The organism is Pseudomonas spirodelae, assembly GCF_034653255.1.
GTDB classification, from domain to species: Bacteria; Pseudomonadota; Gammaproteobacteria; order Pseudomonadales; family Pseudomonadaceae; genus Aquipseudomonas; species Aquipseudomonas spirodelae.
The window spans coordinates 1-56,575 of sequence record NZ_JAYEET010000052.1 but is presented as its reverse complement, the minus strand read 5'-3'; the positions used below and the strand labels follow the sequence as shown (position 1 = coordinate 56,575).

The 56,575-nt window shown below is 60.5% G+C and carries 54 protein-coding genes and 1 pseudogene (1 of these 55 cut by a window edge); 31 read left to right on the top strand and 24 right to left on the bottom strand.

The genetic code is table 11. The features are described 5' to 3' along the window. Window positions 1-1,318, bottom strand: the 5' portion of a protein-coding gene (gene istA, locus SOP97_RS17745) for an IS21 family transposase (RefSeq protein WP_139134708.1). The gene continues 182 nt to the left of window position 1, outside the view; only the first 1,318 of its 1,500 coding nucleotides appear in the window; it begins with the start codon at window positions 1,316-1,318; its stop codon lies off the left edge, out of view. 153 nt (window positions 1,319-1,471) lie between these two features. Further along, on the bottom strand, window positions 1,472-3,034 hold the full coding sequence (locus tag SOP97_RS17740; RefSeq protein ID WP_280066410.1) for a tetratricopeptide repeat protein: 1,563 nt from the start codon (window positions 3,032-3,034) through the stop codon (window positions 1,472-1,474). Window positions 3,035-3,394: 360 nt separating this feature from the next. Here SOP97_RS17740 and SOP97_RS17735 point away from each other — a divergent pair, with 360 nt between their 5' ends. Further along, a complete protein-coding gene (locus SOP97_RS17735) occupies window positions 3,395-4,198 on the top strand; it encodes an inositol monophosphatase family protein (protein ID WP_322950334.1) in 804 nt (267 codons plus the stop codon). 62 nt (window positions 4,199-4,260) lie between these two features. Here the strand turns inward: SOP97_RS17735 and SOP97_RS17730 are convergent, their stop codons facing one another. The 4 genes from SOP97_RS17730 to SOP97_RS17715 all read right to left on the bottom strand — a co-directional run bounded on the left by SOP97_RS17730 (window position 4,261) and on the right by SOP97_RS17715 (window position 6,445). Next, window positions 4,261-4,440: a hypothetical protein gene (locus SOP97_RS17730; protein WP_322950333.1), complete on the bottom strand. Its 180-nt coding sequence runs from the start codon at window positions 4,438-4,440 to the stop codon at window positions 4,261-4,263. 45 nt (window positions 4,441-4,485) lie between these two features. Further along, window positions 4,486-4,701, bottom strand: a complete 216-nt coding sequence (locus SOP97_RS17725; RefSeq protein ID WP_274086279.1) for an AlpA family transcriptional regulator — start codon at window positions 4,699-4,701, stop codon at window positions 4,486-4,488. Window positions 4,702-4,853: 152 nt separating this feature from the next. Then, window positions 4,854-5,120: a helix-turn-helix domain-containing protein gene (locus tag SOP97_RS17720; RefSeq protein ID WP_274086280.1), complete on the bottom strand. Its 267-nt coding sequence runs from the start codon at window positions 5,118-5,120 to the stop codon at window positions 4,854-4,856. Beyond that, entirely contained in the window at window positions 5,120-6,445 is a 1,326-nt protein-coding gene (locus SOP97_RS17715) for a type II toxin-antitoxin system HipA family toxin (RefSeq protein ID WP_274086281.1), read from the bottom strand. Before SOP97_RS17715 ends, SOP97_RS17720 begins: the two co-directional genes overlap by 1 nt. 749 nt (window positions 6,446-7,194) lie before the next feature. On the opposite strand from SOP97_RS17715, the gene SOP97_RS17710 reads away from it, so the two are divergent. The 5 genes from SOP97_RS17710 to SOP97_RS17690 all read left to right on the top strand — a co-directional run bounded on the left by SOP97_RS17710 (window position 7,195) and on the right by SOP97_RS17690 (window position 10,348). Next, on the top strand, window positions 7,195-7,362 hold the full coding sequence (locus SOP97_RS17710; protein ID WP_274086282.1) for a hypothetical protein: 168 nt from the start codon (window positions 7,195-7,197) through the stop codon (window positions 7,360-7,362). Further along, the gene (locus SOP97_RS17705; RefSeq protein WP_274086283.1) at window positions 7,356-7,532 is read left to right on the top strand and encodes a hypothetical protein; all 177 of its coding nucleotides are present in this window, start codon (window positions 7,356-7,358) and stop codon (window positions 7,530-7,532) included. The genes SOP97_RS17710 and SOP97_RS17705 overlap by 7 nt, the downstream gene beginning before the upstream one ends. Window positions 7,533-7,614: 82 nt before the next feature. Next, window positions 7,615-8,292: a type 1 glutamine amidotransferase domain-containing protein gene (locus SOP97_RS17700; protein ID WP_322950332.1), complete on the top strand. Its 678-nt coding sequence runs from the start codon at window positions 7,615-7,617 to the stop codon at window positions 8,290-8,292. Window positions 8,293-8,382: 90 nt separating this feature from the next. Next, a complete protein-coding gene (locus tag SOP97_RS17695; RefSeq protein WP_274086285.1) occupies window positions 8,383-9,507 on the top strand; it encodes an alkene reductase in 1,125 nt (374 codons plus the stop codon). Window positions 9,508-9,748: 241 nt separating this feature from the next. Beyond that, window positions 9,749-10,348 carry a nucleotidyltransferase family protein gene (locus SOP97_RS17690; RefSeq protein ID WP_274086286.1) on the top strand — a complete coding sequence of 200 codons (600 nt, stop codon included), beginning with the start codon at window positions 9,749-9,751 and terminating at the stop codon, window positions 10,346-10,348. Here SOP97_RS17690 and SOP97_RS17685 read toward each other — a convergent pair. From SOP97_RS17685 to selD, 10 genes are all read right to left on the bottom strand, one after another. Beyond that, the gene (locus SOP97_RS17685) at window positions 10,326-11,294 is read right to left on the bottom strand and encodes a GTP 3',8-cyclase MoaA (RefSeq protein WP_274086287.1); all 969 of its coding nucleotides are present in this window, start codon (window positions 11,292-11,294) and stop codon (window positions 10,326-10,328) included. The genes SOP97_RS17690 and SOP97_RS17685 overlap by 23 nt on opposite strands. Next, complete coding sequence (locus tag SOP97_RS17680) at window positions 11,291-11,629, bottom strand: putative quinol monooxygenase (RefSeq protein WP_274086288.1); 339 nt, start codon at window positions 11,627-11,629, stop codon at window positions 11,291-11,293. The genes SOP97_RS17685 and SOP97_RS17680 overlap by 4 nt, the downstream gene beginning before the upstream one ends. A 27-nt stretch (window positions 11,630-11,656) precedes the next feature. Then, window positions 11,657-12,856, bottom strand: coding sequence for an XdhC family protein (locus SOP97_RS17675; protein ID WP_322950331.1), 1,200 nt, complete (start codon window positions 12,854-12,856; stop codon window positions 11,657-11,659). A gap of 13 nt (window positions 12,857-12,869) precedes the next feature. After that, on the bottom strand, window positions 12,870-14,090 hold the full coding sequence (locus tag SOP97_RS17670; RefSeq protein ID WP_322950330.1) for a cytochrome c: 1,221 nt from the start codon (window positions 14,088-14,090) through the stop codon (window positions 12,870-12,872). Window positions 14,091-14,100: 10 nt separating this feature from the next. Beyond that, window positions 14,101-16,293 carry a xanthine dehydrogenase family protein molybdopterin-binding subunit gene (locus tag SOP97_RS17665; RefSeq protein WP_322950329.1) on the bottom strand — a complete coding sequence of 731 codons (2,193 nt, stop codon included), beginning with the start codon at window positions 16,291-16,293 and terminating at the stop codon, window positions 14,101-14,103. A gap of 1 nt (window position 16,294) precedes the next feature. After that, the gene (locus SOP97_RS17660) at window positions 16,295-16,756 is read right to left on the bottom strand and encodes a (2Fe-2S)-binding protein (protein ID WP_274086292.1); all 462 of its coding nucleotides are present in this window, start codon (window positions 16,754-16,756) and stop codon (window positions 16,295-16,297) included. Window positions 16,757-17,162: 406 nt separating this feature from the next. After that, the gene (locus tag SOP97_RS17655; protein WP_322950328.1) at window positions 17,163-18,197 is read right to left on the bottom strand and encodes an NADP-dependent oxidoreductase; all 1,035 of its coding nucleotides are present in this window, start codon (window positions 18,195-18,197) and stop codon (window positions 17,163-17,165) included. Between the two features lie 111 nt (window positions 18,198-18,308). Further along, a complete protein-coding gene (locus SOP97_RS17650; protein ID WP_274086294.1) occupies window positions 18,309-18,902 on the bottom strand; it encodes a TetR/AcrR family transcriptional regulator in 594 nt (197 codons plus the stop codon). A 249-nt stretch (window positions 18,903-19,151) separates the two neighbouring features. After that, on the bottom strand, window positions 19,152-20,252 hold the full coding sequence (gene mnmH, locus SOP97_RS17645) for a tRNA 2-selenouridine(34) synthase MnmH (RefSeq protein WP_274086295.1): 1,101 nt from the start codon (window positions 20,250-20,252) through the stop codon (window positions 19,152-19,154). After that, window positions 20,252-21,286, bottom strand: coding sequence for a selenide, water dikinase SelD (selD, locus tag SOP97_RS17640; RefSeq protein ID WP_274086296.1), 1,035 nt, complete (start codon window positions 21,284-21,286; stop codon window positions 20,252-20,254). The genes mnmH and selD overlap by 1 nt, the downstream gene beginning before the upstream one ends. Before the next feature lie 225 nt (window positions 21,287-21,511). Here selD and SOP97_RS17635 point away from each other — a divergent pair, with 225 nt between their 5' ends. The 5 genes from SOP97_RS17635 to SOP97_RS17615 all read left to right on the top strand — a co-directional run bounded on the left by SOP97_RS17635 (window position 21,512) and on the right by SOP97_RS17615 (window position 25,495). Further along, window positions 21,512-22,363, top strand: coding sequence for a putative selenate ABC transporter substrate-binding protein (locus SOP97_RS17635; protein WP_322950327.1), 852 nt, complete (start codon window positions 21,512-21,514; stop codon window positions 22,361-22,363). After that, complete coding sequence (locus tag SOP97_RS17630; protein ID WP_322950326.1) at window positions 22,360-23,157, top strand: phosphonate ABC transporter ATP-binding protein; 798 nt, start codon at window positions 22,360-22,362, stop codon at window positions 23,155-23,157. The genes SOP97_RS17635 and SOP97_RS17630 overlap by 4 nt, the downstream gene beginning before the upstream one ends. Further along, entirely contained in the window at window positions 23,151-23,978 is an 828-nt protein-coding gene (locus tag SOP97_RS17625; protein ID WP_322950324.1) for a PhnE/PtxC family ABC transporter permease, read from the top strand. The genes SOP97_RS17630 and SOP97_RS17625 overlap by 7 nt, the downstream gene beginning before the upstream one ends. Further along, window positions 23,975-24,742 carry a phosphonate ABC transporter, permease protein PhnE gene (gene phnE, locus SOP97_RS17620; protein ID WP_322950323.1) on the top strand — a complete coding sequence of 256 codons (768 nt, stop codon included), beginning with the start codon at window positions 23,975-23,977 and terminating at the stop codon, window positions 24,740-24,742. Before SOP97_RS17625 ends, phnE begins: the two co-directional genes overlap by 4 nt. Before the next feature lie 132 nt (window positions 24,743-24,874). Beyond that, window positions 24,875-25,495 (top strand): eCIS core domain-containing protein, encoded by a 621-nt coding sequence (locus SOP97_RS17615; RefSeq protein ID WP_411912084.1) that lies wholly within the window; start codon window positions 24,875-24,877, stop codon window positions 25,493-25,495. A gap of 61 nt (window positions 25,496-25,556) precedes the next feature. On the opposite strand, the gene SOP97_RS17610 is transcribed toward SOP97_RS17615, so the two are convergent. Then, window positions 25,557-26,504, bottom strand: a complete 948-nt coding sequence (locus SOP97_RS17610; RefSeq protein ID WP_322950322.1) for a LysR family transcriptional regulator — start codon at window positions 26,502-26,504, stop codon at window positions 25,557-25,559. A gap of 92 nt (window positions 26,505-26,596) precedes the next feature. Between SOP97_RS17610 and SOP97_RS17605 the strand changes: the two genes are divergently transcribed. After that, window positions 26,597-28,564, top strand: coding sequence for an alkyl/aryl-sulfatase (locus SOP97_RS17605; protein WP_322950321.1), 1,968 nt, complete (start codon window positions 26,597-26,599; stop codon window positions 28,562-28,564). Window positions 28,565-29,018: 454 nt separating this feature from the next. Here the strand turns inward: SOP97_RS17605 and putA are convergent, their stop codons facing one another. Next, a complete protein-coding gene (gene putA / locus SOP97_RS17600; RefSeq protein ID WP_322950320.1) occupies window positions 29,019-32,960 on the bottom strand; it encodes a trifunctional transcriptional regulator/proline dehydrogenase/L-glutamate gamma-semialdehyde dehydrogenase in 3,942 nt (1,313 codons plus the stop codon). A 489-nt stretch (window positions 32,961-33,449) separates the two neighbouring features. Here putA and SOP97_RS17595 point away from each other — a divergent pair, with 489 nt between their 5' ends. The 4 genes from SOP97_RS17595 to SOP97_RS17580 all read left to right on the top strand — a co-directional run bounded on the left by SOP97_RS17595 (window position 33,450) and on the right by SOP97_RS17580 (window position 35,836). Then, window positions 33,450-33,731 carry a hypothetical protein gene (locus SOP97_RS17595; RefSeq protein ID WP_274086302.1) on the top strand — a complete coding sequence of 94 codons (282 nt, stop codon included), beginning with the start codon at window positions 33,450-33,452 and terminating at the stop codon, window positions 33,729-33,731. A 276-nt stretch (window positions 33,732-34,007) separates the two neighbouring features. Continuing rightward, window positions 34,008-34,784 (top strand): outer membrane protein OmpK, encoded by a 777-nt coding sequence (locus tag SOP97_RS17590; protein WP_274086303.1) that lies wholly within the window; start codon window positions 34,008-34,010, stop codon window positions 34,782-34,784. A gap of 149 nt (window positions 34,785-34,933) precedes the next feature. Then, window positions 34,934-35,428: an LEA/WHy family protein gene (locus SOP97_RS17585; RefSeq protein WP_274086304.1), complete on the top strand. Its 495-nt coding sequence runs from the start codon at window positions 34,934-34,936 to the stop codon at window positions 35,426-35,428. Window positions 35,429-35,494: 66 nt separating this feature from the next. Next, window positions 35,495-35,836 (top strand): zinc ribbon domain-containing protein YjdM, encoded by a 342-nt coding sequence (locus tag SOP97_RS17580; protein WP_274086305.1) that lies wholly within the window; start codon window positions 35,495-35,497, stop codon window positions 35,834-35,836. 211 nt (window positions 35,837-36,047) lie between these two features. Here SOP97_RS17580 and SOP97_RS17575 read toward each other — a convergent pair. Next, window positions 36,048-37,188: pseudogene (locus tag SOP97_RS17575) on the bottom strand (IS3 family transposase). Between the two features lie 55 nt (window positions 37,189-37,243). Here SOP97_RS17575 and SOP97_RS17570 point away from each other — a divergent pair. Continuing rightward, complete coding sequence (locus SOP97_RS17570; RefSeq protein ID WP_322950318.1) at window positions 37,244-37,960, top strand: substrate-binding periplasmic protein; 717 nt, start codon at window positions 37,244-37,246, stop codon at window positions 37,958-37,960. A 30-nt stretch (window positions 37,961-37,990) separates the two neighbouring features. Beyond that, on the top strand, window positions 37,991-38,182 hold the full coding sequence (locus tag SOP97_RS17565) for a hypothetical protein (RefSeq protein ID WP_274086307.1): 192 nt from the start codon (window positions 37,991-37,993) through the stop codon (window positions 38,180-38,182). A 32-nt stretch (window positions 38,183-38,214) separates the two neighbouring features. Here the strand turns inward: SOP97_RS17565 and SOP97_RS17560 are convergent, their stop codons facing one another. After that, on the bottom strand, window positions 38,215-38,958 hold the full coding sequence (locus SOP97_RS17560) for a hypothetical protein (protein WP_274086308.1): 744 nt from the start codon (window positions 38,956-38,958) through the stop codon (window positions 38,215-38,217). Window positions 38,959-39,254: 296 nt separating this feature from the next. On the opposite strand from SOP97_RS17560, the gene SOP97_RS17555 reads away from it, so the two are divergent. The 6 genes from SOP97_RS17555 (at window position 39,255) to SOP97_RS17530 (ending at window position 44,523) form a co-directional block, all read left to right on the top strand. After that, window positions 39,255-39,980 (top strand): endonuclease, encoded by a 726-nt coding sequence (locus tag SOP97_RS17555; protein WP_274086309.1) that lies wholly within the window; start codon window positions 39,255-39,257, stop codon window positions 39,978-39,980. An 81-nt stretch (window positions 39,981-40,061) separates the two neighbouring features. Further along, the gene (locus SOP97_RS17550) at window positions 40,062-40,643 is read left to right on the top strand and encodes a DUF1415 domain-containing protein (protein ID WP_274086310.1); all 582 of its coding nucleotides are present in this window, start codon (window positions 40,062-40,064) and stop codon (window positions 40,641-40,643) included. A gap of 149 nt (window positions 40,644-40,792) precedes the next feature. Beyond that, window positions 40,793-41,149: a hypothetical protein gene (locus SOP97_RS17545; protein WP_274086311.1), complete on the top strand. Its 357-nt coding sequence runs from the start codon at window positions 40,793-40,795 to the stop codon at window positions 41,147-41,149. Between the two features lie 180 nt (window positions 41,150-41,329). Continuing rightward, on the top strand, window positions 41,330-41,905 hold the full coding sequence (locus SOP97_RS17540; RefSeq protein WP_274086312.1) for an HD domain-containing protein: 576 nt from the start codon (window positions 41,330-41,332) through the stop codon (window positions 41,903-41,905). Between the two features lie 942 nt (window positions 41,906-42,847). Then, window positions 42,848-43,693, top strand: a complete 846-nt coding sequence (locus SOP97_RS17535; protein ID WP_322950317.1) for an NYN domain-containing protein — start codon at window positions 42,848-42,850, stop codon at window positions 43,691-43,693. Continuing rightward, entirely contained in the window at window positions 43,690-44,523 is an 834-nt protein-coding gene (locus tag SOP97_RS17530; RefSeq protein WP_274086314.1) for a hypothetical protein, read from the top strand. Before SOP97_RS17535 ends, SOP97_RS17530 begins: the two co-directional genes overlap by 4 nt. 235 nt (window positions 44,524-44,758) lie before the next feature. Here SOP97_RS17530 and SOP97_RS17525 read toward each other — a convergent pair whose 3' ends face one another. The 3 genes from SOP97_RS17525 to aptA all read right to left on the bottom strand — a co-directional run bounded on the left by SOP97_RS17525 (window position 44,759) and on the right by aptA (window position 48,775). Next, entirely contained in the window at window positions 44,759-45,541 is a 783-nt protein-coding gene (locus tag SOP97_RS17525) for a gamma-glutamyl-gamma-aminobutyrate hydrolase family protein (RefSeq protein WP_322950316.1), read from the bottom strand. Between the two features lie 246 nt (window positions 45,542-45,787). Continuing rightward, window positions 45,788-47,284, bottom strand: a complete 1,497-nt coding sequence (locus tag SOP97_RS17520) for a CoA-acylating methylmalonate-semialdehyde dehydrogenase (protein WP_274086316.1) — start codon at window positions 47,282-47,284, stop codon at window positions 45,788-45,790. A gap of 144 nt (window positions 47,285-47,428) precedes the next feature. Then, window positions 47,429-48,775, bottom strand: coding sequence for an omega-aminotransferase AptA (gene aptA / locus SOP97_RS17515; RefSeq protein WP_274086317.1), 1,347 nt, complete (start codon window positions 48,773-48,775; stop codon window positions 47,429-47,431). Between the two features lie 146 nt (window positions 48,776-48,921). Here aptA and SOP97_RS17510 point away from each other — a divergent pair, with 146 nt between their 5' ends. The 7 genes from SOP97_RS17510 to SOP97_RS17480 all read left to right on the top strand — a co-directional run bounded on the left by SOP97_RS17510 (window position 48,922) and on the right by SOP97_RS17480 (window position 55,900). Then, window positions 48,922-49,839 (top strand): LysR family transcriptional regulator, encoded by a 918-nt coding sequence (locus SOP97_RS17510; RefSeq protein WP_322950315.1) that lies wholly within the window; start codon window positions 48,922-48,924, stop codon window positions 49,837-49,839. Between the two features lie 144 nt (window positions 49,840-49,983). Continuing rightward, the gene (locus tag SOP97_RS17505) at window positions 49,984-50,655 is read left to right on the top strand and encodes a TetR/AcrR family transcriptional regulator (RefSeq protein ID WP_274086319.1); all 672 of its coding nucleotides are present in this window, start codon (window positions 49,984-49,986) and stop codon (window positions 50,653-50,655) included. Next, window positions 50,655-51,239: an IMPACT family protein gene (locus SOP97_RS17500; protein ID WP_274086320.1), complete on the top strand. Its 585-nt coding sequence runs from the start codon at window positions 50,655-50,657 to the stop codon at window positions 51,237-51,239. Before SOP97_RS17505 ends, SOP97_RS17500 begins: the two co-directional genes overlap by 1 nt. A 178-nt stretch (window positions 51,240-51,417) precedes the next feature. Next, entirely contained in the window at window positions 51,418-51,876 is a 459-nt protein-coding gene (locus SOP97_RS17495; protein ID WP_274086321.1) for an REP-associated tyrosine transposase, read from the top strand. A gap of 288 nt (window positions 51,877-52,164) precedes the next feature. Next, window positions 52,165-53,739, top strand: a complete 1,575-nt coding sequence (locus SOP97_RS17490; protein ID WP_411912083.1) for an ABC transporter ATP-binding protein — start codon at window positions 52,165-52,167, stop codon at window positions 53,737-53,739. 11 nt (window positions 53,740-53,750) lie between these two features. Then, the gene (locus tag SOP97_RS17485) at window positions 53,751-54,848 is read left to right on the top strand and encodes an ABC transporter permease (RefSeq protein ID WP_274086322.1); all 1,098 of its coding nucleotides are present in this window, start codon (window positions 53,751-53,753) and stop codon (window positions 54,846-54,848) included. Window positions 54,849-54,973: 125 nt separating this feature from the next. Beyond that, on the top strand, window positions 54,974-55,900 hold the full coding sequence (locus tag SOP97_RS17480; protein WP_274086323.1) for an ABC transporter permease: 927 nt from the start codon (window positions 54,974-54,976) through the stop codon (window positions 55,898-55,900). Window positions 55,901-56,008: 108 nt separating this feature from the next. Here SOP97_RS17480 and SOP97_RS17475 read toward each other — a convergent pair whose 3' ends face one another. Continuing rightward, window positions 56,009-56,458 carry an REP-associated tyrosine transposase gene (locus SOP97_RS17475; protein WP_274086324.1) on the bottom strand — a complete coding sequence of 150 codons (450 nt, stop codon included), beginning with the start codon at window positions 56,456-56,458 and terminating at the stop codon, window positions 56,009-56,011. Between the last annotated feature and the right edge of the window lie 117 nt (window positions 56,459-56,575).

Sequence of the window (56,575 nt, the reverse complement as noted above, 5' to 3'; positions counted from 1 at the left end):
CAACGGCTACCAGCACGGCATCGAGTCCGGCGACCGGTACGGCAGCCAGGACTTGCGCCATGATCCGGTCACCGCCGGCATGACGCCCCAGACCGTGCTTAAGCTGACGCAGCGGCGCTGGCAGATCAGTAAAGGGCGCTCCGTTGCGCAGCGCGCCGGGCTTGCGCTCAATCAGCGGGATGTAGTGCTGCCAGTCGTAGCTGACCTGTTCGCGATCCAGCAAGCGCGCATGGCTGGCAATCAGCGCATCATCGGCCACCACCTCGATGCGGGTCGGATACAAACGGCTGCTGACCCACTTACCCGCGTACTCACACGGCACCGAGTAACGGTTGCGCCCGACACTGACCAGGCAGGTGCTGGAGACCCGCGCAGGCCGCTCGACGTAACCGTCGAAGGCCGCGGGCATAGGCATCAGTTCGGCGCGCTCCAACTCCAGTACCTCGGCCACACTGAGCCCGCTGTATTGAGGGTGCGTCAGCTCGTTCCAAAGCGCGCGGCAGCGCTGGCCCAGCCAGGCATTGAGTTCCTCGAAGGAGTGAAACTGGCAGTCCTGGGCGTCTAGCCAGATACGCCTGCGGCTGTCTTGCACGTTCTTTTCAACGATGCCCTTTTCCCAACCAGCGGCGACGTTGCAGAAGTCCGGATCGAACAGGTAATGCGCACACATCACCGCAAAGCGCGCATTCACCGCCCGGCCTTTGCCCTTATTGACCTTGTCGACGGCGGTCTTCATGTTGTCGTAGATGCCCCGGCGCGGCACGCCGCCCAAGGAGCCGAACGAGCGTGTATGGGCGTCAAATAACATCTCATGGCCCTGGCTCGGATACGCCACAAGCCAGAACGCACGGCTGGCACACAGCTTCAGATGTGCCACCTGCATACGCCGGTAAATGCCGCCGACCAGCAAGCCTTCCTCGCTCCAGTCAAACTGAAACGCCTCGCCAAGAGCAAAGGTCAGCGGCACAAAGGCCTGCGACGCCTTGCCCTGTCCCCCTCGCCAGGCACGGATAAACGCGGTGAGCTGGCTGTAGCCACCGTCATAACCTTCGGCTTTGATTTGCGCCAACAGCGCCTTGGCACTGCGCCGCTGTTGCTTGGGCCGCAGCGAATCGGCTTTTAGCGCCTGCTCCAGCGTGGCGTGAAAAGGGCTGAGTTTGTTGAAGATCGCGCGGCGTTGGTAGACCGGCGGCTTGGCCTCAGGTGCTCTGACCCACTTGCGAATCGTGTTGCGCGCCAACCCGGTGCGCTTGGCTATCTCATGCAGCGACAGCTTGTCGCGGAAATACATCCGGCGAATTTTGCCCATCATTTCCATACTGATCACCCTGTGTTCTCCTGCTCAAAAATTGAGCAGAAGCAGTTGAACACCTGGGTCAGTTTTCAGTCGGCAGAACAGCCTCTACTGGGTCAGTTTTCGGTCAGCGGCAACACCGGGATAGGATTCTGGTTCATCTGATTGAGATGAACCTCACCCTTTTCCGCGATACTTCTTATCATTCACCCAGCGGTAGCGGTTCGGATCTTTTGCCAGCAAGGACGCTCTCATGGCTTCGCGCCTGGCCTTGTCCGCCCGAAGGAAGATGCCTCGTAGTTCGGTGTCGATGCTCTGTTCGCTGGCACCGCGTTCCTCAGCCTTGGCGTACCAGTCGTATCCCTCCCCGAAGTTACCTAGCTCCATGCATACAGCGCCTAGCAAAGTGCATGGACGAAAGTTTCGCGGCTGTAACTTATGCCCCTGCTTGCCGAATTGAAGAGCTTCGGTGCGCCGCCCCAGATCGCGCATGACCCCGCCGCGGGTGGTGCACATCGCTGAGTGGATCTTGGGGTGTTTAAAGCGATTGCTCGGTACGCTGGCGAGTAGTTCGAGTGCAGATTCTGGCTGATCGCACTTTCTATAGTGGCCACTGGCGTTGATTGCGTTCCACGGGTCCTGAGTTCGGCGGTACTGATTGCCACAGAATTCAGCCTCGCGCAGGTGGTAGGCCTTCCGCAGTTCCTTAGTGAAATGGTCTTGGACTTCAGTGTTGAGCCAAACAAAGTCGTCATCAGCCAGTCGGTTGCCGGAGTCGATGTTCTGGAGGATGTCCATCATCCGTGGCAACAAAGACTGATCAATGACGAAAATCCCGTATTTCCTGCGCAGGATGTATGCGGGATCGCTTTCGCGAGCAATGCGAGCGACCTCGGCAGCCTCAAGCCGGAGTCTTTGTGCTTCGGCCTGCTCAAGGCGAGCTGCTTCGGCAGCGGCCCGTGCGACCTCAACTGCATCGATGTCCGAAATATAGGACTCGTAGGTCACTTGGCCAATGGCCAGTTCATGCAATCTAAGAAACCCTTTGACCTTGAGATAGTTGAGATAGGCTGCTGCAAGCGGACGCCCTTGATAGAGAGCGTCCAGGATATTGCTAAACGGCGAGATGACCGCTTTAGGGTGGTCCACACGGAAGTGACGGGCAATGTCTCGGGGCGTCGGGGCTATGTAATCGGGGTCGCGCATACGAGTTTTGTACGCTGCTTCAGCCGCTTCACGATTAAGGTTGCATTGCATTGCCCACGTAGCTTCATAGGCGATGCGAGCTTCATCAGCGGCCTTGCGCTCATGATCGGACTGGGCCTTCTGCGCTGCAGCGCGTCTAATACGAGCAGCTTTTTCGGCTTCGATCTTACGCTGGCCCTCAATATGCCACGCACGCTCCTGGGCTAAACGATCTGCCTTCTTAGCTTGGTGTTCTGCTTTGGCAGCCTGCTCACGAGCTACTAAAGCCGGATCCAAAGCTGCGATGAAGCCCTCGTAGGTAATCTGGCCAGTCGCCAGTTGATAAAGCTCATTGAGGTTCTGTTGCTGCAGATAGTTCAGCGACAGTGAGGTAAGAGGCTGCCCACGAAATATGCTTTCGAGAATATTGCTCAGGCGAGTAGCGGGAATTGTTGCGCCGGTAATGTGGCTGACGCAGAAGTGGCATGCTACGTCATAGAGAGTTGGGCGATTTAAATCCATAAAAAGGCGAGTCCGTTCCTGCTTGAGTAACATTCCTCAGATTCTCTCACAAGCTTTAGAGGCCCGCGTCTAGCCAAAGCGGACGATCCAAGACTGGACCTAGGTTCATCTTGACCGGACGCACCAATATCCGGTCTTTCGCAATTCCCTAGAGCTCCTTGCCCACCTAGATATGGCGCAGCTCATCAAAAACTGCGCCACATTCGCAATCGTAAATGGCACAGTTCTGGAAACTGCGCCAATATTGCGCCAACAGCATTTAAACGGTGCCAATTCAGCAATGCCTTCAAGCACTGAAATACTGAACAGCATCCAAGCATCTGGAAACGGATTGACACTGGCAGAGCTCCTAGCCAGATACCCTGATATAGCTCGAAGAACAGCACGCCGGTTATGAATTACGAAAAGTTACTGTCGAGTGTCATCCAGCTCGTAGAAGACGCGGGCGAGCTTCTAATTGCCGAGTGGCAGCGCCCGAATGGACTTCGTGGCTCAGGTGATAAGGCAGAAGTAGATATCGAGATTGAGTCCATGCTAAAGCCCGGGCTGCTCCAGTTACTCGACTGCGATTTCTGGGGAGAAGAAACAGGTTATCGACTCACTGGAGCACAGTATTGCTGGGTTGTTGACCCCAATGACGGAACTGCCGACTTTCTAAAAGGCCACAAAGGCTCAGCCATATCGGTCGGTCTACTCGAAGACTCAAAACCGGTGCTTGGCGTGGTTTATGCCCCCGTTCTACAGGATGGGCAACCTGACTGCATCTCGTGGGCCAAAGGTTCGCCAACCTTACTGCGAAATGGAAAACCGGTAACAGCAACTCTTCCCCGTAAGGAATGGAATCAAAGCAGCAAAGTCATGGTTAGTACCGCAGCAAAAGGCAAGCCCGAGCTCAATTCAGAATTATGTTCCCCCGGTAGTTTTGTTGCGATGCCCAGCATCGCCTATCGACTGGCACGAGTAGCAGCGGGGGATGGGGATGCAGGTGTATCACTTGTACCCGTATCAGCGCACGATGTGGCTGCCGGTCATGCGCTGCTAATTGGTGCCGGCGGAGTGCTAGTCGATCAAGATGGCATCGGCATTACGTATGCCACAGAAGTCAGAATGCAAACTGTCTCCCGGAAATGCTTTGGCGGCACTGCAGAAGCCTGCCAGGCACTTATACGCCGGAACTGGAGCAAGGTATTTAGCTAGCCTTGCTCGGCCACAGTTAGTCTTGATTAGAAGCTTCCATCAGGACTATTCGTTTGCTGCTTTTAAAACTCACCATCAAAGGGACGGTGGCTTTTCATCTTTAATGGCAGCTTCTTCCAGGCCTCAAGAATGCACCGTCCATCTTCTTCGCGCTTCGCGTCAATTAATGAAGCGCTATAAATTGAACGCGCCTGTTGACGCTCACGCTTCACACGAACAAGCTGCTCATACTCTGTCTCCATAACGCCTCCTACAGGTTGAAAACTAGACTGTGTTGGCGAGCAGCTCTAACTAAACGTGACATCCCCATCAGTAACGTCGCACTTATCGCGATCTTCTATCCTTGCCAGGATCCACTCCTGTACCTCGGTATCGATCCAGCCGACGGAACGGTCGCCTAACGAGACTGACTTCGGGAAAGTGCCCTCACCGATGTACTTGTAGAGGGTCGATCTGGCTAGGCCGGTCGAGTAGATGACTTCTTTCAGGCGGATAATTCGCACAAGCAATTTTCCCGATCAGCTTAGGGGGAAGAAAGGGATTTGAACCTGCCAGCTAGTGGGCCCAGCCTGCCTGTGATCTTAAATGGAAATTGTGAGCCTATTGGCTATCTGGTTTTTTATGGTGAGACTTAATTTAAGCAGCTACCCAACGTTCAGCGTGAGTTTCTGGGCACGATGCCAACCTGCATACCGAACGGATTAAACACGCTATTCAAGGTCTGAACAGTCGGGTTGCTTTCATCATGCTCTAGTTGGCGCAAGGCCCGCAGGGACAGCTTACACATCTGCGCGAACCGAGCCTGTTGCAACCCCGTCACGTCCTTGCGTAAACGCCTAACTGCCTCGCCGATAGTGATTTCGCCAGAAGCCAGCTGCTCCTGTAGCTCGGTAAGAATCCGATTTCGCTCAAGAATGTCCATTAGATAAGCCCCCAGTTTTTGAGCCGCTGAGGCAGATCTCGCAACGCTATGCGCGGATGATTCATTGCAGCCGCGGGCAGTCCGTCGGCACTCAGCAAGTCAGGCAAAGCCAGGAAATTTTGTGCTGCGATCCTTAGCCGCTGAAATAGCTCATCAGGCGCGATCCACTCAGCAGCTTCATCGCAGGCAGCTTTCCAGTCGACCTGACCTGCCATCTCAATCTGCTTTGGCCATTTTGTTGTACGCGTTACGCCTTCATCATCCATGACCATGGGAGCCAGATCATAGAGTGGAGCCAGGCTCACGCCTTGCTCAGTTCGAAGGATTGAGGTGTTTCGACCATGATTGTCTGAGTTGCCAAGAATCTGATTCAGTAAATCACGCCGCATGTACTCGAATACCAAATCACCAACCTGTTCGGCCTGTCCAACGTTCTGCCATAACGCGACCAAGTTTCGTAGTACATCCGAATGCGACATATAGCTGCCAGCTTCGACTACGCCCGACAGTGAATACATCGACTCAACAGCGACACGATTAACGCCTGCAGGACCAACCCCACGATCAAAGCGGTGCATCCACAGGCTGGGCTTCTTTCCTTCCTCCAAAGCCAATCCTTCGGCTGCGATGGTATCGAGCCCCAACTGCTGAATCGCTCGATAGAAGCAGTACTCGCTGCGTAGGATGTCCTGGTCGGTCTGACTGGCTTTGTTGCGGGCGAACTTCACAAACCAGTGCTGCACAGCATCTGCATCGGGCAATACGGCGTCAGGATGCAATGCGCCATGGCGGTCTTCGGTTAACAGTAGCTTAGGGGCTTCACCGCCTGCTCCGGTAGCTCCACCAATGGCAGCTCCCTGCTCATAGGCATACTCCAAAAAGCGTGAATCGCGGCTGACCACTTCGTCTCGCGTAAAACCCAACACAGGACTACCTTCGATTGCGCCTGCCGACTCCTTGATTCGCAAATTTCCAATAGGCGCAGGCGTACAGCGCCCCAACAGAAACAAATCCAGGTTCATGCCCTCCGGTCGCTCACCACTCAAACGTTTCAGCAAAAAGCGTCTAGCCGCGCCAGCAGGCAAGATATCGAAGAGAAAAGCCGGAGCCTTCTTACTCCGCCAAGAGTCCCAACCCAGAGGTAAAGTGGCACTGACAGCGCCATTCAGACGAGTGCTAATCGAGTCGAGGGAGCCCACTAGATAGCCCTGCTCGTACCCATACGTACAAGGACCATCCAACCCTAGGTCAGGCTGCTCGAAACCAATCCCCATGGCGTCCTGCCATTCGCCACCCGCATAGATTTGTAGAGTGAGCTTGTGCATAGTAATCACCGGCAATTTAATGCCTAAACCTTAGCTAAGCCGCAACAAAAAGGCAATTAAATGCCTATAAAGGCTTTAAAACAATCAAAAAGGGCACTTTAATACCCATAGAAATCCGGTGCTCAGCAGACACTTACCTAGGCACTGCGCGGGTTCAACTCCCCCGCTAGGATTTGAAACCACAATTTGGATTCGCTACATGCCACTTGACGAAGAGCTCAAGGTTTCTATACTCAGGGCCGTGACTGTAAGAATTCCAACAAATCACTGGCGACAGGCAACTGGCCTGAAACCGTTGATTTGAGCAGGGGTAAGAGGTTTAGGATTCAAATCCCCCCGGTCCACCAAATACAAAAAAAAGACGTCCTCGGACGTCTTTTTTTGTGCCTGAAATCCAGTCTATACCCGACACTCAGTGCCATTGACTCCGACATACATCAATGGACGGGCACGTCTTTACACTCCCCACCTGGCTCAACCGCCTGACGAATCCTGGGAGCGAGGGTAATGAGAAAACCTGGCAGCAATATAGACGACTGGTCTATTTTAAAATATATTGCAGGCCAAAGGTGAACTCAGACCAGCATCTGGCCCAGTAAAACAGCGCACAAAGCCTCATAGGGCAAAACTCTTAGCACGCCACGGCGCACTGAACATCGAACACTACGCACATTGCGCCGCGCGCTCACGGCAACCCCGCGCAAGACTTTGCAGCAAAAATAGACGACTGGTCTATTCAGGATAAGGACATGTTCAGCTTCGACTTTTACAACCCTACCCGCATTGTCTTTGGCCGCGACACCATCAGTCGCCTGGATGATTTAGTGCCGACTGAAGCTGGTGTGTTGCTGCTTTACGGCGGTCAGCGTGCCGCGAAAGTCGGCACGCTGACACATGCACGCTGGCCATTGTGCTAACCGCAAACCTTGAAGTTCGCTTTGAAGCCAAGCGCGCCAAGTTGCTGCAATACGCCGAGCGGGTTTGGCAGATCCGCCAGGGCGACGAAGACAAGCTCGCCACACACCACCTAACCGACCTCGGCGAACACAGCGACGTCAGCCGCCGGGTGCTTGAAACGAGCCTCTAAGCCGCGCCGCTAGCGCTATACACCCACGCTGGCGGCACATAAGCAAACAGCCACACGCACGTTTAATCGCAAGGTAAACCACATGAAAATCCTCCTCGTTTTGACTTCCCACGCACAACTTGGCGACACGGGTGAGAAGACCGGTTTCTGGCTCGAAGAGCTGGCCGCGCCTTACTACGCCTTTAGCGACGCTGGCGCGCAACTGACTCTGGCATCGCCCAACGGCGGCCAGCCACCGCTTGACCCAAAGAGCAATGAGCCTGACTTCCAGACCGACGCCACCCGCCGTTTCGAGGCCGATTCAGTTGCCACGCATGCGCTGGCCAACACGCTAAAACTCAGCGACATGAGCAGCGCCGAGTTTGATGCCGTGTTCTACCCCGGCGGCCATGGCCCGCTGTGGGACCTGACCGAAGATGCCGCGTCCATCGCCCTGATCGAGCGCGCCATCGCCGCCGGCAAGCCGGTTGCGGCGGTTTGCCATGCACCTGCGGTGCTGCGCCACGTCAAAGGCAACGACGGACAGCCATTGGTCGCCGGCAAGGCGGTCACCGGCTTCAGCAACAGCGAGGAGGAGGCTGTGGGCCTGACTCAGGTGGTGCCGTTCCTGGTCGAGGACATGCTCAAAGCCCAGGGCGGCCATTACAGCAAGACCGCCGACTGGCAGGTGCATGTCGTCACCGACGGGCTGCTGATCACCGGCCAGAACCCGGCCTCCTCCGAAGCCACTGCCCACGCGTTGCTCAAACTGCTGGCCTAAGGCCGGCGTCACGCTGTTGCCAACGCTGGCAGCGGCGCACTTTTCGCCTGTGGCCGCTAGGTGGCCCCGGGTCTCAACAGGAATGTAAAAATGGATACAAGTCGCTTCTTTCAGTCGGTGCAACTCGGCCCGTATATGCTCAACAACCGCATCGTCCTGCCGCCACTGACGCGCTCGCGCAGCACCCAGCCGGGGAACATCGCCAACCCGCTGATGGCCACCTATTACCAGCAACGTGCCGGCGCAGGCTTTATGGTCACCGAAGGCACACAGATCGAACCCCGCGGTCAGGGTTATGCCTGGACGCCCGGCATTCACAGCCAGGCGCAAATCGACGGTTGGCGCCACGTCACCGACGCCGTGCACGCCGCCGGCAGCATCATTTTCGCCCAGCTCTGGCATGTCGGTCGGGTCTCGCACACCTCACTGCAGCCCGATGGCGCCGCGCCGGTAGCGCCGTCGGCGATAGCAGCGACCAACGTCAAAGTATTTATTGAAACCGGCCCAGGTGCCGGCGCGCTGGCCGAGCCTTCAGTGCCCCGCGCCCTGAGCAATGCTGAGGTCAAAGAACTGGTGCAGCTGTACGCGCAGGCCGCGCGCAATGCCCTGAGTGCCGGCTTTGATGGTGTGGAAATCCATTGTGCCAACGGCTATTTGGTCAATCAGTTTATCTCCGCGCATAGCAACCAGCGCGACGATGAATATGGCGGTTCGCTGCACAACCGTTTGCGCTTCCTGCGCGAGATTGTCCAAGCCGTAGCCGAGGTTGTTGGTGCCGACCGCTTGGGCGTGCGCTTCGCGCCGTTGTTTGAAAGTACAGCAGAGGACCGGGTTTACCTGGGCCTGGTTGAAGAAGACCCGCACAACACCTACATCGAGGCCATCAAAGTGCTCGAAGAGGCCGGCATCGCCTACCTGTCGATCGCCGAAGCCGACTGGGACAATGCCCCCGCGCTCCCCGAGGATTTTCGCCGTGAGGTGCGCGAGGCGTTCAGCGGCCGCATCATCTACGCCGGCCGTTACACCACAGAGCGCGGGGCGCAGACCCTGGAGGCAGGCTTGGGTGACATGATCGCCTTTGGCCGACCGTTCATTGCCAACCCGGATTTGCCGCAGCGCATTGCCAATGGCTGGCCGCTCAACCCGGTCGACCCTGCCAGCATGTACGGCGGCACGGAAAAGGGTTATAGCGACTACCCCACCTACGCCGAGTAAACCTGCACCAGCGGCCGTCGCGGCTTAACGCTGGCGGCCGTATGCTCGCGGACCGAAAATGCGGCAGCTAACGGGCTGGCGCATTCGGCGTCACGCGAGATGACAGACGCGGCCATGCCGCGCCTGGATAATCCATCATTCGCAGCCATATACCTGAGCGCTGCCCAAGCCCCTGCCTGCACGTCCATACTCAAGCGCTGCGCGGAGAAACAACCCGGCAGACCATTAAGGACTTATCAAGATGAGCGAACTGCACAGCACCCCGGACTGTATCGGCCTGGTACTTGCCGCCGGCGCCGGTCAACGCTTCGGCAGCGACAAACGCCGCGCCCAGCTGGCAGACGGCAACAGCTTGCTGCGCGCGACGGTGTTGCGCGCGCAAGAAGCCTTCAGCGATGTTCGGGTCGTGATAAAGACTGAGGATGATGCACAGGCCTTGGCTATTCCCTCTGACGTTCAGCTGGTGCGCGCGGCCCACGCCAAACAGGGCATGGGCTCAAGCCTGGCCGCCGGTATCCAGAGCCTGGCAAACACGCAGGCCACTGCGGTGGCGGTGCTGCTCGGGGATATGCCGTGGATTTCTGTCGCGACCCTGCAGCAACTGCGAGCGCAGGCCGACGCTGAACATATCGTCGTGGCTTACTGCGAGGGCCAGCGCGGCCACCCGGTGTTATTCGGCCGGCGCTTTTGGCCGCAGCTGATGCAACTGCACGGTGAGAATGGGGCCAAGGGCTTGATCGCCAGCCATGCGCAGCAGGTGATTACCGTGACGCTTACTGACAGCGGCATTCTGCGCGACGTCGACACGCCCGCTGACCTTAGCCACCCACCGATTTCATAATCAGCGCACTGCCGGTAAACGTAGCGTCTTGCTTATCCGCCAACGCGCGACTGAGCAAACCTGCCAACTGCGGCTGTGCCTGTTCACTCGGCAGATCCAATAGCCCGCCCATAAAGTGCCCGCGATTGGATGACAGGCACCCGTATAACCAGCCCGTAGACGACAACCGCAGGCGGCTGCAACTGCGGCAAAAGGGCGCGCTTTCGTTGGCGATAATGCCGAACGCCCCACGCTCGCCAACGCTGTAACGCAGCGCGGTAGCGTCTAGCTCGGCCTCGGCCTGGGTGAAGGCATAACGCTCGCTGATCAACGCCAGCAGCTCGCGCTGACCAACGAACTGGGCGCGGAAAGCCTCTGCATGCTGCGCCAGATGGCCCATGCGCATCAGTTCGATAAAGCGCAATTCGTAGCCCTGCTCCAGGCAGAACGCCAACATCGGCATGACTTGATCGAGGTTGCTGCCACGCATCGGCACCATGTTGATCTTGATGCTCATGCCCGCTCGGCGCGCCTGCTCGATGCCGTTGAGCACCGTCTGCAGGTCGCCACCCTTGGCGATCGTGCGAAAGGCGCTAGGGTCAAGCGTGTCGAGGGACACATTGAGCCGCTGGATGCCCGCGCTGCGCAGCAACGGCAGTTTGCCGGCCAGCAACTGGCCATTGGTGGTCAGGCTGATATCCGCCAACGCCAATGCGCCGATGCCCTGCAGAAAAGGCTCCAGCCGGTCACTCAGCAGCGGCTCACCGCCGGTAATGCGCAGCGCATCGATACCCGCGACATCTTTGAGCAGCTCGACGGCGCGCAGCATCGACGCGGCCGTCAGCTCATCACGCGCGGCCACCAAGCGACGGCCATCGGCCACACAGTAAGTGCAGGCGTAATTGCAGGCGGCGGTGAGGCTAAGGCGAAGTTTACGGAAACGCCGACCCTGTCGATCAACGATCACCCAGCCATGCCCACATCGGAGCCAACGGCTGATTCGCCATCTTCAGCCAGCGCTTCCAGCACATAAACCTGACGGTCACTCAGCAACTCGCCAAGGGCTTTGGCCATGGCCGTGTAATGCGGCATCTGCCGATGCAGCGCTATCGCCTCGTGGCTGGCCCAGCGCTCGACGAAGACAAACCGCCCAGCCTGTTCAATGCAGCGATTCAGATCGTAAGACAGGCAACCGTCTTCGGCGCGCGAGGGTTGCACGCAGGCACGCAGAACCTGCTCGACCTGCTGCTCTTTGCCGGCCTTGGCGGTGAGCACCGCGACAACACGTAGGGATTGATTCATGCAGATGGATTCCTTGGTTGATCGTTATCAGCGCTGCACGGCAAATTGCGGGCAAGCCTCGGCAGCAACAGCGGTTTGCTCCAGGCCAGCGATGCGCAGCGGGTCGCTGTCATGAATGCTCGCGGCGCGCAAACGCAGGCTGCCGCCAGTGCGGCCATTGAGCACCGCCTGAATTTCCGCCAGCACCGCCATGGCCACGCTTTCCGGGGTGTCGCCGCCCAGGTCCAGGCCAATCGGATAATGCAAACTCGCCAGCCCCGGCAGGTCGCCCTGCTGCGCGTGAATACCGGCCAACAAGCGCTCGGTGCGCTCGCGCGGGCCTAACTGGCCGACATAGCAGGGTGCGCTGTGCAAAACACCCTGGAGCCAATGCGCGTCTTGCACCAGGCTGTGGGTCATCACCGCCACCGCGGCCCCGCGCACCTGTTCGTGATAGGCGAAAGGCTGCTCTACATCGCCGACCAGCACCTGGTCAGCCTCGGCAAACCGCTCGGCGCGGGCAAAGTGCGCCCTACCGTCGATCACCGTCACGTGCCAGCCCAACAGCTTGGCCATGCGCACCAGCGGCTGGGCATCATGGCCCGCACCAAATATCACCAGCCGGCGCACGGGCGGCAGGTATTCCAGCAGCACCTCCACCTCGTCGGCGCCATGGGGATAGAGACAGCGGGATGACTTGCCGCCCAGCAAAGTTTGTTGCAGGTCTGCACAGATGTGCTCAGCCAGCGCCAAGCCCAGCAGCTCGCCCTCGGCACCCTGCCCAGGCCGCAAGAACAAGCGCGCGCCCAACCGTGGCGCAGCCGCGCCCGAGCTGGCGATCACCGTGGCGATGGCCGCCGGTTGCTGGCTGTCACGCACGCCGCGCAAGGCATCGACCAAGGCGCAGGGGCCGCTGGCCGGCACGCGTTCGAACAGCACATAAACCTTGCCGTTGCAGCCCAGGCCGAAGCTCAGCGCTTCCTCGCTGGCCTCATCCGCCTCGGCGGTGCTGTAGCTGCGCAGCGCCGGCCCGGCTTCGGTCAGCCACCAGGCCTTTTTCGCCACTTCCGCCTCCAGGCAGCCACCACTGATGGTGCCCTCGGGTCGGCCGAAGCGCGACACCAGCATGCGTGCACCGGGCCGCCGATACGCCGAGCCTTCGACCTTGACCACCGTCGCCAGCACCGCTTCGCGGCCAGCCTCGCGCTCGGTCAGGAGCGCATCCAGCAATGTGTTCAGGCCCGACATGCGGCACCTCCGCTCAATGCAAGGACTCGGTCCGGCGCTTGACCACGGCCGACACCGCGACCTGCGCGCCACTGTCGCCAAAGCGCTGCAGGATAAAGCTGCTCAGCGCGGCCAACTCTTGATCGGTGTAAATGCTGCCAAACGACGGCATGCGCCGATCCACTGGGGTGTCCGCGGCACCATGGCCACTCAACAGAATGCCCAGCAAGTTGCTGGCGGCCGGATCGTTGACCGTCTTCAGGCCCAGCAGCATGGCCGTTTGGCTCTGGGTGCCGGTGCCGTCCCAACGGTGACAACTGGCGCAGGCGTCGGCAAACAACTTGTTGCCGAGTGCATTGCCGCTGCCCTGCTCCGCCAGCGTGACCTGCTGCGGGCGAGGCACGCCTTCACTGCGCGGCGCTGAGTCTTTGAGAAACACGGCAATCGCCTGGCGGTCTGCATCGGTCAAATGGCGCAAGCTGTTCTCCACCACCTGCGCCATCGGCCCCGAGGACAAGCCCAAGCCTGGCGCGGCGCCATCTTTCAAATAATCGGCCAGTGCGTCCGTGGGCCAGGCACCAATACCGTGCACGGGGTCGGCGCTGATGTTGTAGGCGTTCCAGCCCTGCAGCAGGTTACCGGCCAACGAGCGGTCACTGCTGACCGCCTGAAACAAGTTGCGCGGTGAATGGCACTCGCCGCAGTGGCCCGGGCCTTCTACCAGGTATTTACCACGATTCCACTCGTCTGAGTGCTGGCTGTCCGCCCGAAACGGCGCGTCGTCGAGGAACAACAAATTCCACACCGCCATGCCCCAGCGTTGGTTGAATGGAAAGCTGATGTGGTTTTCCCGCGGTGCCTGCTCGACAGGTTCCAGGCTGGCCAGGTAGCCCTTGATGGCGAGGATGTCATCGCGCGACATCTTGCTGTAGGAGGTATAGGGAAACGCCGGGTAGTAGTGTTTGCCATCACGGCCCACGCCGGTTTGCAGCGCGCTAACGAACTCCTCATCCGTCCACGCGCCGATGCCGGTTTGCACGTCCGGGGTGATGTTGGGCGAGAACAGCGAGCCGAACGGCAGCTTGAACTCAACGCCACCGGCGAAGGGTTGACCGCCAGGCACGGTATGACACGCCACACAGTTGGCGGCGCGCGTGAGGTATTCGCCCTTAGCCAGCGAGTCGTCTTGCGCATAGGCCGCTTGCGCCAGCAGAGCCGCGCTAGCGAGCGTCAGTAAGTTGCTTATTAATTTCATCAGGTGCTCCTTAAACCGGGTAGTAGCCGAAGCGGCTCAGCGGCAGGCGACGAATGCGCTGGCCCGAGGCCGCATACAAGGCATTCACCAGGGCCGGGCCGATCAAGGCCGTACCGGCCTCCCCCACGCCACCCGGTGCTTCCAGACTCGGCAGCAGGTGCACCTCCACCGCCGGCGCTTCGCTGATGCGCAGCTGCCGATAGGTGTGGAAGTTGGTTTGCTGCACCTGGCCGTTGTCTATCAGGATTTCGTTGAACAGCGAGGCGGACAGGCCAAACAAGGTTCCGCCCTCGATCTGCGCCTTAACCGAGGTCGGGTTAGTCGCAAAACCGCAATCCACCACACTGACCAGACGCTTGATGCGCAGCCCCAAGTCGCCCTGCATCTCCAGTTCAACCAGGGTCGCCACATAGCTGCCGAACACCGCGCTGACCGCCACACCACGCCCCTGCCCTGCGGGCAACGGCTGGTTCCAGTCACACTTCTCGGCCAGCAGGCGCAGCACCGCTTGGGCACGTGGCTGGTCTGCCATCAGTTCCAGGCGGTAGGCCACCGGGTCGGCCTTGGCGTTGTGCGCCAGCTCATCAATAAAACATTCCAGGGCATAAGTGCCGCGCATCGGGCCAACGCCGCGCCACCAGGATACGGGCACGACGTTCGGCTCCTGGCGGATATAGCGCACCTGCAAATTAGGCAGGCTGTAGATCGGGTCCACCGCCACTTCCACGGCATCGGCATCCACGCCGTTGGCCGGCAAGCTGCCGGCATAGCGGGCGAGAATCGAAGCGCCAGCAATGCGGTGTTCCCAGCCCAGCGGCCGCCCCTGCGCGTCGAGCGCGGCCTGCATACGGTCGGCGTAAAGCGGCCGGTAAAGGTCGTGGGTCATGTCCTCCTCACGGCTCCAGATCAGTTTGATCGGATAATCGACCTGGCGCGCGATGGCCACCGCCTGGGTGATGAAGTCGAACTCCAGACGCCGGCCAAATGCACCACCGATCAACTGGTTGTGCACCTGGATTTTTTCCACGGGCAATCCGGTGATTTGCGCAGCCGTCTGTTGGGCGAAGACCGGCACCTGGGTGCCGACCCACAGTTCGCAGGCATCTTTGCGCACATGGGCCACACAACTCATGGGTTCAAGCGGCGAATGCGACAACAGCGCCTGCTCGTAAACCGCCTCAAACTGGCTGGCCGATTGCTGCTTGGCTTGTTCAATGTCGCCGCTGCGCTTGGCAACCACACCATCACGGCTACTGGCCGCGAGCAGCTCCTGGTCCAACTGCGCAGAACCGATAGCGGCATGCGGCCCCAAGTCCCACTCAATCTTCAGCGCTTTGATGGCCTGCTGACAGGCCCAGAAATTGCTCGCGGTGACGGCCACGGCATTGTCCAGACGCACAATGTCGCGCACCCCAGGCACCCGGCGCGCCTGACTGTCATCCACCGCGAGCAGCCGGCCACCATGCACCGGGCAGGTGATGCTGGAGGCCACCAGCATGCCGGGGATTTGCAGATCGATGGTAAAGCGCGCCTTGCCGTTGACCTTATCGGGGGTGTCCAGGCGCTGCGCGGGAGTGCCCAGCAGCTTGAACTGCTCGGGGGTTTTCAGCGGCACCGTGTCGGGTAATGGCAGCGTCGCAGCCGCCTCGACCAAGTCGCCATAGGCCGCCTGCAAGCCATTGGGGCCAAACACCTGGCCGTTTTGCGCATGGCACAGGCTCGGCGCGACGCGCCACTGCAGCGCCGCCGTCTGGATCAACAGGATACGCGCCGTAGCACCCGCCCGACGCAGCGGCTCCCAGGTGTAACGGGTAGAGGTCGAGCCACCGGTGGCCTGAAACTGCAGCAGGGTGTCAGTATACAGCGCCGAGTTGGGTGGCGCCTCCTGGATCACCACCTGATCCAAGGGCACTTCCAGCTCCTCGGCGACCATCATGGCAATCCCGGTTTGCGCGCCCTGGCCCATTTCAATCTTCGGCGAGATCACCGTGACCACGCCATCGGGGCCCACCCGCACAAAGGCCCCGAAGCCCTCAGCAGAGCGATCACCCAATCGGCCGGCAGCCGCTGCATCGGCGGCGGCACTCTTGGCCACAAGTGGCGGTAGCCAGGTGCTCAACACCAAGCCACCGAGGGCGATGCCGCTGCCCTGCAAGAGGCGGCGACGGGACATATCAACATTGGTTTCGTTAGGCTTTTTCATCTCACGCCTCCTCAACCTGGCCAACACTGTGAATGGCCGAACGTATCCGGGTGTAGGTGGCGCAGCGGCACAGATTGCCCGCCATGGCGGCATCAATGGCCTGATCATCGGGCTTGGGCTGGCTCTGCAGCAGCGCCGTGGCGGCCATGATCTGCCCGGATTGGCAGTAACCGCATTGCACCACCTCGTGCGCCAGCCAGGCCTGCTGCACGGCTTGGCCCACGGCCGTCTCGCCAATAGCCTCAATGGTGGTGATCGAGCGCCCCGCCACAGCGGAAATCGGCGTCACGCACGAGCGGATTGGCTGGCCGTCGAGGTGCACGGTGCACACGCCGCACTGGGCAATGCCGCAGCCATACTTGGTTCCGGTCAGGCCCAGCACATCGCGCAAGACCCATAGCAGAGGCATGTCCGCGGCAACGTCAACCTGCTGCGACTGTCCGTTGATGATTAACGTTTGCATGTTTTTCCCTCTGCTTAATAGTGTTGATGCCGACAACCTGGGTTATCGCTTGGGTCATGTTTTCGGCGCGTGACGCTGACTGAAACCGCCTCACGCACTCATTGATTAATCTGCCTTAAACGGCCAACCAGCCACCCGGCCACCCGGCCAGCGGAAAGGAAATGAGCTGAGTGAAAGGCGCCAAAAAACTCAGCACCAGCAAAAGCGTAGGGCATAACCCCAGCCAGCCCAGCAAAATCCGCCATAGGCCGGCATTGACTGGATGCGATCACTTATTGCGGGTGTTCATAAGAATCTCTGCCGCCATCACTGCGCCTAATGGCCTGGGTTTTCTAAATAAAAAGCCCTGCCAGCAAGGAGCTTGAGCTGGCAGAGCACGAACCGTGGTTACTCCAACGCCTGACAATCAGTCGTCACCGACGCGAACCACCAACTTGCCAAAATTGCGACCCTCGAGCAGCCCGATAAACGCCTTAGGCGCTTCTTCCAAACCACTCACCTGTTCTTCACGGTATTTAATCTGACCCTGCGCAAACCAATTCGACATCTCGTTGAAGAATTCGGCATAGCGGTGGGCGTAATCATCAAAAATGATAAAGCCTTGAACGGTGAGACGTTTGCGCAGAATCGCCCCCATCAAGCCAGGCAAGCGGTCTGGGCCGCTGGGTGGGGCGGTGTCGTTGTAATGCGCGACGATACCGCAGACCGGCACTCGCGCCTTGGTATTGAGCAGCGGCAGCACCGCTTCAAAGACCTTGCCGCCGACATTCTCGAAGTAAATATCGATACCCGCAGGGCAGGCCTTGGCCAGTTGCTCGGCGAAGTCCGGCGCACGGTGATCGAGGCAGGCATCAAAGCCCAGCACCTCGACGGCATAGCGGCACTTTTCTGCGCCGCCGGCGACACCGACCACATGGCAGCCCTTGATCTTGCCGATCTGCCCGACAGTCGCGCCGACTGGCCCGGTAGCCGCTGCCACCACCAAGGTTTCGCCCGCCTGCGGCCGGCCAATATCGAGCAAGCCCATATACGCGGTGAAGCCCGGCATGCCAAAGATGCCCAAGGCATAAGAGGGATGGGCCGGCGAATCGCCCAGCGCGGTCAGGTCACTGCCATCGGACAACGCATAGTCCTGCCAACCTGCATAGGACAGCACCCAGTCACCCTCTTTAAACGCAGGATTTTTCGAGGCCAGCACACGGCCTACTGTGCCACCCACCATCACCCCGCCAACCTCCACCGGCGCGGCATAGGACGGCGCATCACTCATGCGGCCGCGCATATACGGGTCGAGCGACAGATAGACAGTACGCAGCAGCACCTGCCCCTCTGCAGGCTCAGGAATGAGGCCTTGCTCAATGCGGAAGTTCGCCTCGACAGGCGCACCGTGCGGGCGCGAGGCCAGAACAACGCGCCGATTGATTAGCTTTGACTGGGGCATGTGCAAACTCCTGGCGGGTGGTGAAGAGGGGTTGTCTCGATGGAAAAAATTAGACCAGTCGGCTATCAAGCCGATAAAAAATGCCCACCTCTAGGGTGGGCAATCTGCTCATCAGGCCTTATCAGAGGCCAGCATGGTATGGGTCGTGGCCATGGCGTTTTCCAGCGACCGGCTATTACGGTGCAGCTTGCTCAGCAGGCTGGCGCCGAGCCACAGCTGGTAAAGCGCGGTCGCCGTGCGGTAAGCATCGCCCTGCGGCAGGGAACCGTCTCGCTGACCCTGCTCAATACACGCTGTAATCCGCGCAATGATTTCATCGGCCCCATCGCGCAGCGTCAGGCGCATGGATTCAGAAAGATCCGCCACCTCAGCGCTCAACTTCACCACCAGACACTTCTGCTCTTCACAAGGCTCACAGTAGCTGTCCAGCCACTTCTGCCAGTAACCCATGAGCCGTTCGCGGGCCGTGTTGCCCGTGACGGCAAAACGCTCATCCATATTCGCCAAATAATTGCGAAAGTAATCCTCGAGCAAGGACTGGCCGAACTGCTCTTTGGATTTGAAGTAATGGTAGAACGAGCCCTTCGGCACGCTGGCGGCCTGCAAAATCTCGTTAAGGCCCACCCCCGTAAAGCCCTTAACCACCATCATGCGGTGGCCGGTATCGAGTAAATGCTGGCGCGTATCATCGTAGTTTTGCTTCATCGGGGTAGGCTACCAATAAATTAGACCAGTCGTCTAGTTACAACATTAAGGCCCTACTATACCAATAGTCCTCCCGCGCTACCCAGCCCAGCCGGCACCGATAAACGCCTGAAGAGCACTATTCAGGCCAGGCCAAATGCGCCCTGGCAAAAGAGCAGAACTGCAGCGCTCCCCCGGAAAAGACGCTATTAGCCGCTCACGTCAGCGTTCCAGTGCCTGAGCCAGCGCCCAAGCTCAGGCACCTTGGGTTTAGGCGTTTGCCTGGCGCGCCTTCAGGTAGGCGATGACCGCCGCTTGCTCGCCGGCAAATTCGATACGCGCCGCTTTGCTCTCGCGCTGGAAGGCATACATGGGGTCGTAATACTCACGCAGCAGCCCTTCGATCCAGCCACGGTGCAGGTCAACGTTGCCGCTGCGCTGCTGCTCGTCCAGCGCCGCCTGCATGATCGCCAACAGTCGCTGATAGCGCTCGCCGCCCAGGCGTTTCTGGATATTGCTCAAGCTTTGCAGCAGGCGCTCGGCGAACAAGCGGAAGCCATCCTCGATGCCATGCACACGGATAAACTCGGCGCACAGGTCGATCACATAATCACCAAGGATGCGCTCGACACGGCCCTCGAAGCTGTCCTCCAGCCACACCAGCGGGTATTCCTGCATGCCCTGGTACAGCTCCAGCGGCAGCGAGCAGGTGCCGACCAAGCGGCTCTCATCTTCCAGTACAAATTGCTCGGTACCGGCGGCGCGCTGCTTAAGGATGTCGATGGCCAGACGGTTCTCGAAGTCGATCTGCCCCGGCTGGACAGTGGCCCGTTTACCGAAACTGGAGCCGCGATGGTTGGCGTGGCCTTCCAGGTCGATGCTGTTGGTCAGCGCGCTGATGACTTCGGTCTTGCCGGTGCCGGTCATGCCGCCCACCACCACAAAATTGCACTCAGCTACCGCCTGCAGGGTGGTCTCCAGCAAGAACGTGCGCATGGCTTTGTAGCCGCCGATAACCCGCGGGTAGTCGATGCCGGCTTCCTTGAGCCACTGCTGGGTGATCTGCGAGCGCAGGCCGCCCCGGAAGCAATACAGATAGCCGTTCGGGTGAGCTCTAGCGAAGGCCGCCCAGGCCTCGACCCGCTCAGCTTTGACCTGGCCGCCAACCAGTTGATGACCCAGCTCGATGGCCGCGTCTTGGCCGTGCTGCTTGTAGCAGGTACCCACCTTTTGCCGCTCGATGTCATTCATCAGCGGCAGGTTGAGTACGCCAGGGAAAGCCCCCTTAAGGAACTCCACCGGCGCCCGCGCATCCATCAGCGGCCGGTCATTGAGAAAGATGTCGCGGTAGTCGCTGCTGTTGTCACGCATCAGAGCACCTCTACCGCGTAAGTCTGTCGCGCCACCAGCTGACCGATTGGCGCCAGGCTCAAGCCCAGCTCGGCCGCCACGGCCAGGAACTCAGCTTCGCCCTCGGCATTGACCGCCACCAACAGACCGCCGCTGGTTTGTGGGTCGCACAACAGGTTGCGCTGCGCCTCGGAGATCGGCGCGATTTTCTCGCCGTAACTCTCATAGTTACGCAGGGTGCCGCCGGGCACGCAGCCCTCGCCCAGGTAATAGTCAACGCCCGGCAGACGCGGCACGGCAGCGTAATCAAGCTGCGCGGTGAGGCCCGCACCATCGGCCATTTCCACCAGGTGACCGAGCAGGCCGAAGCCGGTGACATCGGTCATCGCAGTGACGCCGGCGAGTTTGCCGAAACGGCTACCGGGCTTGTTCAGGGTGCACATCCAGTCACGCGCCAGGCCGACGTCTTCGGCGCGCAGCTTGGCCTTCTTCTCGGCGGTGGTGAGGATGCCGATACCCAGCGGCTTGCTCAGGTACAGCCGGCAACCGAGCGTGGCGGTGTCATTGCGCTTCATGTGGCGCTTGCTCACCACGCCAGTGACCGCCAGGCCGAAGATCGGCTCTGGGGCGTCGATGGAGTGACCACCGGCCAGGGGAATACCGGCCTCATCACACACCGCGCGACCGCCGCGAATCACTTCGCGGGCCACTTCTGGCGGCAACAGGTTGACCGGCCAGCCGAGAATGGCGATGGCCATCAACGGGTCACCGCCCATGGCGTAGATGTCGCTGATCGCGTTGGTGGCGGCAATACGGCCGAAGTCGTAGGGGTCATCGACAATCGGCATAAAGAAGTCGGTGGTCGAAACCACGCCGCGCTCATCATCCAGGGCATACACCGCCGCATCGTCGCGCGAGGCGTTGCCCACCCACAGCTTAGGATCAAGGTTTTGCGCGCCGCTCCCGGCCAGGATCACGTCCAGCACCTTGGGGGAAATCTTGCAGCCGCAACCGGCTCCATGGCTGTACTGGGTCAGGCGGATCGGCTCGCTCATCGGTCAGGCTCTCGGCAAATCAGAAAACAAGCCGCGGATTCTAGCAGGCCGGCGGAAACACAGGATTGCCAACGCCGCTAGTTTTCTAACGCCCAGCCGGCAATGCTGGTCTTTAGCGCAGCGCTCCCTATAATCGCGCCACGTCGATTACCTGACGACACGCAGCCAGCCGAATAGCTGACCTGTTACTTAGAACCTTTTCCGCTATTGAACCGGAGAATCTTCATGTTCAAACGTACCCTGGCATTCGCCGCCTGTGCTGCCCTGTGTCTGTCCACTAGCCTCACCCACGCCGCCGAAACCCTACGCGTCAGCGCCATCCCGGACGAAGCACCGACCGAGCTGCTGCGCAAATTCAAACCGCTGGGCGCCTACCTGGAACAGCAGCTGGGCATGAAAGTCGAGTTCACTCCGGTGGCCGACTACCCCGCCGTGGTTGAAGCGCTGGCCACCGACCGCCTCGATATGGCCTGGCTGGGCGGTTTCACCTTCGTCCAAGTTCACCTGAAAACCGGCAATGCGATCCCGCTGGTGCAGCGCGAACAAGATGCCCAGTTCACCAGCAAGTTCATCACCGCTGATGCCAATGTGAATTCGTTGGCCGACCTCAAGGGCAAAACATTCGCCTTTGGTTCGGTGTCCTCGACTTCCGGTAGCCTGATGCCGCGTTATTTCATGCTGCAAGACGGCATCAAGCCGGAAAGCTATTTCAGCCGTATCGGCTACTCCGGCGCGCATGACGCCACCGCTGCCTGGGTTCAGGCCGGCAAGGTTGATGGCGGCGTGCTGAATGCCAGCGTGTGGGAAAAACTGGTCGCCAGCGGCAAAGTCGACACCAGCAAGGTCAAGGTCTTCGCCACCACCCCAAGCTACTTCGACTACAACTGGACCGTGCGCGGCAATCTCGACCCCGTACTGGTTGAGAAGATCAAGGCGGCGCTCCTCGCCCTCGACCCGGCCAACCCGGCGCACAAGGCGATCCTCGACCTGCAGGCCGCCAGCCGCTTTATCGAAACCAAGCCTGAGAACTACCAAGGCATCGAGGACGCTGCACGCGCCGCTGACCTGCTGAAATGACCCTGCGCCTTTGCGGCGCCAGTCTCAGCCACGTTAACGGCGTCAACGCCCTGCGCAATGTCGATCTGCACATTGCCCAGGGCGAACGCGTGGCAATCATCGGTCCCTCGGGGGCCGGCAAGTCCAGCCTGCTCAATGTGCTCGCCACTGCCCTGCAACCCAGCAGCGGCGAGCTGCACGTGCTCGGTGCCCAACCCTGGCAACTCTCTGGTCGCCAGCGCCAGCGCCTGCGTGCACGCATCGGCCTGGTGCATCAGGCCCCGCCGCTGCCGGCGCGGCAGCGCGTGATAACAGCGGTGCTGGCCGGCAAACTCGGCCAGTGGAGTTTGGCCAAAAGCCTGCTGAACCTGCTGCATCCGCTGGATATAGCCGGGGCACAGCGTGAGCTGGCCAAGCTGGATTTGGCCGACAAACTGTTCGCTCAATGCCAGCAGCTGTCCGGCGGCCAGTTGCAGCGCGTGGGCATCGCCCGCGCGTTGTACCAGGCACCCGAGCTGCTGCTGGCCGATGAGCCCGTGTCCGCGATGGACCCGGTGCTCGCCGCGCATACGCTGAGTGTGTTGTGTCGGCATGCCGAAGCCAGTGGCGTAACCCTGATCGCCAGCCTGCATGCGGTGGAGCTGGCCCTGGCGCATTTTCCGCGCGTGATCGGCCTGCGCGACGGGCAGATTTTGTTCGACCGTCCGGCCGCTGAAGTCGACCAGGCGCAGCTCGATGCGCTGTATGCCAACGAACAACTGCTGTCGCCGCCTGCGCCCAGCGTGACTTTGAGCGTGCAGATCCCCCGATGCTGACACGCGCAAGCCGTGACCCGGCCGCCCTGCCCCGTCTGCTGCTAAGCCTGCTGGCACTGGCTCTGCTGTGGCCCGGCATCCAGCTCAGTGAGCTGGATCTGGGCGTGCTGCTGCAAGCCGACAGCCAAAGCGAGATGGGCAGTTTCGTCGCCGCGTTCTGGCCACCGGCGCATGACGCGGAATTTCTCGATCTTCTGCTGCAAGCCACCCTGCAAACACTGGCCATTGCCACTGCCGGCATGGCCCTGGCGCTGCTGTTGGCGATTCCGGCGAGCCTGCTGGCCAGTCGCGCCCTGTCGCTCTCGGCGGCCTCCCGCGGAGGCCGACCTAAAGCGTTGGCGCAACTGCTGCGCTGGCCAGTACGCGGGCTGCTGATCTTCTTGCGTAGCGTGCCGGAAATCGTCTGGGCGCTCTTGTTTGTGCGCGCCGTCGGCCTCGGCCCCACCGCTGGCGTGCTGGCCATCGCCATAACCTACAGCGGCATGCTCGGCAAGGTCTACGCGGAAATCTTCGAGTCAGTCGACCAGCGCCCGATGCACGCCCTGCTGCAGTCCGGCAGTGGCCGCTTGGCGGCATTTGTCTACGGCATCCTGCCAAATGCCGCGGCGGAACTGACCTCCTACACGGTGTACCGCTGGGAGTGCGCGATCCGTGCTTCGGTGGTCATGGGCTTTGTTGGCGCGGGCGGCCTCGGCCAGCAGATCGACCTATCGATGCGTATGTTCGCCGGCGGCGAAGTGGCCAGCATGCTGCTGACCTTCCTATTGCTGGTGCTGCTGGCCGACCAACTCAGCCGCTTACTGCGCCGGAGGTTGGCATGAACCGGCTGATCAATCTGCTGCTGTTAGCGGTCATTGGCGTGGCGGTGTACGCCTCATTCGCCTACCTGGGTATCGACCTCGGCACGCTGATCAGTGGCGACAGCCTGAAGCTGATGGTTGGCTACGTGCAGCGCTTTCTCAGCCCAGACCTGAGCGCAGAGCACCTGACTGCCATCAGCCGTGGCGCACTGGAAACCCTGGCGATGTCAGCCGTCGGCACCTTACTGGCAGCGGTGTTCGGCCTGCTGCTGGCCTTGCCGGCGGCTGGACGCTTCGGCTGGCCACTGCAGAGTGCGGCCCGCTTGCTGCTGAACGCCCTGCGCGCAATTCCCGAGCTGGTTTGGGCGGCGCTGATGGTGCTGGCCGCCGGCCTCGGCCCGAATGCCGGCACCCTGGCCCTGGCCCTGCACACCGCTGGCGTACTCGGCCGCTTATTTGCCGAAGCCCTGGAAAACACCCCGACCGCACCGGCCGAGGCGATTCGCCTACAAGGCGGCGGCCAGGTCGCGGCGTTCTGCTACGGCACCCTGCCCAACCTGTGGCCACAACTGTTGGCCTACTGCCTGTACCGCTGGGAAAATAATATCCGCATGGCCAGTGTGCTCGGCTTCGTCGGGGCCGGCGGCCTGGGGCAAATGCTCTACGTCAGCCTCAGCCTGTTCCAGGAAGCACAGGCCAGCACGGTAATCCTGGCGATGTTAGTGCTGGTATTTGGCGTCGACGCCCTAAGTGGCTGGACCCGCCAACGCTGGGTGCGGGCGTAGCCACACCCAACAGGCAGATTACATGGTGCTGAGCGGCCTGTGCGCAGCTGCAACCAAGCGCAACGGCCACTGTCCAACACCGACGCAGACACCCCCATCCAGCCGCGATCTTATTGTTCCAGGGAGACCTCATTGCCTGCTGTGTTTTTGCGTCACCCCCTGCGCTGGATCGCCTTATTAGTCGGCGGGCTCGGGCTCACGGCCTCGGTGCTGGCCTGCCCCAGCGGGCAGCAACACGTGTGTGCAGTGGTGTGCTTCTGTGCCCCGCTCAGCCAAGCCGACATCGACGGCCTCTACGAAGACGCCACCCAGCTCGCCGCCTCCGGTCTTGAACAAGGGTTGCGGCAAGCGCGTGAACGCGCGGCAGCCGACGGCACCGAGCCTGTGCCGCTGCATATCCGCGCAAAACTGGAGGCCTATTTCGATCTCGCGGTGCTCGACTCGGCGCGCTTTAAGGTCGGCGGCGACGAGGCACTCAACGCCGGCAATGCCCTGCTGCAAAACCCCGACGTGCAGGCGGTGACGCTGATCGACATCATCGTCTTCCGCAACGCTGAGGACGCGCAGCAGAATGTCGCACTCTGGGCCCATGAGCTGTTGCATGTGCAGCAATACCAGCAGTGGGGCGTGCGCGAATTCACCCGCCGCTACACCCGCGACCACGACGCCATCGAAGCGCCGGCTTACCAGCTGCAAATTAAGGTCGACCGGGCGCTGCGCAATCAGCTGAGCCAGAGCGCAACGGCCCCCTGACTAGCTGTTGAAAAACCTGGCACTGCCGCCGACAAACCGCCAAGGCAAGGCTAAACGCAGCCTAGTGAGCCAGCCACGCCGCCTGCCGCTGACGCACGGCGACGTCATGCACCAGCAGCGCCTCGATAAAGCACTGCGCCGCCAGCGATAAGCGCCGGCCGTGCAGACGAGCAACCCCGAAGCGCCCGCTCAGGCCCGGAGCAAGGCTGCGCAATGCCTGCAAGTCGCCGCGCTGCAACTCGTCTTCCACCATAAACCACGGCAACATCGCCAGTGCCTCACAGCCCAGTAAAAGCTGCTTAAGCATGGCTGAGCTGTCGCAGGTGATCGCCAGTTTCCACTGCGCCCGCCAGGTGTTCTGTAACGCACTGGGCAGGCGCTTGAGCAGCTCCTCGCGAATGGCTTCAGGCAGGTTTGGCCCAGCCAGCGGATACTGCAACAGCGCTTCAAAACCAGGCTCGGCCTGTTCTAGCAATGGATGGCCAGCGCGGCACACCGACAACGTGTGGTGCTCACCGAGGGCTTGCACGGCATAGCAGGGGTCGTCTTCAACCTCGTGTAAGTCGACCACCATTAGGTCGATTTCGCGGCGTTGCAAGCGCGCGGGCAGTTCTTGCCAGGGCGCCAATATCACCTCCAAATGCACGCCAGGATGGGCCCGGCTCAATGTGGCCAGCACCGGGGCGACCAGGGCTGCGCCGGCAAACGGGCCCACCCCTACGCGTAACTCCCCCTGCTCCAAACCGCGTGCCAGTTGCAGGTCATGCTTGAGGTCTTGCGCGTACAGCAGCAATTTACGGGCATGCTGCAACAGCAACTCACCCATCGCCGTAGGGGTCACTTCACGGTGACTGCGATCAAACAGGTGCTCGCCAACTTGCGCTTCCAGCGCTTGTAAGCTGCGTGATAGCGCCGGCTGAGAGAGATGAAGCGCCTCTGCAGCGCGGGCAAAATTGCCATGTTCGGCGAGGGCAAGGGCATGACGCAGGTGACGGAGCTCTATATTCATGTCTTATACGCATTGAAAAGATGCTTTAGCTGCATTGGACGCATGGTATGCCACGCCCCATTCTCTGGCTACTCACCTCGCGGAGAACGCCAATGAATCTGCCCTTGCGCTGGTTATTACCCAGCACCCTATTGTTACTCAGCGCCTGCAGCGACAGCCCCGCGCCCAGCACAAGCGCCGCTACACCCAGCACACAAGCAGCCCAGGCCAAGGTGGCTGAGCAATACGACCTGAGCCAAACCGAGGGGCTGGCCCAGGCGCGCCGGGGATTAATTGCCGCACCACAGGGCCAGGTGCGCGATGCCGACGGCCAGCTAATCTGGGACTTCGACAGCTTCGCCTTTATCCAGGACGAAGCGCCTGCGACCGTCAACCCGAGCCTATGGCGGCAGGCCCTGCTAAATAACCAGATTGGCTTGTTCAAAGTCAGCGAAAAAATCTACCAACTGCGCGGCTTCGACCTGGCCAATATGACCCTGATCGAGGGCGACAGCGGCTGGATTGTTATCGACCCGCTGACCAGCCGAGAAACCGCCGCCTTCGCCATGGACTTTGTTGCTCAACATCTGGGCAAGCGTCCGATCAGCGCAATGATATTCAGCCACAGCCATGTTGATCACTTTGGCGGCGCCCTCGGCGTGCTAAGCGCCGAAGACGCCAAGGCTCGGCAAGTGCCGGTGATTGCGCCCGCCGGGTTTATGCAGGAGGCCACCAGCGAAAACCTGATGATGGGCGTCGCCATGGCCCGGCGCGCCACATTTATGTATGGCAAGCGCCTGCCACGCAATGCCGAGGGCATGGTGGATAACGGCTTGGGCAAGGCGGTGGCGTTCGGCCACATGGGCATTCTGCCGCCGACCCAACTGATCAGCGCCAGCGAACAAGCGCTGAGCGTCGATGGCGTACGCTTTGTCTTCTACAACACCCCCGGAGCGGAAGCGCCGGCAGAGATGACCTTCAGCCTGCCAGAGCTGAACGCCTTTGGCGGCGCTGAGCTGCTCTCACAAACCCTGCACAACCTTTACACCCTGCGCGGTGCCAAGGTGCGCGATGCCCTGCAATGGGCCAACTACATCGACGCCAGCCGTACGCACGCCGCCGAGGCGCAGGTGCTGTTCAACCAGCACCACTGGCCGGTATGGGGGCAAAACAACATCCAGGCGTTTCTCACCGCGCAGCGTGATGTCTACCGTTACCTGCACGACCAAACCGTGCGTTTGATGAACGCCGGGCTCACCGCGCCGGAGATCGCCGAGCAATTACGCCTGCCGCCAAGCCTCGACCAACACCTGCACGTGCACGGCTACTACGGCACGCTTAAACACAACGTACGCGGTATCTATCAGTTCTACCTGGGCTGGTATGACGCCAACCCAGCCAACCTCGACCCGTTACCACCGGTGGTGGCGGCGGCCAAGTACGTAGCACTGGCCGGGGGCAGCGAGCAGTTGCTGGCGAGCGCCGAACAGGCCTATGCCGAGGGTGACTACCGCTGGGCCGCCGAACTGGGTAAGCACCTGCTGTATGCCAACCCTGAGCATGCGGCTGCCCGCGACCTTCAAGCCCGGAGCTTTGAGCAGCTGGGTTATCAGGCCGAGTCAGCATCGTGGCGTAACGTTTACCTGAGCGGTGCCTATGAGCTGCGCCATGGCCTGCCGGAATCCGGTTTCACCCCAGTAATGATGCTCGACATGCTCAAGCACACGGCACCCGAACGTTTTCTGGAAGTGATGGCGACCAAGTTGGATGGCGTGGCGGCCGCCGACAGTAAGCTGCGGGTTAACCTCAACTTCACCGACAGCGATGTGCGCTTTCACCTGTGGATCGAGAACGCTGTGCTGCACCACCGTCGCATGGCTGAAGACGAAGTCGCCGAAGCTGACGCCAGCCTCAATCTAAGCCAAGACTTTTTCTTGCAAATGATCGCCGGCCAGGCCGGTGTCGGGGCCTTACTCAGCTCTGATCAGGTGTCGATCGACGGCAGTGCGCTGGCGCTGGGACGCTTCTTTAGCCTGCTAGACAAGCCAGATGGACGCTTCCCTATCGTCACCCGTCAGTAAGCAATCAGGTGCTTGCCGCTAACTAGGTCGGCAGTGCAGCCAATACCGCTGCACTGTTTGGCCTGTGCAGCAGATATACGCCATGCACAGCTGCAAACACTCACGCTCGCTACACCGGACATTAGCCCACAGGTATTTAACAGACAGCGACAGGCGATCGATTGGAACGGCGCGGATAGCGCCGCTCCCGCACCAGCCGGGTAGGCCGGTGCATCGCATCGAAATGCCAGAGGGGAAGAAACGCCTCGTACGGGCGGGTAGCCCCCGTTACCGGGTGTACGAAGGGCGCTGCGTAACGGCAGGTGCCGCGTGCAGCATCAGGTGCTTGGGCAAAGTACCTGGGGGTGGCGGTAAGCCGGTACTGCGTACTACCCCCGACAGGCGAACCTGCCGGGTTTCATGCTCGGTGCTGTGAGTAGCGGCCAACCGCGCCGGTACTCACAGCGGCAGCGGATTAACCGATGGTCATCAGGCTGGCGTTACCGCCTGCCGCTGCAGTGTTGATGCTAAGGGCGTGCTCAATCAGCAGGCGTTCCAGCGGGATATCGGTCTCGCCTTTGTGCAAACCATGCACACCGATGATTGCGCCAGGGCGCTGAGCGGCCAGTTGGCAGACTTCACGCAGCTGGTCGGAGTCGCCGTGGTGCAGGATCGCGTCGAACACCGTCTCGCTGCTGCTCCATTGGTTGAGCACCGTAATCCGCTGTTGCACCGCCTTGGGCAGCGTGGCGAACAGTTCCTGAGTCAGCGTGTTTTCTTGCCACAGCACCTGGCAACCCACGGCCAACGCCGCGGCCAGCTGCACCAGCAAGTCACTGCGCTCATCCGCCAGGCACAGCACATGCTCACGTGGCAGCAGGCTGTAGCTGTTGCGCTCACCGGTTGGGCCGGTAAGCATCTGCACGGTGCCGCTCTGCGCCAACTCAACATACTGCGCGCTCAGCGCGGACAGGCTCGGCTCATGCTTGGCTGCCCACTCCTGCAGGGCCTGAATCACCTTGGCCTGCTCGGCTGGACGAGTAATCTCGCCACTTTCCTGCTGCAGCTGCTTGGCCACCGCGTCCTGCGGACGGGTCGCCAGCAGTCGGTACATATACAGCGGGCCACCGGCTTTCGGGCCAGTACCCGACAGGCCTTCGCCACCAAACGGCTGCACGCCGACGACCGCGCCAACCATATTACGGTTGACGTAGAGGTTGCCGACTTTGGCGCTGTTAACCACCTGGGCGATGGTTTCGTCGATGCGTGTGTGCACGCCCAGAGTCAGGCCATAGCCGCTGTCGTTGATCTGCTGCAACATCTTGCCGAGGTCCGCACGGGCATAACGCACCACGTGCAGCACCGGGCCGAAGATTTCACGGGTCATCTCGTCGAAGCTGTCCAGCTCGATCAGCGTCGGCGTGACGAAAGTACCGCGGTTTAGGTCATCGCCACTGGCGCGAGCCGCCTGGAAAATCTTGCGACCCTTCTCACGCATTTTCGCGATGTGCTGGTCGATATTGTCCTTGGCTTCGGCATCAATCACCGGGCCGATATCAGTGCTCAGGCGCTCCGGGTTGCCCAGGCTGTATTCAGCCATGGCGCCCTTGAGCATGTTGATCACCCGATCCGCCACATCGTCCTGCACGCAGAGTACGCGCAGGGCAGAGCAACGCTGGCCGGCGCTGTCGAAGGCCGAGGCCACCACATCCACCACCACCTGCTCGGTGAGCGCCGAGGAGTCGACGATCATGCTATTAAGGCCGCCGGTCTCGGCGATCAGCGGGATGGTGCGACCCTGGGCATCCAGGCGACCGGCGAGGTTGCGCTGAATGATCCCGGCCACTTCGGTGGAACCGGTAAACATTACCCCACGCACGCGCTCGCTGCCGATCAAACCGGCACCGACAGTTTCACCACGGCCCGGCAGCAGCTGCACGGCACCGGCCGGCACGCCGGCTTCGAGCAGAATGCGCACCGCTTGCGCAGCGATCAGCGGCGTTTGCTCAGCCGGTTTGGCCAGCACGGTGTTACCGGCGGCCAACGCGGCGGCCACTTGACCACTGAAAATCGCCAGCGGGAAGTTCCACGGGCTGATGCACACCACCGGGCCCAGCGGGCGATGGCTGTCATTGCTGAAGTGATTGCGTGCCTGCGCGGCGTAGTAACGCAGGAAGTCCACCGCCTCGCGTACTTCGGCAATGGCGTTGGCAAAGGTCTTGCCCGACTCACGCACCAGCAGGCCCATCAGTTGCTGGATTTCCGCTTCCATCTGGTCGGCGGCGCGATCCAGTACGGCGGCGCGCTCGGCCGGCAGGGTCGACTGCCAGATCTGCCCGCTGGATACCGCGCAGAGCACGGCATTGTGCACATCCTGCTCGCTGGCCTCATGCACGTGACCGACGATGTCACGATGATCCGCCGGGTTGCGCACCGGCTGCGCCTCACCCAGCTCAGGCGTGTCGCAGCCAAGCAGTGGCATGGCCTTGTAAGCGTTATTAGTGCTACTCAACAGTGCCGAGGACAGCGAGCCCAGACGGTGCTCGTTGGCCAGGTCGATGCCTTCAGAGTTCAACCGAGCATCGCCATAAAGTGCGCGCGGCAGAGCGATGCGCGGGTGCGGCAGGCCGAGGCCACCTTCCTGTGCGGCCATCTGCTCAACTTGCTGAACCGGGTCGAGCACCAGCTCTTTGATCGAGATGCTGTGGTCGGCGATGCGGTTAACGAACGAGGTGTTCGCGCCGTTTTCCAGCAGGCGACGCACCAGATAAGCCAGCAACGTTTCATGGCTGCCCACTGGCGCATAGATGCGGCACGGACGGTTGTACTTGCCATCTTTGACCGAACCCACCACCTGCTCGTACAGCGGTTCACCCATGCCGTGCAGGCACTGGAATTCATACTGACCTGGGTAGTAGTTCTGCCCGGCCAACTGGTAAATCGCCGAAAGCGAATGGGCGTTATGGGTGGCGAACTGCGGGTAGATCGCCTCTGGCACGGCCAGCAACTTGCGCGCGCAAGCGATGTAGGACACATCGGTGTACGGCTTGCGGGTGTACACCGGATAGCCTTCCAGACCCTCGACCTGGGCGCGCTTGATCTCGCTGTCCCAGTACGCGCCTTTTACCAGGCGGATCATCAGGCGGTGACGGCTGCGCTTGGCCAGATCGATCACGTAGTCGATCACATACGGGCAACGCTTCTGGTAAGCCTGAATGACGAAACCAATACCGTTCCAGCCAGTCAGGGCCGGGTCGAAGCACAGGCGCTCAAGCAGATCGAGGGAGATTTCCAGGCGGTCGGCTTCTTCGGCGTCGATGTTCAGGCCGATGTCGTACTGCTTGGCCAGCTTGGTCAGGCCGAGCAAGATCGGGTAAAGCTCATCCATCACACGGTCGTACTGCGCACGGCTGTAGCGCGGGTGCAGCGCCGACAGCTTGATCGAGATGCCCGGACCTTCGTAAATGCCACGGCCGTGGGAGGCCTTGCCAATGGCATGGATGGCCTGCTCGTAAGACGCCAGGTAGCGCTTGGCATCTTCGTCGGTCAGCGCGGCTTCGCCGAGCATGTCGTAGGAGTAACGGAAGCCTTTGCTTTCCATATTGGTGGCGTTGGCCAAGGCTTCGGCGATGGTTTCACCAGTAACAAACTGCTCGCCCATCAGGCGCATGGACATGTCCACGCCCTTGCGGATCAGCGGCTCGCCGCCTTTACCGATGATGCGATTGAGCGAGGAGACCATGCCGGCTTCGTTGTGCGTGGACACCAGCTTGCCGGTGATCAACAGGCCCCAGGAGGCGGCGTTAACGAACATCGACGGGCTGTTGCCTAGGTGCTGGCTCCAGTTGCCGTTGCTGATTTTGTCGCGGATCAACGCGTCGCGCGTGGCCTTGTCCGGAATGCGCAGCAGCGCTTCGGCCAGGCACATCAACGCCACACCTTCCTGCGACGACAGCGAGAACTCTTGCAGCAAACCCTGCACCAGGCCCTGACGGCCACTGGCGTTCTTCTGGCTGCGCAACTTCTCGGCAATGCTCATGGCCAGCTTGTTGCTGGCCTCCGCCATATCCTTGGGCAGACGCGCCTGCTCCAGCAGCATCGGCACGGCTTCGGTTTCCGGACGGCGATAAGCCCCGGTAATCGCGGCACGCAGCACCGATTGCGGGAGGATGCTTTCGGCAAAGTCGAGGAACACCTGCAAACCCTGCTCAGTCAGGGTCTCAACCGACTCCTCACCGGCGACGGCCGCCAGGCCCGAATGCTCAGCGGGGGTCAGACCACCCTCAATCTGCTCCAGGTAATTAAAGATTGCCTGTTTGATCAACCAGTGCGGCGTGCGGTCAATTGACTGCGCAGCCTGCTTGAGGCGATCACGGGTTGCATCATCGAGCTTTACGCCAAGGGTAGTGGTGGCCATTGGTTTATCCTGTTATGGGCTGGAGCACGGCAAAAAAACTGGCGCGAGATTAAACCTCTCGATGCTAAAGGTGCAACTAGGCGCAACCCAACTAAAGCGCACACCTGAAAGCTCACCAGTCACCTGAAACCCAACCACATAGAGGGCAAGCCTGAAACCTGAGGCTGCCTACAGGGAAAATCCGCAGCGGCGGGGTTAAACAGCTGTTTAAAAAAAGCATTAATCTTCCGACGACAGGTACAACCTAAAACCGCAAAAAGGTTGCACCCAACACTTATACGCACTGAATTGAGCAAAGCACAGTCGCAACACTCACGCTGCTCAACCGACAGAATGCTTACGCCGATCAGTGCAACCGCCCATAAAGCACAGACAACCAGGATATTGGGCCATTCGCGGGGCCTGGCAGAACCGCCGCAACGACAGCATAAATAGCCGGCGACACGTATCTCAGGCTAAGCTCGGGACGGCATTAACAAGGAGATGCTTATGACGGCCAAGGAAGCGCAATTGACCGAACTGCTCAGCCTGTCCACACGGACGCTCACCCACCTGACGGCCGCCACCACGGCGATGTCATTTGAGCTGCTGAAGGCACAGGACAGCGCCGTACACGACAGCGCCCGCAAGATGATTGAGCGCATGCTGGCGATCAGCAGCGAACTGGACCAGCAATGGCAACTGATTGGCCAGCTGGCGGGCACTCCAGTCGAATCCGGCAACAGCCTGGAGCAAGTCGAGCTACAAAGCCTGGAAGCCTCGGAACGCTAACTGGCGGGCGGTTAAGCCCGCGCCCAACGGGCGCCACCCGCGGATGCACCAACATAAGGCTGAAACTGTCCGCCCGGTCAGTTAATAGTGCATGCACAACCTTTACATCCTTCGCAAACTCACTAAAGTGCGCGCCCAAGCTGCTGCCGAAGGCTCAGCGTGGTGGACCTACGAGCAAATATGGAATGTGGCCTTGTTCTTGCTCTAGGACCAGCTAGCCTGACCATTCAGACAGGTTTAATAACGACAATTCAGCACTTTGGGGAGCACCACTTGATGAACCGTACTCTTTCTTCTCTGGCCTTGGCCGGCGGGCTGCTGGCAGGCGGCCAGGCAGTAGCGGGTGATCTGCTGCAGTGGCAGAACAACAGTCTGAGCTATCTATATGGCCAGAATTACAAAGTAGACCCGGAAATCCAGCAGACCATCACCTTCGAGCACGCCAGCGGCTGGAGCGTCGGTGACCTGTTCTTCTTCGTCGACACCATCAAGTACAACACCGACGCCACCAATGGTGCCGGCGATGGTCATACCTTCTACGGTGAGTTCTCTCCACGCCTGTCGTTCGGCAAGCTGTTCAACACCAAACTGGAGTTTGGTCCGATCAAGGATGTGCTGCTGGCCACCACTTATGAATTCGGCGAAGACGATGTCGATTCCTACCTGATTGGTCCCGGTTTTGATTTGGCGATCCCCGGTTTCGACTACTTCTCGCTGAACTTCTACAACCGCACCACGGACGGCAAGCGCGACGGCGATAACGTCTGGCAGATCACCCCGGTGTGGAGCTACACCATCCCAGTCGGCAAATCCGACATCGTCATCGACGGCTTTATGGACTGGGTCGTGGATAACGACAAGAACTACCATGCCAACCTGCACTTCAACCCGCAGATCAAATACGACCTGGGCAAAGCCATGAGCTGGGGTGAGAAGCAGCTGTACGTCGGCATCGAGTACGACTACTGGAAAGACAAATACGGCATCGAAGACACCAACAATTTCACCACCGATCAGAACACCGCCAGCCTGCTGGTCAAAGCGCACTTCTGATACCCCGCTGAACCCCGCCAGCACTGCCACTGCAGGCTGGCGGGCATCCCTCGCAGCACACGGCACCGCGCTTATTTTTCGCACTGCGGCGTAATCGCACAGATCTCAGGGTCTTCTACTCTGTGATTACTCAGCAGTGGAACCCCAATATGCCCATCGCCCTGTCCCGCTCCCTCGCCTACGCCCTACTCGTCAGCCTGCTCGTCACGCTGAGCGCTTGCAGCACCCTGGCCCCTCGCGACCCATTACAGATTCAGCTGGTCGGCATCGAACCCTTAGCGGGCGAAGGCCTGGAAATGCGTTTTGCTATCAAGCTACGTGTGCAAAACCCCAACGACAGCCCGATTGATTTCAATGGCGTCGCCCTGCAACTGAAGGTCAACCAGCAACCGCTGCTCAATGGCGTAAGCAACCAAAGCGGTCAGGTGCCACGTTATGGCGAGAGCATCCTGCACATTCCGGTCAGCCTCTCCGCCTACGCCGCGCTGCGCCAAGCCTGGGGTGTGGCCGGCTATCAGGACGGCAAGGGTCTGCCCTACGAGCTGAGCGGCAAGCTCGCCGGCGGCCTGTTTGGCACCCGGCGTTTCGAGGACCGCGGCATACTTAATTGGCCGCAGCTTCCAGCCGCCAGCCGCCCCCTGTAAAACCAAGGGCGACAAAACCCTATACACTATGCGGCCTTTTCTTATTCCCCCAGTAAGGACCCCGCCGTGAGCACGTTGCCGCCCTGCCCCAAATGCAACTCCGAATACACCTATGAAGACGGCACCCAGCTGATCTGCCCCGAGTGCGCCCACGAATGGTCGGCCAACGCCGCCAGCGAAGCGGCAGATGACGCCAAGGTGATCAAGGATTCGGTCGGCAACGTGCTGCAGGATGGCGACACCATCACCGTGATCAAGGACCTGAAAGTCAAAGGCTCCTCCCTGGTGGTCAAAGTGGGCACCAAGGTCAAAGGCATCCGCCTGTGCGACGGCGACCACGACATCGACTGCAAAATCGATGGCATTGGCGCCATGAAGCTGAAGTCCGAGTTCGTGCGCAAAGTCTGATCAGCGCACTGACGGTCTCGCCAAGCCCCGGCCTACGTGCTGGGGTTTTTTATGCACACAATTACGTCCCCCCCTAGCGTGCAGCCCTGCATGCGATTAGCTAGCATGACTTACGAGCACACCGCTCGATAAGGCCCACGCCCGGAGGACGTCATGCGTAATGCGGCGCTGTGTCTGTTGTGGTCAACGAATTCTGGACACTGGTTAAGGTTTATCCGGCCAGTGACTCGGCTTCCACTGGCGTTTTGTACCCGTTGTAGCTGTGTGGCCGTTGATGGTTGTAGTAGTCCGTCAGGTAACGCAGTACATCCGCCTCAGCCTGACCCTGGTTGGTATAGCCTTGCTCTGGCATCCACTCCGTTTTCAGGCTTCTGAAAAAGCGCTCCATCGGTGCGTTGTCCCAACAGTTGCCACGCCGGCTCATGCTCTGCTTGATCCGGTAGCGCCACAGCATTTGGCGGAACTCGATGCTGGTGTAATGGCTGCCTTGGTCAGAGTGAAACATCAGCTGCTGCGGACAACCACGGGACTCAAAAGCCACGCGCAAAGCGCGCGTCGTAAGTTGCGAGTCTGGTCGATTGGAGAGTGCCCAGCCCACGATGCGGCGCGCATACAAATCCATAACCGCCGCCAGGTAAATCCAGCGATTACCCGCCCAGATGTAGGTCACGTCGCCGCACCACACTTGGTTGGGGCGGCTCACAGTGAACTGCCGATCCAGCTCATTCGCTGCGATAGCATTTTCACCATCAGCTCGACGATAACGATGCTTGCGGCATTGCGAACTGAACAGCCGGGCCTCTTTCATCAGGCGTCCGGCCAGAAAACGCCCCACCGCGACACCCTGTATCCGCAGCGCCGCTGACAATGTTCTGGCTCCAGCTGAGCCGCGACTCTGTAGATGAAATTCAGTGGCCAACTGGCGTAATGCAATCCGCCGATGATCTACCCGGCGGCGTCTCTTGCAGGCGTCGTAGACACTGCTGCGATGTACGCCAAATACGCGGCACAGCTCGCTCGTGGATATCGCTCGCCCAATGCCTCGATCAGGCTTATTGATCGAGGGAGTCCGACATTAAGAGAGCGGTAGCCTTTTTTAGGATCTCTTTCTCCCGCTCTAAACGCCGAACTTGGGCCTCAAGGTCTTGTATGCGTTTCTGCTCGGGAGTCATGGCCTTACTGCGCGGCGGGGTTGTGCCACCACGCTCACTGCGCAGTTGCTCTACCCATCGGCGCAATGCCGTCGGGCCTACGCCCATCGACTTACCTGCCTCGGGGATGGAATAGCCTTGATCCAGAACCAGGCCTGCTGCTTCGAGTTTGAAATCTGTACTGAATGATCTTCTGGTCACGTAAACACCTCATTGCTGGGCGAAGCTTAACGCCCTATCGGGGTGTCCAGAATCATTGAGCCACAACAGTCTGCTGCTGTTAATACCCTGGGGGTTACAGGCCGAAGAGTGGAAGGTGGCCGGCGACGAACAGTTTGCCCCCTACAGCTTTGTCACCCTCGACGATGACCAGCCACGCGGGCTGGATGTCGAGCTGGTGGAAGCGGTGATGCACGAAGCCAAAATCCCCTACAGCCTGCGCCTGTACCCGTGGCAGCGGGTCAAACGCATGCTCGAACGTCACGACGTGACCATGGCCTTCCAGTTTGTCGGCACCCCCGAGCGGATGCAGCAGTATGAGCTGGTCGGGCCAATCCGCACCGGCTCCACCGTGTTTATGACCACAGAAAAAACCGCCATTGCGGACTGGCGCAGCTTGGATGACCTGTCGCCCTACGTCATTGGCCAGGTGCGCGGTTATGCCTACCAAGCGGATTTCGACAAGGCCGACCTGCGGCGTGACAGCAGCGCGCAGAACCCCCGCCAGCTGGTGTCTATGCTGCTGGCCGGACGCATCGACATCATTGTCGGCGACCGTGTCCAACTGATGTACTTCGTCCGCGAACAGCGCGCCGAACAAAGCGTGCGCATCCTCGCCAAGTCCCTGGTGGAAATGCCGCGCTATGTGGCCTTCAGCAAAGGCGATCGCGACCGTGCCGACACGTTCGCAGCAGCGCTGGCGCGTTTACGCGATGCTGGCGTACTGGATACTCTCTACCAACGCTGGCAATAAACTGCCCGCCAATCAAACCTCGGAGTTTTTATGCGCGGCCTGACCCTCACCCTGCTATCGACCACGCTGCTGTTGAGCGCCTGCGGCCTCGGCGAAACCGCCGCCACCGCCAGCCTGCAAGCCGAGCAAGCGAAGCAGCTGCAACAGCAAACAGAGCAACTCAAGCAGCAGATTGAGGCCGCCAACGCACAGGGCCAGAAGCGCCTCGAAGAAAGCTATTAAGAGAGCGGTTATTAACAACGGGAAGGGGCGGCTTACTGCACCGGCAGGAAGTTCATAAACAGCAACCCCTGGGCATAACTCACGCCCATGCGCCGGTAGCGCTCATCCAGCACATCGGTGAGCAGATCCAAGCGTGCCACGATCTTGCCGAACTCCACCGCATAGCTCAGGTTGCGCCCCTCGGCGGAAATCTCGTTGGACAGCAGCCACGGCGTGCCGCCGGCATCCGTGCGTTGCGCAAGCATCCAGCTGGCCTTCTCAATGTTACGCGCCGCGTTGTGGATGAACTGCGGATCGAGCGTATCGCTCATGTAGTACTCGGTGCGCCCGCCATGGGCGGTAATCAGCATACTCGCCAGGGCGTAGATAAAAGCCCCAACGCGATCCCCCTGATACTCGGCACTCAAGGCATAGCTCAGCGCGGCAATATCAGTCCGCCCGCCCAGCTGCGGCAGCGGCTGGTCCTGCTCAATCGCACGGTGCACGGCACGCTTCGCGGTTTGCACATCAGCCAAGCCGGTTTTGCGCCACTCGCGCGGGTTGCGCAGGTACAGCTTGTCCATCAAGCGGTAAAGGCTGTTGAGGTTATTGCGCATGCCCAGAGTTGCCATGCGGTCGGCATGACTCTGGAAAAACTCGGAAGGTTTGATCGGGCTTTGGTTGCTGATAATGCTCTGATGGTCCTGCCGTGTAGAGCAACCACTGAGCGCCAGCACGCTGAAAAGCAGCAGCCCAGACACCCAACTCCCCCGCCGCGATAGACCCAGAACGGGCATAGCATGGGCGCGTTTTTCCTGTCTTGGTAAACGCTGCACGGGACTCATCAGAGGAGGTCATCCACTGGGGTGTGATGGGGTAACGCTAGCAACAAAATCCAGATTGATCCGCTTTTCTGCCCAAAGGCATGACTTACAGCACAATCAAACACCTAGCTGCGCAAGTTCAGGTTGCGTGCTAACAGACCCGGCTCAGCATCAAAGGTTGCGGACCGCTGATCATTGGCGCGCTAAAAGCCCCGTCGCAGAGCGTTTTAACCGGTATGATCCGCAGCTTTTTTGCTGCCGAGTCCCCCATGCCACGCCTGCTTGCCCTGCTCTGTCTATTAATTGCTCTGCCCACCTTCGCCGATGCACCCAAAACCTTCAGCGCCGCCAAGAAAATTGCCTGGCGCCTGTATGCCGAACAACCCAAGACTTTCTATTGCAACTGCGCGTACAACGGCAACCGCGTGGACCTCGACAGCTGCGGCTACAGCCCGCGCAAACAATTGCGCCGCGCCCAGCGCCTGGAATGGGAACATGTGGTGCCGGCCTGGGTGATTGGTCATCAGCGCCAATGCTGGCAAAACGGCGGGCGCAAAAACTGTGCGCGCAACGACGCCACCTTCAAGGCTGCCGAAGCCGACTTGCACAACCTGGTACCGAGCATTGGCGAAGTGAATGGCGACCGCTCCAACTACGCCCTCGGCATGCTCAGTGAAAAACCACAGCAATACGGCGCCTGCCCGATGGTGGTCAATTTCAAGGCCAAGACCGCCATGCCACCCGTGCATGCCCGTGGCGCAGCGGCGCGCATCTATTTGTATATGGCTGACCACTACAAACTGCGCCTGTCGAAACTCGACCGCCGCACCTATGAAGCCTGGAACCGCCAATACCCAATCAGCGAATGGGAACGCTGGCGCAACCAGCAAGTGGGCTGCGTGATGGGCTACGGCAACCCCTACGTCGGCGCTGTTGACCCACGCAGTTGCAGCCCGCTACGCCGCGCCGGCAACCCGCAACGTAACAGCGGCTAAGCCGCAACGCGCGCGCCGCAAACCCTCGGCGCGCTATTGCCGCTAAACTTAATTCCACCCTGCCAGCCCGAGTCGTCTTCTATGCCTAACCCCGTCACCCCGAGCGCCGCCCACGCCATCGCCGAAACCCGCGCTTGGGTCGACCGCGCCGTGATTGGCCTAAACCTCTGCCCCTTCGCCAAAGCCGTGCAAGTCAAAGGGCAAGTGCGCTACGTGGTGTGCGCCAGCGCCGAGCCTGAAGCGCTGCTCAGCGCCTTGATTGACGAACTGCACGCACTGGCTAACGTCGCGCCGAGCGAAACCGACACCACCCTGCTGATCCACCCTGCCGCACTCACCGACTTTCTCGACTTCAACGACTTTCTCGCTGTGGTCGATGACACCGTGGAAGACCTCGGCTACAGCGGCATCCTGCAAGTGGCCAGCTTCCACCCGCAGTTTCAGTTTGCCGACACCCACGTCAACGATGTCAGCAACGCCACCAACCGCGCGCCCTACCCGACCCTGCACATCCTCCGCGAAGCCAGCATCGACCGCGCTGTCGCAGCCTTCCCCGACCCGGAAACCATCTTCGACGCCAACATCGACACCCTGGAGCAACTCGGCAGCGACGGCTGGGCCGCCCTGCAGGCGCAGTGCCGCGAGGATGCGCAAAACAGCTAAATCACCAACCGCCAGTCAGCTAAAACCAATGCGTAAACGCGACGCGTAGCCACGTTTACACAGGCTTTACACTGCCGCCTGCAATGCCAGCCACATAGCAGTGTCGAAACAACATGCCGGGAAATCCGGTTTGCAGAGGAGTTTCGACCATGCTGTCACGCATCCCCTTGATCACAGGCCTGCTGGCCTGCCTGGCGCTCATTGGCCAAGCGCCCGCACAGGCGTCCAACCGCGACGCCGCCATTGCGGGCGTAATCGCCGGCGCCGTGATTGGCGGCGTTATCGTCAGCCAAAGCCGTCCGGTGCAGGCTTATAGCCCGCCGCCACCCGCCTACTACCCACCTCCGCCGGCTTACTACCCGCCGCAACAGGTTTACTACGAGCGCCGCCCGGTCTACTACCACCCGGCGCCGGTGTATTACGTGCAGCAACGGCCGCACCATAAGCACTGGCACCAGCCACGCCGGGGTCACAGAAACGAGCATCTCCACGGCTATCGCCGGTAAACGAAAAAGCCCCGCCAATGCGGGGCTTTTTTATACGCATCAGCCTGCGCACATGGCCACCAAGGACAGCAACCTGGCACTGCGCGCCACTGTTTGCCAGCACCCAGGCGCATAGAGTGCTAAGGACTCATCACAGCCCTACTGGGGCGTGATCGCGCAGCCCGCAGAGGAGACAACCTGATGAATGCCCACGCCCAGTTCACCCACATGCAAGACGGCACCGCCGAAGACTGGCAAATCATCGCCCAGGACTTTCTCGCGCACGCCGCCAAACTACCCGAGCGCATCATGGCTCACCTGAAACTGCTTGATGGCGACTTCGGCGGCTTCCCGATTGACCGCCTAAGCCACTCGCTGCAGACCGCCACCCTCGCCTACCGCGACGGCCGCGATGAGGAATACGTGGTGTGCGCCCTGCTCCACGACATCGGCGACACCCTCGGCAGCTACAACCACCCAGACATCGCCGCCGCCATGCTCAAGCCCTTCGTCAGCGCGGAGAACCACTGGATGGTGGAAAAACACGGCGTGTTCCAGGGTTACTACTTCTTCCATCACCTGGGCATGGATCGCCACCTGCGCGAGCAATTCAAGGATCACCCCCAATACCAAGCCACCATCGACTTCTGCGCCAAGTACGATGCAGCGGCATTTGATCCCGATGGCGAGGTGCTGCCGTTGGAGTTTTTTGCGCCGATGCTGTGCAGGATATTCGCCCAGCCCAAGCAGTCGCTTTATATGGCCGTCGCCCAATAAGACTGCGCTGAATTGAGTAGATCTGACTGCGAAGTGGCGGTGTTGCGAAATGGCAGGTCAGAAAACGTTCTCCTGCCTACGTGCAGCAGCGCGAGGATACGCAACACTGCGGCGCTGACCACACGCGGATAATGCAGACAGGAATGCAAGACTCAGCAGCTCTATTGATCGGGATTACGCTTTTCGCCCTTACGGCGAGTTACTTTCTCTTTACTCGCTACGCTCGCCCTTCCGGCCAGCCTGCGGCTGTTACTGCGCTTCGCTCCGTATGCTCGCGCGAAAGAGAAAGTAACCAAAGAGAAAGCGCGCCCGGCATCCGGGTTTCGCTGCGCTCAACTTCCCTCGCTCCGGTGCTGTTCCGAGGGTCGTCACGGTGGGCCATCCCTGGCCCATCGCTCCTCGTTTGGCATCCATGCCAAACGCCCCTCTGCACAGCACCTCCACTCGGCCTCCTGACGGGATTCGGGGACCGCGTTGTTTGGACGATTTGTGGACAGCAGAACGAACGGCAATAGACAAAGCTGTTGCTCTGCTTTTAGTTACCCGTCTGCAATCTCACAGACGACGCCAAACGCCCCATCAGGAGGCCGAGTGGAATCGTTGCGTAAGGGGTTGAGCGGCATGGATGCCGCGAGAGCCGCGATGGGCCAGGGATGGCCCTTCGCGGCGTGCCCCTGGAGCAATGATGGAACGAGGGAACCCGACGCAGTCGGGCCGGATGCAAGGGGCAAGACTTTTTGCTTACTTTTGGCGGGGCCGGCCACCCGGGCGTTTGCCAAAAGTGAGCCGCCGTAAGGGCGGAACCGTTAGACCAAACTCCACACAAGCGGCGGATACCCACAAACCCAAGAACAGACCCCAGACCAAAAGCCAATGCGCAAACTATGGCGCATTGCCACCCATTCGCAGTAAGGTCGAGCCAACCCTATTCAAGGAAGAAGCATGGCCGCCAAATCCAGCCCACCTCGGCAGCAGAAGCACCTTGCCGTGCTGATCGACGCCGACAACGCCTCTGCTGCAATCGTTGAAGGTCTGTTCGAAGAAATCGCCAAATACGGCGTCGCCAGCGTCAAACGCATCTACGGCGACTGGACCGGCCCACAACTGGGCGGCTGGAAGAAGGTGCTGCTGGAACACTCGATTCAACCCATGCAGCAGTTCGCCTACACCACCGGCAAGAATGCCACTGACTGTTCACTGATCATCGACGCCATGGATCTGCTCTACACCCGGCGTTTTGATGGTTTCTGCCTGGTCTCCAGCGACAGCGACTTTACCCGCCTGGCCGCCCGCCTGCGTGAAGAAGGCTTGGAAGTAATCGGCTTTGGCGAACAGAAAACCCCGAAACCCTTCGTGTCCGCCTGCGACAAATTTATCTACACCGAACTGCTGCGCAACGACGCCGAACCCGTCGAGCCGGAAATCGCCGGTAACGGTGCGCCAGCCGCTACACAAACACCATCCGCCGCAGCAGAAAGCAAACCTGCCGCGACGCCAGCACCAGCAAAGGTCAAACCGCAGAAAGTGCCGATGGACTTTATTGCCAAAGTGATCGACGACAACTCGGACGAGGATGGTTGGTGTTACCTGGGACTGCTCGGCTCCAATATCAGCAAGCTACGCTCCGACTTTGACTCGCGGATGTATGGCTTTAAAAAGCTGAGCGATCTGATCAAAGCGCAGAACAGCCGTTTTGAACTGCAAATGCTCGGCACCACCGGCACAGGGGGCCAAGCACTTGCCGTGCGGAATCGAAAGTGCTCAGCAAAAGGAACAACACACCAATGAGTATTTCCCGACCGATCAAGCTTGCCGGTCTAACCATGTTCCTGATCGTCATGATCTGGGTGATGGCCTATCCGATCGCGCGCTACCTGATTCCAAGCGACACCTTCAACGAGCCCTTCGAGCCTGTGTACAACGGCCTGAATGTGTTGTTTACCGCACTGGCGTTTGGTGGCGTGATCATCACCCTGGCGTTCCAAGCAGAAGAATCGCGCATCGCACGGCGCGAAGAGATTGAGCGGTCCATTTTCGAGCTGTTCCAGACATTCACAAGCCTAGAGTTTCAGCAGGTGAAGGACGGTGCGTTCCGGGCGCTGCTAACGGGCATCCAGCACCGTGAATACGCCGAGTATCTGGCCAGCCGCCTGTTCGTGGTTGAGCAGCTAACCTTTCCGCCTGCCTGCGCGAAAACCCTTCGCACGCTGGATGCGGAAAAGCAGAGCCTAGACGACCAGCAGATCATCCACGCTGATCGCGCCGATCGACTGATGCTCGACAACATTCTCAACTTCTTCGCCATGTTAGCGCAGCGCGAATCGTCGGCCACCGTGATCAAGCACTGTGACTTCGCCTACGACTGGTGGCGGCCGGCGCTTTGGATCATCGCTGAGTTGCAGCAGAGGCGGCATGCGAATTCGGAGAAGATTCGCATGTACTGTAAGAACCAGCTAGTCACGGCCACACTCAAGGCGCTAGACAAGGTCTACGGACATGCACCGCTGAACAGCAGCAGGGAAGTATGGGAATACATAACTCAGCATCCAAAACTGCTCGACTTCGGGCTCGACCCTGAATTCAAAGACTATCTATCAACCCCCGAGACATCGGCATAAACCTGTGAAGCCCTGATCGACTTGATGATCGCCAACACTTCAGATTGAAACCATCAACGCCTCAATAGCCTCTGCAAGCCCTGCGGAAAAAACCAAACGTCTAAGCTGTAACAGGGCGCCATCAAGAGATGGAAACGCAGCACGCGGATGGTTTGATACCCATCAACTATCCAAACAAAAGGCCCGTCAATCGACGGGCCTTTTGTTTGGATCACTGCTCAGCACATCACGCGGATCAGACCAACGCCGCCTCGCTGCGACGCTCAAGCTTCTTCACCTGATACTCCCGCGCCGCCTGATGAAACGCCTCCAGCAGTGCGTTGTAATCGGCCTTCTCCCAATAGCGATACTCTGGATGCCACTGCACGCCAACGGCAAACGCCTTGGCGCCGATCACGCTGACCGCCTCGATCTGCCCATCCTCGGCCACGGCTTCAACCTGCAAGCCCTCGCCCAGTCGATCAATACCCTGACCATGCAACGAGTTGACCTTGACCTGCCGTTCGCCGAACAGCGTATGCAGCACGCCACCCTCGGTCAGGGTTACGTTGTGAATCGGGCCGTAAGCCACGTCGTCCGGCACGTCTTTCACTTCACGGTGATCAAGCCGCCCTTCAACCTCATGCACTTCACGGTGCAGGGTGCCGCCGAACAGTACGTTGAGTTCCTGCACGCCACGGCAGATGCCAAGGAACGGAATGCCGCGCTCCAGGCAGGCGCGCATCAGGCGCAGCACGGTTTCATCACGCGGTTTGTCGGCCAGGCCGAGGCCGGGATGGTCATCGCCGTAGAAGCTGGGGTGCACGTTGGACAGCGAGCCGCCGAACATAATGCCGCTGACGCTATCCAGCACCGTGTCCATGTCCAGATCGTCGCCAAACGCCGGGATCATCAGCGGGAAGGCACCGAAGCCGGTGACGGCGTGGATGTACTTCTCACCGACCAGGTGAAACCAGCCGATATCACGGCTGGTCAGCTGCCAACGGCACAGGGGAAGGCCAATAAAAGGTTTGTTCATAGCAAGTCCTCTTCATAAGTAATTGAAGTGGGCTGCCCTTGGGAGAGCGGGCTTGCGGGTCAGGAAACCCTGAACCCGCTCACCCAAGGGGTGCCGTAACCTGCGGTCACTGCACCAACGCCGCGCCCGCGCGGCTGGTTTGTTGCGTAAAACTGTTGCTGCTTGATGGGTATCGCTACGCTCAACCCATCCTACGGAAACTGAAAAAAGGGGGCTGATCCTGCGATCAGCCCCCTGGCGTGTTACTTAGCCATTACTCGGGAAAGCGAACTGAGCCGCTTCGTGCGAAGCGCGTTGCGGCCAACGTTGGGTGATGGCTTTTTTGCGGGTGTAGAAGCGCACACCGTCTGGGCCGTAGGCGTGCAGGTCGCCGAACAGCGAGCGCTTCCAGCCGCCGAAGCTGTGGTAAGCCACAGGGACCGGCAGCGGTACGTTGACGCCGACCATGCCGACTTCGATTTCGTCGCAGAACAGGCGGGCGGCTTCACCGTCGCGGGTGAAGATGCAAGTGCCGTTGCCGTATTCGTGATCGTTGATCAGCTGCATGGCTTGTTCCAGGCTGCCGACGCGGACGATGCACAGCACTGGGCCGAAGATTTCGTCGGTGTAGATGGTCATCTCCGGGGTCACCTTGTCGAACAGGGTGCCGCCGACGAAGAAGCCGTTCTCGTTGCCGGCAACCACCAGGTCGCGACCGTCGACCACCAGGCTTGCGCCCTGGGCCACGCCGGCGTCGATATAACCTTTGACCTTGTCACGCGCTGCGCCAGTAACCAGCGGGCCCATGTCCAGACCGCAGGAGGTGCCGGCACCGATTTTCAGCGCTTTGATTTGCGGCACGATCTTCTCGACCAGTGCATCGGCGATCTGGTCGCCCACGCATACGGCTACCGAGATGGCCATGCAGCGCTCGCCGCAAGAACCGTAGGCCGCGCCCATCAGTGCGCTGACGGCGTTGTCCAGGTCGGCATCGGGCATCAGTACGGCGTGGTTCTTCGCGCCGCCCAGGGCCTGCACGCGCTTACCGCGCTTGGTGCCTTCGCTGTAGATGTATTCGGCAATCGGCGTGGAGCCGACAAAGCTCAGGGCTTTGACTTCCGGCGCTTCGATCAGCGCGTCGACTGCTTCCTTGTCGCCGTGCACCACGTTGAGCACGCCTTTCGGCAAGCCAGCTTCTTGCAGCAGTTGAGCGATATACAGGGTGGAGCTTGGGTCGCGCTCGGACGGCTTCAAGATGAAGCAGTTACCGCAGACGATGGCCAGCGGGTACATCCACAGCGGCACCATGGCCGGGAAGTTGAACGGGGTGATGCCGGCCACGACGCCGATTGGCTGCATGTCGCTCCAGGCGTCGATGTTCGGGCCGACGTTGCGGCTATACTCGCCCTTGAGAATTTCCGGGGCGGCGCAGGCAAACTCGACGTTTTCGATGCCGCGCTTGAGTTCACCGGCGGCGTCTTCCAGGGTCTTGCCGTGCTCTTCGCTGATCAGCTTGGAGATAGTCGCTTCGTGCTGCTCGAGCAGTTGCTTGAAGCGGAACATCACCTGGGCGCGCTTGGCCGGCGGGGTGTTGCGCCAGGCTGGGAAGGCGCTCTTGGCCGAGTCGATGGCCAGTTGCATGGTGGCGCGGTCGGCCAGGGCAACCTGCTTGCTGACTTCACCGGTGGACGGGTTGAACACGTCAGCGCTACGGCCAGTACCGGCGATCATTTCGCCGTGGATCAGGTGGGTTACGGTGGTCATAAAAACTCCATTAGCAAATTCTTTGGGGCGGCCTTGGTCGCCAGAGTGTTCTGTCTTGGGAGGAGCCGTGCGGCGATCCGCTGGGCGGCACCCCGCTTTAGCCGCGACATTGCGCAGTCGCGGCTAAAGCCCCTCCCACAGGAATTAGTCGAGAGTGTTCAGCACATCGCCGACGGCGTTGAACACGGAGTCCAGCTGCTCAGGCGTGGTGTTGAAGGTTGGCCCGAACTGCAAGGTGTCGCCGCCGAAGCGCACGTAGAAGCCGGCGTTCCACAGTTTGATGCCGGCCTCGAATGGGCGGATCACCGGGTCGCCATCGCGCGGGGTAATCTGAATCGCACCAGCCAGGCCACAGTTGCGGATGTCGACGACGTTCTTGCTGCCTTTGAGGCTGTGCAGCTTCTCTTCAAAAATCGGTGCCAGGGCAGCGGATTGCTCGATCAGGTTGTCGCGTTTGAGCAGCTCTAGGGTAGCCAGGCCGGCGGCGCAGGCAACCGGGTGGCCCGAGTAGGTGTAGCCGTGGCCGAACTCGACCATGTGCTCGGGGATCGCCTGGTTCATAAAGGTGTTGTAGATCTCGCTGGAAGCAATCACCGCGCCCAGCGGAATCGCGCCGTTGGTGACCTGTTTGGCGGTGTTCATGATGTCCGGGGTCACGCCGAAGAATTCGGCGCCAGTCCATTTACCCATGCGGCCGTAAGCGGTGATCACTTCGTCGAAAATCAGCAGGATGTTGTGCTGGGTGCAGATTTCGCGCAGGCGCTGCAGGTAGCCGACTGGCGGCACAATAACACCGGCGGAACCGGACATAGGTTCAACGATCACCGCGGCAATGTTGGAAGCGTCGTGCAGTTCGATCAGTTTCAGCAGTTCGTTGGCCAACTCAACGCCACCGGTCTCGGCCATGCCCTTGGTGAAGGCCAGGTGCGACTGCAGGGTGTGCGGCAGGTGATCGGCATCCATCATCTGGCCGAACATTTTGCGGTTACCGCCGATGCCGCCCAGCGAGGTGCCGGCGATGTTTACGCCGTGGTAGCCACGGGCACGGCCGATAAATTTGGTTTTGCTCGGTTGGCCTTTCAGACGCCAGTAGGCGCGCGCCATCTTCACCGAGGTGTCGGCGCACTCGGAGCCTGAGTCGGTGTAGAACACGTGATCGAGGCCGGCGGGTGTCAGCTCGGTGATTTTCTCAGCCAGCTGATAGGACAGCGGGTGGCCGTACTGGAAGCCCGGCGCGTAATCGAGGGTGCCCAGTTGCTTGGCCACGGCTTCCTGAATTTCCTTGCGGTTATGCCCAGCGCCACATGTCCACAGCCCGGACAGGCTGTCGAAGATGCGCCGGCCCTTGTCGTCAATAAAGTGGTTACCGTCGGCACCGACGATCAGGCGCGGGTCACGCTTGAAGTTGCGGTTAGCCGAAAACGGCATCCAATGCGCATCCAGTTTGAGCTGACTGGCCAGGGACGGGACTTCGGTCTGCAACATGGTCATGGTGGCCTCGCGTATAGGCGGCTGAGCGTTCTAGGGGCTGGGTAAAGCGAATCTGTTGCCAGCAAAGGTGCCACGGGCTTAGAGTCAGGAAAACACGACTCTTCTTATCTTTAGTTAACTTTCCACTAAACAATGAGCCGCTACCCATGAGCACCCGCCGCCCCGATCCGCTGGCCCAGGTCAGTGATTTTGATATTCGTCTGCTCAAGCTGTTTCGCAGCGTGGTGGAGTGCGGCGGTTTTTCCGCGGCAGAAAGCGCCCTGGGCATCGGCCGCTCGGCGATCAGCCAGCAGATGAGCGACCTTGAACAACGCCTCGGCCTGCGTCTGTGCCAACGCGGGCGCGCCGGTTTTGCCCTGACCGAGGAAGGCCGCGAGGTGTATCAGAGCACCCAGCAACTGCTGGCGGCGCTGGAAAGTTTTCGTACCGAGGTCAACGGCCTGCACCAGCACCTGCGCGGTGAGCTGAATATCGGCCTGACCGACAACCTGGTGACGGTGCCGCACATGCGCATCACCAATGCCCTGGCGCAGCTGAAAACCCAGGGGCCGGATGTGCGCATTCATATCCGCATGACCCCGCCAAGCGAGGTCGAACAAGGCGTACTCGACGGCCGCTTGCACATTGGCGTAGTGCCGCAAGTGGGCGCGCTGTCTGGCCTGGAGTACCAGACGCTGTACGACGAGCGCTCGCTGCTCTACTGCGCCGTCGGCCACCCGCTGTTTTATGTCGATGATCGGCAGCTTGAAGACGCACGGCTGAACGATCAGGAAGCCATTGCGCCGACCTTCCGCTTACCGCCCGAAGTGCAGAATCACTACCAAGTGCTTAATTGCACCGCCAGCGCCTCGGACCGCGAAGGCATGGCGTTTCTGATTCTCACCGGGCGCTACATCGGCTACCTGCCCGACCACTACGCCCAAGCCTGGGTGCAGCAAGGCCGGCTGCGCGTACTCAAGCCCGACAGCCGCTTCTACGACGTCAGCCTGGCCTCGGTCACCCGCAAAGGCCGCCGCCCGCACTTGGTGCTGGAGAGTTTTCTGGAGGCGCTGGCCGAAGCCTAAGGCAGGCCACAGCCCGCACAACAACAGTGCAGCCCCCGCCCAAACAGAGGCGAAGGCGCTTTTTCCAGCCCTTGCGCTTGTCTACTCGGCGGCGCTGGGGTATCAGTGCTGTCGTCCGACAAACTGACCACTGCGGAACCGCCCATGACTGTTGAAGTACTTGCGCACATTGCCGACCCGAACGCCAAACCGGCCGGGCGTATTCGGCAGAAAAATGAACAGGCAATCATCAAGGCTGCCGAAGACGAGTTCGCCAAGCACGGCTTCAAAGGCACCAGCATGAACACCATCGCGCAGAGCGTCGGGCTGCCGAAGGCCAACCTGCATTACTACTTCAGCAACAAGCTGGGCCTTTATCAGGCGGTGTTGGTGAACATCCTCGAGTTGTGGGACAACAGCTTCAACACCGTCAGCGTCGAGGATGATCCCGCTGCCGCCATTGCGCGTTATATCCGCGCCAAGATGGAATTCTCGCGCCGCCACCCGAAAGCCTCGCGCATCTATGCCATGGAAGTGATCAGCGGTGGCGAGCACCTGTCGCAGATGCTCGACCAAGACTACCAGGCCTGGTTTCGTGGCCGCGCGGCGGTCTTCGCCGCCTGGAGCGCCGCCGGCAAGATGGACCCGGTTGACCCCGCGCACCTGATTTTTCTGATTTGGAGCGGCACCCAACACTACGCCGACTTTGCCTCGCAGATTTGCCGTGTGACCGGGCGCTCGCGCCTGGTAAAAGCCGATTATGAAGAGGCGACCGAGCAGTTGATCACTATCATCCTCAAGGGCTGCGGCCTGACCCCTCCCGCCAAAGACGCCTGATGCCGTTCACTCTGATTAGCCCTTGCGAGTACCGCGAGGAGATTCGCAAAAGCCGCTTTCTAGCCCTCGCCTCGCCCGTCACCAGCGCGGCCGAGGCGCAGGCGTTTATCACCACGCACAGCGACCCCAGCGCCAGCCATAACTGCTGGGCCTGGAAGGTCGGCCAGCAGTACCGTTTCAGTGACGACGGTGAGCCCGGCGGTACGGCTGGGCGGCCGATACTCGCGGCCATTGAAGCGCAGGAAATGGACCAGGTCGCGGTGCTGGTCATCCGCTGGTACGGTGGCATTCAGCTCGGCACCGGCGGCCTGGCCCGCGCCTACGGCGGCAGCGCCAACAAATGCCTGCAAGCCGCACCATGCGTTGAGCTGGTAGCCCGTGAGCACTACCGCTGCCACTGCCTGTTCGCCGAACTGCCGCTGCTCAAAGCGCGACTCAGCGACCTCGACTGCCTGCTGGAAAGCGAAACCTATGACGCCACGGGGGCCGAATTGCACCTGGCTGTACCTGCACCAAGGGTTGCCGAACTGCAACGGCTGCTGGCGGATATCAGCCGTGGCCGGGTTGAATTACAGGCGCAGTAGACTCACTGCACTACGCTTCCTCATTGTGGCTGTGAGCTTGCTGCCTATTTCACGAATTATCGCGGGCAAGCCCACTCCTACAGGGGTTGCGGTGTGACCGAGATGGAAGTTTTTGCACTATTTTGTAGGAGCGGGCTTGCCCGCGATCAATATCCAATACACCACGAGAGGCAATGGAATGCCTACAAAACCCCATGGTTGCAACCTGCGGCGAGGCCGCTATTCAGAGCCGGACCGCATTTACCTGCTAACCAGCACCCTACTGCAGCGCCGTTCGCTATTCAGCGATTTCAAACTGGCCCGCTTGCTGATCACTGAACTACGCGCAGCCCATGAGCAACACCAGGTCACGTCTATGGCCTGGGTGGTGATGCCCGATCACCTGCACTGGCTTATCCAGCTGCAGACAGGCTCTCTGGATGAACTGATGCGCCGGATCAAAAGCAACAGCGCACGGCAGATCAATCAGCACCTCGGCACACACGGCCCAATTTGGCAGCCGGGTTATCACGACCGTGCGCTGCGTCGGGATGAAGATCTGCATTCGGCGGCTCGTTATATAGTCGCCAATCCACTACGCGCCGGCCTGGTGAAGCGCATTGGCGATTACCCGTTATGGGATGCGGTGTGGCTGTGAATGTGCGCCGGTCTCAGGATTTATCGCGGGCAAGCCCGCTCCTACAGAGACAGCAGCGTTACGAAAATCTCTGATCACACACGCTCACTTGTAGGAGCGGGGGGGCGCCCAGTTATTGCCCGCGATGCGCCAAAACGAACCAACCCTCAAGACGGCGCACCAAGCTGGAGCCTTCTGTAGATATGGGGTTACGGCGAGGCATTGGCTAGCACGGCGCAGCGGCTTTTCTGACTCACTGGCCAGCTTTTTGCTTTAGCCAGGTCAGTTGTCATTCCTGAGCCACTGCCCATGTCCAGTTCACCTTCTGTTCCACGCTTGCAGCTGAGCGGTATCAGCAAGCGCTACCCCGGCTGCCTGGCCAACGACCGTATCGACCTGAGCATCGCACCTGGGGAAATCCATGCGCTGCTCGGCGAGAACGGTGCCGGCAAAAGCACCCTGATGAAGATCATCTACGGCGTCACTCAGCCCGACAGCGGCGAGATTCGCTGGCAGGGTGAACCGCTGAAGATGCGCGACCCGGCCATGGCGCGAAGCCTTGGCGTAGGCATGGTGTTCCAGCATTTCTCGCTGTTTGAAACCCTGACAGTGGCAGAGAACATCGCCTTGGCCATGGGTGCGGCGGCCGGCACGCCGAAGCAGCTGGAGCCGAAAATCCGCGAGGTTTCCCAGCGTTACGGCATGGCCCTGGAACCGGGCCGGCTGGTGCACAGTCTGTCCATCGGTGAACGGCAGCGGGTGGAAATCGTCCGTTGCCTGATGCAGGACATCAAACTGCTGATCCTCGACGAACCGACTTCGGTGCTGACCCCACAGGAGGCCGACGAGTTGTTCGTAACCCTGCGCCGTCTGGCCAGTGAAGGCTGCAGCATTCTGTTTATCAGCCACAAGCTTGGCGAAGTACGCGCGCTGTGCCAGAGCGCCACGGTGCTGCGCGGCGGCAAAGTGTCCGGGCATTGCGTGCCGGCCGAGTGCAGCGATCTGCAACTGGCGCGGTTGATGGTTGGCGACGCCGAAGGCCTGGAAAGCAGCTATCCGAAAGCCGAGGGCGGCCTGCCGCGCCTGCGGGTGGATGACCTCAGCTGGCGCAATGCGGACCCGTTCGGCTGCACCCTCAGCCACATTCGCCTGGACGTGCGCAGCGGCGAGATCGTTGGTATCGCTGGCGTTGCGGGTAACGGCCAGGACGAACTACTCGCCCTGCTCAGTGGGGAAACACGACTGCCGCGCAACGAGCGAGAACGCATCAGCCTGGACACGCAGCCGATTGCCGATCTGTACCCGGATGCGCGACGCAAACTGGGGCTGGCCTTTGTCCCAGCTGAACGGTTGGGACATGGTGCGGTGCCGGATATGAGCCTGGCCGACAACGCCCTGCTCACCGCCTTTCAGCAAGGCCTGCTGAGTAAGGGGCTGATTCAGCGCAGCAAGGTGCGCGCGCTGGCTGAGCAGATCATTCAGCGCTTTGCGGTGAAAACCCCAGATGCCGATGCGCCCGCGCGCAGCCTGTCCGGCGGCAACCTGCAGAAATTTATCCTCGGCCGCGAAATCCTACAGAACCCCAAATTGCTGGTGGCGGCGCACCCGACTTGGGGCGTGGACGTTGGCGCGGCGGCGGCGATTCATCGCGCGCTGATTGCCCTGCGCGATGCCGGCGCGGCGATTCTGGTGATCTCCGAAGACCTCGACGAGCTGTTCCAGATCAGCGACCGCATCGGCGCGCTGTGCAGCGGCAAGCTCTCGCCCCTGGCCGCCACCGCAGAAACTGAAGCAGTAGAAGTCGGCCGCTGGATGGCCGGCGAATTCGCTGTGCTGCCCCCTATCACAAGCCCGCTCGCAGCGCCTGCTGCCAGCCTGAGCTGACGGAGTTTTCCATGCTGTTATCCCTCGAACCGCGTGGCCAGCAATCGCGCGCCATGCTCTGGCTATCGCCGCTGCTCGCCGCGGTGCTGACTCTGTGCAGCGGCGCGCTGTTATTCGCCCTGCTCGGCCATGACCCGCTGGAAACGCTACATACCCTGCTGGTTGCACCACTGGCCGACTGGTACGGGGTATCGGAACTGTTGGTCAAAGCGCTGCCGATTCTGCTCTGCGCCCTAGGCCTAGCTGTGGCCTACCAGGCGCGCATCTGGAATATCGGCGCGGAAGGCCAGCTGCTGCTCGGCGCGCTGGCCGGCAGCGCCATGGCGATTCAGATTATCGACTGGGACAGCCGCTGGGCGCTGGTTTGGGTGGTGCTCGCCGGCATAGCCGCCGGCGCGGCCTGGGGCGGCCTGACCGCCTGGCTGCGCACGCAGTTCAATGCCAACGAAATCCTCACCAGCATCATGCTCAATTACATCGCGCTGAACCTGCTGCTGTTCTTCGTGCATGGCCCGCTGAAAGACCCGGCCGGCTTCAACTTCCCCGAGTCAGCGATGTTCGGCGATGCCAGCCGCCTGCCGCTAGTCAGTGAAGACGGTCGCCTGCATGCCGGTTTGTACTTCGCCCTGTTGGCGCTGGTGGCGGTATGGGTGCTGCTGCACAAGAGCTTTCTCGGTTTCCAGATCAAGGTGCTCGGCCTCGACCGCCGCGCCGCTGGTTTTGTCGGCTTTCGCGAGAAGCGCCTGGTGTGGTTTGCCCTGCTGGTCAGCGGCGGCCTGGCGGGGCTGGCGGGTGTCGGTGAAGTGGCCGGGCCGATTGGCCAACTGGTGCCACAGGTTTCGCCCGGATATGGCTATGCGGCTATTACCGTGGCCTTTCTCGGCAGGCTCAATCCGCTCGGCATCGTCTTCGCCAGCCTGTTGATGGCGCTGCTGTATCTGGGCGGCGAGAACGCGCAGATGACCATGAACCTGCCCCAGGCGATCACCCAGCTATTCCAGGGAATGATGCTGTTCTTCCTGCTCGCCTGTGACGTGCTGATCCTTTATCGGCCACGGCTGAAATTGAAGTGGGCGCAGCGCGAGAAGCTCACTGAGGCGACCACCTAACCGTGGGAGGGGCTTTAGCCGCGACAGTGCTTCGCTTGAAATCGTCGCGGCTAAAGCCCCTCCCACACCCCGTATCGACATCACCTTTTCTCCTGCACATTTAGCACGCGCCTGAGGCTGCAAATATGGATCTCGACCTACTAAGCAATATTTTCTACGCCATGGTGCGCACCGGTACGCCGCTGCTGCTGGTGGCGCTGGGTGAACTGATCTGCGAGAAGAGCGGCGTGCTCAACCTAGGCCAGGAAGGCATGATGCTGTTCGGCGCGGTGATCGGTTTTATCGTCGCCCTGAGCACCGGCAACCTGTGGCTTGGCGTGCTGCTGGCGATGGCCGCTGGCATGCTGTTGTCGATGCTGTTCGCCGCCGTGGCGCTGGGCTTTAACGCCAATCAGGTGGCCACCGGGCTGGCGTTGACCATCTTCGGTGTGGGCCTATCGACCTTTGTCGGCGCCGCCTGGGTCGGCAAACCGCTGGCCGGTTTCGAGCCCATCGCCATTCCGTTGCTCAGCGAAATCCCGTTGATCGGGCGCATGCTGTTTGCCCAGGACATTCTGGTTTACCTGTCCTTTGCCCTGTTCGGCTTGGTGGCCTGGGTGCTGCTGAAAAGCCGCATCGGCCTGATCATCCAGGCGGTCGGCGAAAACCCAGACGCCGCCAGCGCCATGGGCCTGCCTGTGCTGCGTGTGCGAACCCTGGCGGTGCTGTTCGGTGGGGCGATGGCTGGATTGGCGGGCGGTTACCTGTCGCTGGCCTACACGCCGATGTGGGCGGAAAACATGACCGCCGGCCGCGGCTGGATCGCCCTCGCTCTAGTGGTATTCGCCAGTTGGCGGGTATTCCGTGTGCTGCTCGGTGCTTACCTGTTCGGCTTGGCCAGCATCATCCATCTGGTGGCACAGGGCATCGGCCTGTCGATCCCTTCCAACCTGCTGGCGATGCTGCCCTATGTGGCGACCATTCTGGTGTTGGTACTGCTCTCGCGGGACGCAATCAAAACGCGGCTATTCGCCCCCGTATCGCTGGGCAAGCCCTGGCAGCCGGGGCACTGATGCTTTTACCTTGTCGCGGCTAAAGCCCCTCCCACAAAAACGAAGTGCCGCCCAGCTCTCCCACAGGTCATCGCTGACTTATGGGAGGGGCTTTAGCCGCGACAGCTTTTACAGCCACACCGCATCCCACAGCGGGTAATCACCGACCCGTTTCACCAGACCCGCCCGCAAAGGGTTAGCCACGATATAACGCGCAACTGGCAACACATCCTCTTCGTGGCGGAGCGCATGGTCATGGAAACCGTCTTGCCACAACCGGCCACTTCGATGCGCAAGCGAATTAATCTGCCGAGCACTGCGGCCTTTAACCCGGCGCATCAATTCGCTGATCGAGCCACGCTGCAGCACCAGCAGCCAGTGCAGATGGTCAGGCATCACCACCCACGCCAAAGACTCAACCAGACCATCGCAATGGGCCGCTCTTAGCTCAGCAATCAGCAGGCGACCAAGCTGGAAATCCGCGAAGATCGGCTCTCGCTTCTCGACTGTCGCGGTCAGCAAGTAGACCCGCTGATCCTCGGAAAAACGGCCGAGGCGTAGCTGCTTTGAATGGGGCATTCCGTTGCCTCCAGATAATTTTCTCTGCAGAGGTTATAGCTGCTTGAACCGCACTATCGCCAGTCGCGGCTAAAGCCCCTCCCACAGATCACACATACCTGTGGGAGGGGCTTTAGC

Bases quoted from the DNA above. Each gene is read 5' to 3' on its own strand.
- SOP97_RS17740 (WP_280066410.1), bottom strand. From the start codon at position 3,034: ATGTTACTCAAGCAGGAACGGACTCGCCTTTTTATGGATTTAAATCGC.
- SOP97_RS17735 (WP_322950334.1), top strand. From the start codon at position 3,395: ATGAATTACGAAAAGTTACTGTCGAGTGTCATCCAGCTCGTAGAAGAC.
- SOP97_RS17730 (WP_322950333.1), bottom strand. From the start codon at position 4,440: ATGGAGACAGAGTATGAGCAGCTTGTTCGTGTGAAGCGTGAGCGTCAA.
- SOP97_RS17720 (WP_274086280.1), bottom strand. From the start codon at position 5,120: ATGGACATTCTTGAGCGAAATCGGATTCTTACCGAGCTACAGGAGCAG.
- SOP97_RS17715 (WP_274086281.1), bottom strand. From the start codon at position 6,445: ATGCACAAGCTCACTCTACAAATCTATGCGGGTGGCGAATGGCAGGAC.
- SOP97_RS17710 (WP_274086282.1), top strand. From the start codon at position 7,195: ATGTTCAGCTTCGACTTTTACAACCCTACCCGCATTGTCTTTGGCCGC.
- SOP97_RS17700 (WP_322950332.1), top strand. From the start codon at position 7,615: ATGAAAATCCTCCTCGTTTTGACTTCCCACGCACAACTTGGCGACACG.
- SOP97_RS17695 (WP_274086285.1), top strand. From the start codon at position 8,383: ATGGATACAAGTCGCTTCTTTCAGTCGGTGCAACTCGGCCCGTATATG.
- SOP97_RS17690 (WP_274086286.1), top strand. From the start codon at position 9,749: ATGAGCGAACTGCACAGCACCCCGGACTGTATCGGCCTGGTACTTGCC.
- SOP97_RS17680 (WP_274086288.1), bottom strand. From the start codon at position 11,629: ATGAATCAATCCCTACGTGTTGTCGCGGTGCTCACCGCCAAGGCCGGC.
- SOP97_RS17675 (WP_322950331.1), bottom strand. From the start codon at position 12,856: ATGTCGGGCCTGAACACATTGCTGGATGCGCTCCTGACCGAGCGCGAG.
- SOP97_RS17670 (WP_322950330.1), bottom strand. From the start codon at position 14,090: ATGAAATTAATAAGCAACTTACTGACGCTCGCTAGCGCGGCTCTGCTG.
- SOP97_RS17665 (WP_322950329.1), bottom strand. From the start codon at position 16,293: ATGAAAAAGCCTAACGAAACCAATGTTGATATGTCCCGTCGCCGCCTC.
- SOP97_RS17660 (WP_274086292.1), bottom strand. From the start codon at position 16,756: ATGCAAACGTTAATCATCAACGGACAGTCGCAGCAGGTTGACGTTGCC.
- SOP97_RS17655 (WP_322950328.1), bottom strand. From the start codon at position 18,197: ATGCCCCAGTCAAAGCTAATCAATCGGCGCGTTGTTCTGGCCTCGCGC.
- SOP97_RS17650 (WP_274086294.1), bottom strand. From the start codon at position 18,902: ATGAAGCAAAACTACGATGATACGCGCCAGCATTTACTCGATACCGGC.
- mnmH (WP_274086295.1), bottom strand. From the start codon at position 20,252: ATGCGTGACAACAGCAGCGACTACCGCGACATCTTTCTCAATGACCGG.
- selD (WP_274086296.1), bottom strand. From the start codon at position 21,286: ATGAGCGAGCCGATCCGCCTGACCCAGTACAGCCATGGAGCCGGTTGC.
- SOP97_RS17635 (WP_322950327.1), top strand. From the start codon at position 21,512: ATGTTCAAACGTACCCTGGCATTCGCCGCCTGTGCTGCCCTGTGTCTG.
- SOP97_RS17630 (WP_322950326.1), top strand. From the start codon at position 22,360: ATGACCCTGCGCCTTTGCGGCGCCAGTCTCAGCCACGTTAACGGCGTC.
- SOP97_RS17625 (WP_322950324.1), top strand. From the start codon at position 23,151: ATGCTGACACGCGCAAGCCGTGACCCGGCCGCCCTGCCCCGTCTGCTG.
- phnE (WP_322950323.1), top strand. From the start codon at position 23,975: ATGAACCGGCTGATCAATCTGCTGCTGTTAGCGGTCATTGGCGTGGCG.
- SOP97_RS17610 (WP_322950322.1), bottom strand. From the start codon at position 26,504: ATGAATATAGAGCTCCGTCACCTGCGTCATGCCCTTGCCCTCGCCGAA.
- SOP97_RS17605 (WP_322950321.1), top strand. From the start codon at position 26,597: ATGAATCTGCCCTTGCGCTGGTTATTACCCAGCACCCTATTGTTACTC.
- putA (WP_322950320.1), bottom strand. From the start codon at position 32,960: ATGGCCACCACTACCCTTGGCGTAAAGCTCGATGATGCAACCCGTGAT.
- SOP97_RS17595 (WP_274086302.1), top strand. From the start codon at position 33,450: ATGACGGCCAAGGAAGCGCAATTGACCGAACTGCTCAGCCTGTCCACA.
- SOP97_RS17590 (WP_274086303.1), top strand. From the start codon at position 34,008: ATGAACCGTACTCTTTCTTCTCTGGCCTTGGCCGGCGGGCTGCTGGCA.
- SOP97_RS17585 (WP_274086304.1), top strand. From the start codon at position 34,934: ATGCCCATCGCCCTGTCCCGCTCCCTCGCCTACGCCCTACTCGTCAGC.
- SOP97_RS17565 (WP_274086307.1), top strand. From the start codon at position 37,991: ATGCGCGGCCTGACCCTCACCCTGCTATCGACCACGCTGCTGTTGAGC.
- SOP97_RS17560 (WP_274086308.1), bottom strand. From the start codon at position 38,958: ATGCCCGTTCTGGGTCTATCGCGGCGGGGGAGTTGGGTGTCTGGGCTG.
- SOP97_RS17555 (WP_274086309.1), top strand. From the start codon at position 39,255: ATGCCACGCCTGCTTGCCCTGCTCTGTCTATTAATTGCTCTGCCCACC.
- SOP97_RS17550 (WP_274086310.1), top strand. From the start codon at position 40,062: ATGCCTAACCCCGTCACCCCGAGCGCCGCCCACGCCATCGCCGAAACC.
- SOP97_RS17545 (WP_274086311.1), top strand. From the start codon at position 40,793: ATGCTGTCACGCATCCCCTTGATCACAGGCCTGCTGGCCTGCCTGGCG.
- SOP97_RS17540 (WP_274086312.1), top strand. From the start codon at position 41,330: ATGAATGCCCACGCCCAGTTCACCCACATGCAAGACGGCACCGCCGAA.
- SOP97_RS17535 (WP_322950317.1), top strand. From the start codon at position 42,848: ATGGCCGCCAAATCCAGCCCACCTCGGCAGCAGAAGCACCTTGCCGTG.
- SOP97_RS17530 (WP_274086314.1), top strand. From the start codon at position 43,690: ATGAGTATTTCCCGACCGATCAAGCTTGCCGGTCTAACCATGTTCCTG.
- SOP97_RS17525 (WP_322950316.1), bottom strand. From the start codon at position 45,541: ATGAACAAACCTTTTATTGGCCTTCCCCTGTGCCGTTGGCAGCTGACC.
- SOP97_RS17520 (WP_274086316.1), bottom strand. From the start codon at position 47,284: ATGACCACCGTAACCCACCTGATCCACGGCGAAATGATCGCCGGTACT.
- aptA (WP_274086317.1), bottom strand. From the start codon at position 48,775: ATGACCATGTTGCAGACCGAAGTCCCGTCCCTGGCCAGTCAGCTCAAA.
- SOP97_RS17510 (WP_322950315.1), top strand. From the start codon at position 48,922: ATGAGCACCCGCCGCCCCGATCCGCTGGCCCAGGTCAGTGATTTTGAT.
- SOP97_RS17505 (WP_274086319.1), top strand. From the start codon at position 49,984: ATGACTGTTGAAGTACTTGCGCACATTGCCGACCCGAACGCCAAACCG.
- SOP97_RS17500 (WP_274086320.1), top strand. From the start codon at position 50,655: ATGCCGTTCACTCTGATTAGCCCTTGCGAGTACCGCGAGGAGATTCGC.
- SOP97_RS17495 (WP_274086321.1), top strand. From the start codon at position 51,418: ATGCCTACAAAACCCCATGGTTGCAACCTGCGGCGAGGCCGCTATTCA.
- SOP97_RS17490 (WP_411912083.1), top strand. From the start codon at position 52,165: ATGTCCAGTTCACCTTCTGTTCCACGCTTGCAGCTGAGCGGTATCAGC.
- SOP97_RS17485 (WP_274086322.1), top strand. From the start codon at position 53,751: ATGCTGTTATCCCTCGAACCGCGTGGCCAGCAATCGCGCGCCATGCTC.
- SOP97_RS17480 (WP_274086323.1), top strand. From the start codon at position 54,974: ATGGATCTCGACCTACTAAGCAATATTTTCTACGCCATGGTGCGCACC.
- SOP97_RS17475 (WP_274086324.1), bottom strand. From the start codon at position 56,458: ATGCCCCATTCAAAGCAGCTACGCCTCGGCCGTTTTTCCGAGGATCAG.